The sequence below is a fragment of the Halosolutus sp. YCN4 genome (genome assembly GCF_059736495.1).
The window spans coordinates 1,175,118-1,229,707 of the sequence record NZ_JCASSM010000001.1; the positions used below are offsets into that span (position 1 = coordinate 1,175,118).

The following is a 54,590-nucleotide window of genomic DNA, read 5'->3' on the forward strand; positions in this document are numbered from 1 at the left end:
CAGCCCCTGGATCTCGAAGATCTCGCCCTCGTAGGCCGGGGTCCCGTCCTCGTAGACCGACCGGATCACCTCGATCGCCTCCCGCGTGCGCCGCAGGGGCCGATCGAAGTCCTCGCCGTGCCAGCGCTCGGTGATCGCCGGCGAACTCGGGCCGAGTCCCAGCCGGAACCGGCCGTCGGCGGCGTCGTGCAGCGTCAGCGCGGTCTGGGCCAGCATCGCCGGCGATCGGCCGAACGGCGAGATGACGTCGTTCGAGACGCCGAGATCGTCGGTGCGATCCGCGACGAGCGTGAGCGGCGGGACGATGTTCCAGCCCGTCGTCTCGCCCATCGAGATGCGATCGAAGCCCAGGTCCTCGGCCTGGACGGCCCGATCGGCGACGTCCTGGGGCCGATCGTAGTCGTTGAGTCGGACCAGCAGGTCGAGGTCGGCGTTCACGCGACTCCCCTCCGCGGCGGTCGGTTCCGATCTGTCATCATCGTTCATCGTGTGGTGAATCGTCTTAAAACCGGAGGGAGCGGTGACGGTCGATCGGAGGCGACGGGGATGGCCCCCGGGTATCGGTACGTCGGCACTCCAACACTTATCCGATCGGTCATGGTAGCGACGTACTCATGGACGGTTCGCGACCGAACGTACTCCTGATCCACTGTCACGACCTCGGCCGGCACCTCGGCTGTTACGGGGTCGACGTCGAGACGCCGGCGATCGACGCGCTGGCGGCCGACGGCGTCCTCTTCGAGAACCACTTCGCGACGGCACCCCAGTGTTCGCCGAGTCGCGGGAGTCTCATGACCGGCCGCTATCCCCACGTGAACGGGCTGATGGGGCTCGCACACACGCACTGGGAGTTCCACGACGACGAGCGGATCCTCCCACACTACCTCGGCGACACCGGCTACGAGACCCACCTGTTCGGCCTGCAACACGTCACGCAGGACACCGACGAACTGGGGTACGATCACATCCACTCCGAGGGGAACCTGTTTCCCGGGGTGTCGCCGTCGGTCCACCAGACGAACCGGGCGCGGGCCGTCTCGACCGTCGTCTCGTCGTTTCTCGACCGAGGCGGATACGAGGAGCCGTTTTTCGCGTCGATCGGGTTCTTCGAGTGCCACCGGGTCGAGGAGGAGAACGGCCGGTTCGGCTTCGACGCCGACCGCTACGACACCGACGACCCCGACGAGGTCCGGCCGCTCACGTACCTTCCGGATCGACGGGGAATCAGACAGGACCTGGCGGAGATGCACGGGATGGTCGCCGCGATCGACGACGGCGTCGAGACGGTCCTCGCGGCGCTCGAGGACGCCGGACTCGCCGACGAGACGATCGTGCTCTTTACGACGGAACACGGCATCGCGTTCCCGCTCGCGAAGGGGAGCTGTTACGACCCCGGGATCGAGGCGGCGTTGCTCGTTCGCTATCCCGGGGTCGCGGACGGCGGGCGACGGTACGACGAACTCCTGAGCAACGTCGACGTGCTCCCGACGCTGCTGGACGCGCTCGGGGTCGGCGTCCCGGACGACCTCGACGGGCGGAGTTTCCTGCCGCTGCTGACGGACGAGGAGTACGAGCCGCACGATCGGATCTTCGCCGAGATGACCTGGCACGACCTGTACAACCCGGTCCGGGCGATCCGGACGGACCAGTACAAGTACGTCCGGAACTTCTGGGATCTGCCGGCGGTCTACCTCTCGAAGGACATCTTCGCGAGCGAAGCCGGACGCGAGGTCCGCGAAACCTACGGCATTCCGCCACGGCCGTACGAGGAACTGTACGACCTCGAGAACGCGCCACAGGAGGACGAGAACGTGGCGTTCGAGCCGCGATACCAGGACGTCCGCCGCGACCTCTCGCGACGGCTCTACGAGTGGATGGACGAGACCGACGATCCGCTCCTCGACGGGCCGGTACCGCCCGGGAACTACGAGGCGATCGAGTCCTGGCCGCACGAGTCGGCGTAGCGAGAAGCGACGTTCAGCCGATCGTCAGGACCTCGTCCGCCTCCTCGACGATCGAGAGCAGGTCACCCATCGTCCCGCGCGGTCTGAGGTCGTCGGCCGAGAGGTCCCGTGAATCGAGGCACGTGCCGCAGGCGACCAGTTCGCCCCCGTTCTGGGTGTACTTCAGCATCACGCCGTGGGGATTGAACTTCTCGTGGTCGAGGTCGGGCGCGTCGACCCCGTCGCCGAGCAGGAACGTCTCGACCGCGTGGTCGGCGTCGAGCGCGGTGTTCGCCAGCCTGAACGCGTTCCAGACGCGCTCCGGATCGTTCGTCTCGAGGACGATTCCGAGCTTCATAGTTACGCGTACGACTGCCCGGTAGTTGAACGATGGTGCCGATTCCCGGGGGTCGAGACTGGATCCGTGAACCGATCGGGGTTCGCCGGACGCTCACTCCGTGAGGATCGTCTCGCACAGTTCGCGGGCCGTAGCGACGCGTGCCGCCTCGTCGTGTGTCGGGTCGTCGGCTTCGGCGAAGAGGTGCTGGACCTGCCGAACCCGCTCTTTCGTCGTCTCGGCACCGAGGTCGCTCGTCACCGCGTCGCGAGCCACCGCTTCGGCCTCGCCGAGCCAGCGGTTCGTCGTTCGCTCGATCGGCAACTCGGCGGTCGCCGCGAGGTGGTCGTGGAGTTCGCGGACCCGCTCGTCGAGCAGTTCGTCGGGTTGATCTCGGGGGGTCTCGGTCACGCGTGACCGAACGACGGTCAACGACGTGACCCTTGTCCCGCCGATCGGTCGATTCGAACGCCGAGCGAACTGATCGAGATCGGCCGGCGGGGAACGAACCGATGGGGATCGAATCGATAGGATCGAACCGGTGGGAAACGTTGATAGGAGACCTGACCGACGTTCACGTATGACACACGACTGTTCGTTCCTCGAGGACCTCGACCTCGGAGACGACCAGGTCTCGTTCGCGGAGGGGCGCAGGGACGCACACGCGGCCGACTGGGGGGCCGAACAACAGGGCCGGGGCGTCGTTCCGGACGCCGTCGTCTACCCCGAATCCACGGCCGACGTGGCGGCGGTCCTCGCGGCGGCGACCGATCGAGAGGTCCCGGTCACGCCCTACGCAGCGGGGACGGGACTGGAGGGCAACGCCGTGCCGGCCCACGGCGGGATCAGCCTCGACCTCACCCGGATGGACGACGTCGTCGACTACCGGCCCGAGGACTTCCAGATCGACGTCGGCCCGGGGATCATCGGCGCGGACGTCGAGGAGTACGTCGCCGAGGACGGCCTCTTCTTCCCGCCGCTGCCGTCGTCGGGCGACATCTCGACGATCGGCGGGATGATCGCGACCGACGCCAGCGGGATGAAGACCGTCAGGTACGGAGAGATCGCAGACTGGGTACTCGGCCTCGAGGCGGTGCTCGCGGACGGGACGGTGATCGAGACGGGATCGCGGGCGATCAAGACCTCGAGCGGCTACAACCTGACCGACCTCTTCGTCGGCAGCGAGGGGACGCTGGCGGTCGTGACGCGGGCGACGCTCCAACTCGCGGGCCGGCCCCAGCAGATCCGCGGCGGCCGGGCCATCTTCGAGACGCTGGACGACGCGGCCGAGGCCGTCTTCGACGCGGTCCGGACGGACGTCGACGTGGCCCGGATCGAACTCGTCGACGGGGTGAGCGCGCGGATGGCGAACGAGTACCTCGGAACCGACCTGCCCGACGCGCCGATGGTCTTCCTCGAGTTCCACGCCAACCACGGGATCGAGGAGGAGATCGACCTCTGTCGGGTCATCTTCGAGGACCACGACGTCGCCCGCTTCGAGATGAGCGACGACGACGCCGAGATGGAATCGCTCTGGCGGGCCCGTCGGGAACTGGCTTACGCCGTCGCGTCGTACGATCCCGACCTCGAACCGCTCCACCCCGGCGACGTCACGGTTCCGATCAGCGCCTACCCGGAGATCGTTCACGAGACCAAACGTCTCGCCGAGGAGTACGACCTGATCGCACCCTGTTTCGGCCACGCTGGCGACGGGAACCTCCACTACAGCGTGCTCGTCGATCCGGACGACGAGGCGATGGTCGATCGCGGCGAGCGACTGTACAGTGAAATCGTCGATCGGGCGATCGACCTCGGCGGGACGGCGACCGGCGAACACGGCATCGGCCACGGCAAACGCGAGTATCTCGAGGCTGAACACGGGGCCGGGGCAGTCGAGACGATGCGCCGACTCAAGCACGCACTCGATCCGACCGACACGCTCAACCCGGGGAAAATCTTCCCGGAAACGATCGACGGCGAGCGGGTACGGGCGCCCGAGATCGACGACCGAGCGTCGATCGAGTAGCGGCCCGCGCCCTCGAAACGGGCGTCCGACTCAGTCGTGGACCAGCACGTCGAGCACGTTCGGGCCGTCGGTCGCGAGCGCGTCCTCGAGTGCGCCCTCGATCCCGTCGGGCGTCTCGACGAGTTCCGCGCGTGCGCCGTGGCTCTCGGCGTTTTGCACGACGTCGACCGGCGGCTCGAAGTCCATCCCGACGAACTCGTAGTCGTCCTCTTCGCCGCCGAGGATGTCGAGCGTGTTGTCCTTCAGGATCCGGTAGTTACGGTTGTCCGGGATGACGACCGTGAGATCGAGGTCGTAGCGGGCCGCGCTGTAGATCGCGTGGGGGTAGTAGAGGTACGAGCCGTCGCCGACGAAGCCGATCACGTCGCGCGGATCGTCCCGCTGGGCCTCGGCGACGGCCGCCCCGATCGACGCGGGCAGGCCGTAGCCCAGACCGCCGCCCTTGTTCGAGATGTACTGTTCCGGGGCGAGGTCCCACCGGGTCAACATGGCGTACTTCGAGGTGACACCCTCGTCGACGATGTAGGCGTCGCCGGCGACCCGTTCCATCGCGTCGACCAGTTGTGCTTTCGAGGCCCGCGGATCGTCCGGGGCCTCGTCCTCGCCAATCTGTTCCATCCTGGCCTCGACCATCTCCTTGATCGCACTGACGTGCTCGAGACGCTCGTCGACGACGTCGTCGGAGAGTCGCTCGTCGACGCGCTCGATCAGCCCCCGCATGGCGAGGCCGGGATCGCCGACGATCGCCGCGTCCGCGGGCTGGTTCTTGCCGATCTGCCAGGCGTCGTCGCCGACGTGGATGCAGGTCGTGTCGGGATCGACCAGCGCCTCCTCGTGGCGAGTCAGCGTCGTGTTCGTCGAACAGCCCACGAACGCGAGGGTGTCGCTGTCCATCAGCATCGAGGCGAGATCCTCGTCCGGCGGGATGTAGGACACCCACTGGTCGTGATCCGTCGGGTAATCGACCTCGCAGGCCAGGATCTCGCCGTGGACGCGAGCCCCGGTCGACTCGGCGAGTTCGACTGCGGCCGCGACCGCGTCCTCGCCCGATCGGGCCACGCCGTCGCCGACGACCAGGACCGGATTGTCGGCCTCGGCCAGCAGGTCCGCGGCCCGATCGAGCTGTGCCGGATCGCCGCTCCCGGCGTTCGGAATCGCGCCGAGTCGTTCCGGCTCGGCGTCGGTTTCGGCCAGCATGACGTCCAGCGGCAGGCCGAGAAAGACGGGGCCGGTCGGCGGCGTCATCGCGACCCGGAACGCCCGTCGGAGCATCGTCGGCAACGCGGAGACGTCCAGCACCTCGTCGGACCACTTGCAGAACTGGTCGGCCATGTCGACGAGATCCCCGCTCAGGATCGGCTCCTCGTGGCGGAAGTCGGTGCTGTGGTTCCCCGCTGTGACGACCAGCGGCGCGCCGGCGATCTTGGCGGCGTAGAGGTTTCCGAGCCCGTGGGCGAGGCCGGGCGCGATGTGGAGGTTCGCGACGCCGACGGGCGCGATCGACTCGACGTGGTGGGAGTGGTACCGGCGGGTCTGGGCGTACCCCGCGGCCATCCCGACCGCGACGTCCTCGTGGAGGCCGAGCACGTACTCGACGTCGCTCTCTCCGATCGCGTCCACGACCGGGAGTTCGGTCGTTCCGGGATTCCCGAAGAGGTAGTCTACGCCGTAGGATTCGAGCGCGTCAACGAAGAGATCCGCACCGGTGACGGTGTCTGTCATGGTTGCTGGTGCCACTGGGCACAACATGAAACTGTGTGTTTCGGAACGCGGACGGGTCGGTGCCGCATCCGCGGAACGCGCGAACGCGACCGGGGTATTATATTTCAGTCCGTGGACACTCGAACCATGTCCATCGCGAGACACGGGTCGGGCCCCGAGGCGACGGGACGAGCGTTCCTATCGCAGGTGCATCCCGTGTTCATGCTCCCGCCGCTTGCCGCGTCGCTGTTCGGCGCGATTCTCGCGTCCGAATTCGATCCGATCGTCGCGACGGCGCACGTCCTCGCGATGTTCGCCGCCGTCTACACCGCCCACGTCAAGGACGGCTACGTCGACTTCCACGTCCGCGGCGAGGACGACGACCACCCGCTGACCGAACGGGGCTGTCGCATCGGCCTCGCGCTCTCGACGTCGCTGTTCGCGCTGTGCTGTGTCCTCCTGTTCGTCCTCGTGGACTGGGGGGCCGTCGCGATCACGGTACCGACCTGGCTGATCGCGTTCCACCACGCGCCGCAACTCGACACGAACCCCGTCACGGCGACGACCGGCTATCCGCTCGGGATCGCCCTCTCGCTGGCGGGCGGGTTCTACGTCCAGGCGGCGACCCTCGCGGCGGTCCCGATCGGCTTCGCGCTCGTCTTTCTCGTCCTCCTCTCGGGGATCAAGGTCATCGACGACGCGCAGGATTACGCCTACGATCGATCGATCCACAAACGCACCGTCGCCGTCGCCGTCGGCCCGGACCGGGCCTACAACGTGGCCTACGGGCTGATGACCACCGCGTTGCTGGTCGTCGTCGGCTTCGCCGTCGCCCGGATCTTCCCGCCGACCGCGGTGCTCGCGGCGCTCGCGTTCGCCGCGGTCGCGATAGTCGCCCGGCGGGCCGACCCGGAACTCGCAACGATGTTGCTCATCCGCGGGTCGTACGTCTTCCTGGCCGTCCTCGTCGCGGCTGTCTGGTTCGAACCGCTGGCGGCGATCGGGTGACCGTGCGGGATTCGAGATCGCCGATCGACCGTCCGGCACGACTCCATCCTGTTTCCGACGAAATGAGTGGTAGATTATGAGAGTAATGTTACAACAGTCTTTTCACAAACATCGTCGAACCCCGGGTATGGAAACGCCCCGGGGTGACGGACCGTCCGGCGACGGTCGCACGGTTCGATCGCACTACGACTGGTCGACGACGCCACCGAGCCACGCCATCGTCGACGCTGTCGCTACCGTCGAAGACACGACTCCGATCGATCTCGCGCAGCAACGAGGAACCGCGCTATATGACCACGTCGACCCGGAGGCGCTCGATGCGATCGTCGGCGGCGACCGGGACAGCGCCGTTTCGGTCACGTTCGAGATCGATCACGTCCGGATCACGATCGAGACCAGCGGACGACTCGTCGTGGGCGTCGGCGTCGAGTGAGCGCCTCGTCTGCAGGAGGAGTCACCACGGGTTCGTATCGGTCACGCTCACGTCTCGACGGAGAGCAACCGCAGCGGCGACCTCTCGCGTGCCAGTATCCATCTCGAAGGGGTGGGAGACGGGCACACACCTCGCGTAACTTGAAGAAAACACAGCGGAGAATCGTCGTATGGAACTCGTCGAAGCCAGTGCCGAAGACCTCGACTCGCTCGTCGACCGCTGGTACTCCCTCGCAAGAGCAATGGAAGCGTACGACGAACTGAACGAACTCGCGTATGCGGACGTCGACGACGTGCCTGCTGATGGGTTCCGCGCGCATCTCGAGGCCGACGAAATCACGGACTACCTCGTCGTTCACGAAGGCGAGACGATCGGCTTCGTCACGCTCCGCGAGGGCTACCACCCGTCCCGGCAGTACTCACACTACCTTCGCATCGTGAACGTCGCGATCGACGAAGCCCACCGGAACCAGGGCCACGGCACGGCGGTCGTCGAGCGCGTGAAAGAACTGGCTCGCGAGCGAGGCTGCGACCATCTCAAGGTCTCCTGCGAGTGGCACAACGAGGACGCACGCCGGTTCTACCGTAACACGGACTTCCGGCCGAAGCAAGTCGACTACGCACACCCACTGGAGTGAGTCGATATCGGCTATCGTACCGCTGATGAATTAACAGAAAACGCGATCGTCTGTTATTCGATCGATACTGGGAGCGATCGCTGCTCCGCTACAGCGTTACCTGCCGAGTACCTCCTTCGGACCGGACCACTCGTCGATCAGCAGGCCGTACCGTTCGACGTCGACGTAGCCTCCGTTCGCGAACTGCGTTTCGCGGGCAGTTCCCTCGTGAACGAATCCAAGCCGCTCACAGAGGGTCTTGGAGGCTTCGTTCGGGGCCATCGTCGTCGCCGAGATACGGTGTAGCCGGAGGTCCTGGAAGCCGTACTCGATCAGATGTGCACCGGCCTCGAGCGCGTATCCGTTCCCTCACGCGTTCGGGTGAAACCAGACGCCGAAGTTCGCGTACCCGTCCGCGTACAGCACGGGCGATAGGGAGACGGACCCAACTGGCTCGTCCTCGAATTCGCCGTCGTTCGGAACGGCGAGCAAAGAGACGGTATCCTCGTCGTGTTCCATCGGCCACAGCTCGTCTCGGTAGCGTTCGTCGGTGTACGGTGTCCTGAACGAACTGATGTACCGGCGTACCTGTGGGTGATTCACTCCATCCCGGAGGAACTCGATATCGTCTTTCTGGGCTGGTCTGAGATCGAGGCGGTCGCAGTCGATAAACGTCTGTCCTGTCATAGTCTCTCTGATGGGCCGTTGGCTATCGGACGATACGCCGACGAAGTCGATGCTGACCGCGTCTCGCGCGAGACGCCGGCGGTCAACTCAGAAACAGAACGAAACGGTCATCGGTCAGCCTACTGTTTGGCGGACATCACGAGAACGATAAATACTCCGATCAACCGAAAGGATATCTGGCACGAATTTCACGCGCACTGATCCTCGCTCCCAGCTAAAACCAGATAGAACCCACTACCCGACCGAGTTATCAATTAGTACTCACGATCTTGATCACGTCACCCTCCTCGAGTTCGTAGTCCTCGCCGACTTCCCGGTTCGATCGAGCGTCGACCGCGTGGAGGTAGCCGTCGCCGATGTCGGAGTGGACGGCGTAAGCCAGGTCGACCGGCGTCGATCCCTGCGGGAGCAGATGAGCGTCCGGCAGAACGTTGCCGCTGCCGTCGGACCACTTGGCGGCGTCCTCGACGGGGTAGGCCGTGAGGTGATCGAGCAGGTCGTAGACCGCGTGGTTCAGCGCCCCCTGGACGCCCGTGCCGTCGTACGTGGCCATCGTCTCGGCCAGCCCCTCTAGGGCCTCGCGCTGGGCGTCGTTGACGTCGTCGCCGATCTCGATCGTCTCGTCGCCGGGGGCGTAGTCGACGAGACCGTTGTCCGCCGCGCGGCGAAGCGCGAGTTCGCCCTCCGCGGTGGTAGGAATCACGGGTTTGTCCAGATCGAGCAGTTGCTCGACGTTCTCCTCGGGCGCGACGTCGATCTTGTTCGCCGCGACGACGATCGGCTTGGTCCGCTCGCGGACCAGCCGCGCGAGTTCTTCGCGGTGCTCGTCTTCCCACTGGATGGGGTCCTCGGGATAGTCGAGTTCGCGCAGGACGGTCGCGATCTGCTTCGGCGACGCGCCAAAGCCCGAGAGCATGTCCGCGAGCGCGTCGTCGATGTCGAAGTCGGGCGATCGGGACTTGCGCTCGACTGCCTCCCAGTTGCGCTCGACGATGCCGGCCAGCCAGAGGTCCATCTCCTCCTCGACGAAGTCGATGTCCTCGAGCGGGTCGTGCTCGCCGACGTCGACCGGTTCGCCCTTCTCGTTGGTTCCACCGGAGGCGTCGATCACGTTGACGATCACGTCCGCGTTCGTGAGTTCGTCGAGGAACTGGTTCCCGAGCCCTTTCCCCTCGTGTGCCCCGGGCACCAGCCCCGCCACGTCCAGGAGTTCGATCGGGACGTACCGCTTCCCGCCCTCGCAGTTGTCGGCGTTGCACCGCTCCTCACGGTCGAGACAGGGACACCTGGTCCGGACGTAGCTCACCCCGCGGTTGGCGTCGATCGTCGTAAAGGGGTAGTTGGCGACGTCCACCTCGGCCATCGTCGCCGCCGTGTAGAACGTGGACTTGCCGGCGTTTGGCTTCCCGGCAAGCGCGATCGAAAGCATGTGCACTCGTAGCCCCGACCGGTGGAATTGTCTTTCGGTTCGAGCCCCCGGTAGCGGACGGAGCGGACGCGATTCTGGATCGACGGGTCCGGTTCGGTGCGTCTCACACGCCCGCTTTCGTCTGAAGGGAATCATTCTCATCCAGTCCGCAGGAAAACGGCCGAACGTGCAGTACGACGACTTCATCGGCGAGGTACAGCACCGCGCACGGTTCGACTCGCGAGAAGCCGCCTTGAGCAGTACCCGGGCCACCCTGACGACGCTCTCCGAACGCATCGATCCGGGTCAGGCGGAGAACCTGGGGGCGCAACTCCCCGAGGAACTCGGTCGGTTCCTCGAGGAGGTCGACGACGTCGAACGGTTCGGGTTCGACGAATTCGTCGATCGGGTCGCCGAACGCGAGGCGATCGGCGAATCCGAACCGGCGGACGCGGCGTTTCACGCACGGGTTGTCGTGGACGTCGTCGACGAAGCGGTCACGGACGGTACCCTGGAGGACGTCCGGGACCACCTGCCGAACGACGAGGGGTACGAGACGCTCTTCGAGATCGCCCGGGCGGAGGAGAGACCGACGTAGCTACCGGGACCCCGGTTCGAGCAGTGCGTCGACCTCCTAGACGCCGTCCCGACGGATCGCGTGCTCCGGGAGCGCGATCGTGGCCGCTTAGAGGTCGACGGCCATCATCACTTCGTCGACGTACCGGCCGTCGAGTTTGTAGTGGTCCTCGCGGACGGCCTCGGTCTCCCAGTCGTGTTCCTCGAGGAACTCGATCGCCTCTTCGTTGGTCGAGGGAACGCTCTGGTAGACCTTTTCGAAGCCGTTCGACCCGGCCCACTCCAGTCCCCGCGCGAGGAGGTGCGAGCCGATGCCGTGACCGCGATACCCCTCGAGCACGCCAACGGTGAGTTCGGCGGTGTGGGCGAGTTTCTCGAGTTCCGGTGCGTGGAGGTGCACCCAGCCGACGACCTCGTCGTCGACGGTGGCCACGAAGAACATCCGCGATTCGAGTTCGTTGTGCCGGAGCAGGGTCTCCTCGTGGTCGATCTCGTCCGCCACGCTCTCGGCCTCGATGTAGGTCCGCTCCTCGGCGACCTGCCGGATCGCACCGACGATACCCGAGAGGTCCTCCTGTCTCGCCGGCCGGATGTGGAACTCGAGGGCCTCCGAAACGTACTCCTCTTCGGCCCCCGCGTCGATCGTCACGCGCAGTTTGCCGCCGCCCTCCTCGAGACGTCCGTCGCGTTTGAGGATCGCCACGTGATGACGGAAGCCGCTGGGATCGATCCCGAGGTGGGACTGTACCTCGTCGGGATCGACGGCGCCGTGGCGTTCGACGTATTCGTAGATCGCCTTGCGGTCAGCGTGGCCGAACTCGAGCGATTCGCTGAATACCATGGCGTGCGGTACCAGTCCACAGTACTTAACCGCTTGGCCGATCGGTCGCTCGCGGTCTTAAAACGCGGATCCGTACACCCGGCTGGATTACCGACGGGAGACGCTCGATTCGATCGCATGGGATCGCACATGACACCATCGCTTCGTCGATGAACACGCCCCCGTTGTGCATCTCGCGCGAGTCATGATCGGAACGGATGTGGCAGTCGCCGGCTGTATACTCGCCCTCGCGGTCGTCGCCGGACTGGTCGCTCACGAGTGGTCACACGCGCTCGTGCTCAGGCTGGCGGGCGTCGACTACGACGTCGTCTACGTTCCCGGCCGAACGGACGGCGTCGTCGGCCTCCTCGCGAGTTGTCCGTGGGCAGTCGTCCGTCCACGCCCAACGGGCTCCGAACCGCCCTGGCCCTTCCGTCTCGCAGCCCTCGCACCACTCCTCCTGGCCGTTCCCGTCTTCGGACTCGGCGTCTCCGGGTACGTCACGGTCGAGACGCCGATCGTCGCTGCCGGAGCGATCGGCTGGCTCGCCTGTGCGATCCCGAGCCCGCAGGACTTCGCCGTGGTATTCCACGCGCATCGCGTCCTCGAATCCGAGTCGGCCCCCGATACCGAACCGAACGCGGCGAGTCACGCCTCCCGCGCTGATTGACGGTCACCGGGATACCGCCGCGTTCGCTCGCGCTCTCCGGGAACGACGTCGAAAAACTGCGGACGGAAGGGATCACACAGCCACGAGTGACCCCTTCCGCGAGCACGAATCAGCCACCGGTATCCCGTGCGTTGCGGGCTCGGCGCGAGCGATCTCACGCCGACACCGGCAGTATCGGTCCGTCCACTATTAAATCCACTTGTTAGTGGACACTGGGCAATACGGACAAATAAACCGACTGTACGAACACTAATATTGCACAGGATGGGCGAAATAGAATATATACTGGTTGCAGAGGACGATCGTTCGACGTCCGGCGGGTTCGATCGCTACCGGCGCCGGCTCAGGGGTCGAGTTCGATCGGCGTCATCCCGCCGGACAGTTCTGCGCTGACGAGCGCCGCGTGACTTCGGCGGAGGCGTTCGGACAGCGCCTGATGGGAGATTCCGAGTTCGGACGCCAGTTCTTCGAGGGTCACCTCCCGCGGGACGTCGAAGTAGCCGAGTTCGTACGCCTTGTAGATCGTCTCGTACTGGGTTTCCGTCAGCGGCGTCTCCGCGTTCGCGAGGTCGTTAGTCCCGGCCACGCGCGTTACTTCCACCCGGTACTCGTACTGGTCGAACAGGTCGTGACACGCCGAAACCGCCTCGTGATCGTGAAAGAGCAGTTTCACCGACCACCAATCCGCCTGGCCGTGTGCGGCCAGGATCGCCCCGTCGTTCTCGGCGATAATCCGCTGGAACAGCTTCGCTTCCTCGCCGAATTCGAGCCGGAACAGCCAGCAGTCGTTGGGACCGTCGGTTCCGTCGGTGAGCGCCGCGATCACCTCCACCGACGGGTCCGTCTCGAGTGCCCGTTCGATGGTCGACTGATCGGCGCCCGTGATCCACACCAGCGGCGGTGCATCCCCGATCAGTCCACCGACCTCGAACTCGAACGTCGGAACTCGATCGAACGTCCGGGCTAGCCCGAGTCGCTCGGCCGGAACCTCGAGTTCAACGACTGTTGTCATCAGTGGGTTCCACCACGAAGACGTATAGACGGATTGTGTTTCCGGTAGCCTTTCCCGCCACCCAGACGCCGTGACAGTCAAAATTTCGGTAGATTCAGTTCGATTGATCGGTCGGTTCGCCTATCGTTCTCGATCCGTACCCCTGCCGGCGCGTATCGTCCGATCGATCCGATTCGTCCGTCGTTGTCATTCGAATCCTCACACATCGTTTATATTATCGGACTGGCGAGCGACCGCTGATGGACGACAGCGACGACGCACAGGCACGCACCGTCGCCGCCTGTGTACAGTGTGGCTCGGTCTACGCCGCGATCGAACTCGACAGTGGGGACCTCCAGCCGATCGGCAGTCGGGACGGGTGTTCGTGCGGGAGTACCAGCTTTACCGATCTCGACGACACCGCCGCGACCATCGATTTCGCCGACGGGGACGCGACGGACGACGACCGCTCGCGATCGTGATCGCGTCGGCGTTCGCCCGGTCGTGACCGTCGCGAGGGGAGTCGTCCGGCCTATTGGGGGTTCGATCGGGCGCAGAGGCCGGCCGCATCCTTTTGCGATCGGGTATCCTGTCCCCTGTATGGCGACGCGACCACCACCCGAGTGTCCGGTCTGTCACGACGGACTCGATCCCGGTCGGTGTCTCGAGGAGCACCTGCTCGAGAGCCACACCAAGCGAACGCTGGCGAGGTTCGTCGTCGCGGAAACGACCGTAGTGGCACAGGACAGTTCCGAGTAGACGGCTACCCGGGACGTGACCGGTACTCGACGGCGTCTCGAGGCGGCCGATCGTCTCACGGTGTCTCCGTCGGGTTCCGACTTTCCGGCCGGGAGTCAGGCACGCGTCGTCCGCCCCTGCAACTGCACGCTCCCGTAGACGGCGGCCGCGGAGAGGACCACGACGAGAGCCCCGGCGATCACGTTACTCCAGACCATTCGCGCGTCGGCGACGTTCAGGAGGAAGGGCAGGGCGATCACGACGATTCCGAGCACGAGTGCGATCAGCGGGGCGACGAGGGACGGCCCTGGAAGCGGCCCGTCCGACGGCCAGGCCGCCGCGTACGATGCGGCCGTGGCGATCGTTGCCCCGAGGAGGACGTTCAGCGTGACGATCCACCCGAAACCGGTCAGAAAGATACCCGACAGGAGGATCCAGGTCCCGATTGCGGCCGCGAGTCCGGCCGGTCGTGCGGCCATCGATGACGGTGACGCGGACGTCGCCTGAGCGGTCATGCGTGGGTGTACGGGACCGAGCGCCGTAAAACGTATTCAGGATTCTCATCATCTCCGACGCGGGCGATCGTCGGTCCGCCGGCCGAACGTCAACGGCGGATCGAGACGGCGACCGCACTTCCGTCACGAGTCGACGGCTGGAAGCGTAAACGAGAACGTCGTCCCTTCTCCCGGTTCCGAGTCGACCCAGATCTCGCCGCCGTGGCGTTCGACGATCCGTTCACAGAGTGCGAGGCCGATCCCGGTCCCCTGGTGTTCCGCCTGACTGTGGAGTCGCTCGAACACCTCGAAGATGCGATCTTCGACGTCGGGATCGATCCCGATCCCCTCGTCCCGAACCGAGATGATCCACTGCCCGCCGTCTCGTTCGGCCCCGACGTGAATCCGCGGCGGTTCGTCGCCGCTGTACTCGATCGCGTTCGAGAGCAGGTTCTGGAACACCTGGCGGAGTTGGCTGTCGTCCCCCTCGACGCGCGGGAGATCCGTCGACGTGATCTCGGCGGACGTCTCCTCGATCTGCATCCGGAGATCGGACTGTACGTCCTCGAGCAGGATGTTCAGGTCGATCGGTTCGAACGGATCGCCGCGCGTTTCGATCCGGGAGTACTCGAGCAGCCCGTCGATCATCTCGCGCATCCGATCGGCCCCGTCGACGGCGTACGCGAGGAATTCCTCGCCGTCCTCGTCCAGTTCGTCGGCGTAGCGGGCCTCGATAAGCTGGAGGTAGCTCGATACCATCCGGAGCGGTTCCTGCAGGTCGTGGCTGGCGGCGTAGGCGAACTGTTCGAGACGTTCGTTGGAGGCCTCCAGCTTTTCGATCACGTCCTCGAGTTTGCGCTTGCGCGCCTTGCGCTCAGTGATGTCCTGTGCGATCGTCATCCCGGCGAAGACGTCGCCGGCGTCGTCGGTGATTGGCACCACGTGGATGACCCACTCCCGGTCGACGTACTGGAGATCCATCGTCCGCGTCTCGCCGTCGAGCGCGGCGTGGAACGCTGGCTCGAGCGCATCGGAGACGTGGTCGGGCCACACGTCCTGAACCGGGTGGCCTTCGACGTCGCCCGGTGACACTGGGAGGTCCTCGAATCCGCGCCCCGCGGCGAGGGTGTACTGGAGGTCGTCGTCGAACATGGTGACGATCCCGTTCGGGTAGTTCTCCGCGAGCGTTCGATGCCGCTGCTCGGACTTCCTGAGTTGCCGCTCGCGCCGCTTGCGCTCGGTAACGTCGCGATCGGAGACGACGAGCGAGACGACCTCCCCGTCGTCGTTCGTGACGGGCCTGAAGACGCCGTCGAGCGTGTACCGCTCGCCGTTCGGCTGCGTGAGGTCGGCCTCGAACTCCACGTACTCACCCGACGCCGCTCGCTCGGTCCACCGTTTAACATCGGCCTGGACGCCGTCACCGCCGCCCCACCACGGCGTCTCCCAGAACGGCTTGCCCGTTACGTCGTCGAGGTCGGCATCGACGTACTCCATCGCCGTCCCGTTGATGTCGAGTACCGTCCCGTCCGGATCCAACAGTCCGACGAGGATGTTCGGATCGTTGAAAATCGCCTCGAACCGACGCTCCGTCCGCCTGAGTTCCTGCTCGCGCTCCTTGCGATCGGTGACGTCTCGGAAGTAGACCGAGATGCCGGTCTCGGAGGGATAGAGGTTCGCCTCGACCCAGAACTCGAGCGTCTCGTAGTAGAGTTCGTAGCTGGTCGGCTCCTGCGATTCCATCGCCTTCCGGAAGGCATCGGATACCTCGTCAATTTCGACAGCGGAGGGGAACACTTCCCAGAGGCTCTTGCCGAGCAGTTCCTCCTCGGACCGCTGGAGGAGTTCCGCGGCCCGATCGTTGACGTGGGTGAACCTGAACTCCTCGTCGACCGCGTAGAACGCGTCGGAGATCCGACCGAGGATCCGCTGGAGTTCGCTCTCGAGTTCCAGTTCGCGCTCCCGCCGATCGGTCATATCGCGGGTGACTTTCAGGTAGCCTCGATGGGTACCGTCGACGTCCCTGATCGCCGTGATCGTCACGTTCGCCCAGAACTGCGTGCCATCCTTCCGGACGCGCCAGCCCTCGTCTTCGATCGATCCGGTTTCGTCCGCCCGCTCGAGATTTCGCTCGGGAACGTTCGCCGCCCGGTCCGCCTCGGTGTAGAACGTCGAGAAGTGCTCGCCGAGGATTTCCTCGCGGTCGTAGCCCTTGATTTCTCGCGCCCCCTGGTTCCAGCTCGCGACGTGTCCGTCCCGATCGAGGCGGAAGATCGCGTACTCTTCGACGGCGTCGACCAGCGAGTGAAACTCCGCTACGGTCTCTTTTCGGGCGTCTTCGGACTCCTTCCGGTCCGTGATGTCGTAGTAGAGTTCGATCCGGCCCCCACCGTACTGTCCCGACTCGATCGGCGTGCTGTAGTGTTCGAGCCACCGATCGTCTCGACTCTCACCCGCCGTCACGCGACACTCGAACTGCTCGGTGTAGCTGTTGTCGTCGTAGGTGGGCAGAACGGTCTCCGCGAACCGGTCCGGGTCCGCGAACCGGTGTTTCATCGTCTCGTCGACGACCCGTCGTTTGTCACGGCCGATGAGGGCGTCCCGATCGAGATCGAGATACTCCGCGATCGTATCGTCGGCCCACGCGATCTGAAACGCGTCGTCGAGCAGGATGACCCCGATGTTCGCCTCGTCGAGCACGTCGGTGATCGACTCGTAGGACGCCTGTGCGGACGCGAGCGATTCCTGACGCCGTCGCCTCTCGGAGACGTCCCGTGCGACCCCGATCGTGCCCTGGAACGAGCCGTCTTCGACGAGCATGTTGATCCGCAATTCACACGGTATCCGCTCCCCCTCGGCAGTCTCGATCGTCAGTTCGACCGTCTCGATGTCGGCCGCCTCGGACTCGAGGGCGGTCGGTATTCGGTCGACGATGCGGGCGATATCGTCGGCGTCGATCAGCAGCGAAACGTGCTCGCCGATTAGGTCGTCGCGCGTGTAACCGGTGATTTCGACGATCGTCTCGTTGACCGCGACGAAGCGGCCGCTCGCGTCGAGCTGGTAGATGCCGTCGTCGATCGTATTGACGAGGGTCCGAAATCGCTGGAGCGCGACATCGTCCTCGACGTCTCCCCAGAAGGCACCATCGGGAGCGTCGGCGCGTGTGCTCATGTCCGTGAGTCGCCCGTGAAGCGGATAAAACTCTCGCAAATATCCAGTTTCACTGATAGCTTCGACCGTTGTGACCCCAGTCCCGATCGACGCCCGGGACCCGTTCGGCACGCTCGTCGAGAAGCAGCCGCCGACGGCCCACCCGATCGATCGGGTGGGCCGTCGCCCTTACGGACCCGCAATCACAGCGGTTCCGGACGGGTGACGCGCTCGATCGGCGTGCGGGCCGTCGACGAGGCGATCGCAGTCCGAGCGTCACCGTCGCGACGCTACAGTCGGCACTCCGTCGTGGATACACACCCAGTCGTTAGAGACCTGGACCGTGTATTCGTCGGTCGTGAATTCGACGCCGACTGCGCGGTCGGCGTCTCTCGCGTGCTCGAGCAGGGCTGTCAGCGCGTCCGTCTCCACCCGTTCGTATAGCGGATCGAGTTCGCTCCTGGGAACGTCCTCGATACGCCCCAGTCCGCGGATAATCGTCTCTACCACGGACTCCGATTCGTCCCGCACGACCCAGATTTCTTCGCGATCACCGTTTCGCGGACGCGGACGGTCAGGGGGGACCATACCGACGTTCGGGACTGTTCAGGCAAGAGGATTGTCCCAAAAAGGGTAGGTATCGGCTTCTGGATAAGAGACGATATCGTCACTCACGCCCCAAAATCGAACACAAATAAGCAGATGGCGACAGTTCCGATCGGGGTCGTGTCGTTCGGTTCGATTGTCGCCCTGCGGACGACTCCGAACGCGTTCACGAGAGTGTCCTGGAGAGGGGCCGAGGGATTCGACCGACGCCGAGCGTGCTCGCTTCGTTATACACCTCTCGTCTCCTCCAATCCACCTCGTCGGCGCTGTTGCAGACGAGTTTCGAATTGATTGCGAGGGTGGCGATCGCTGAGTACAGAGAAGGGACTGAACACTCTATCTAGATAGCGTAGCGCCCCCCTATTTTTACTGCGACTTATTGTACTCGGCCACCAACCGGCAGTATGAGCATTATCGCCGAATTTTCCGTCAAATCAGATGATCTTGCACTGAACCACGCGCTCACAGCAGTTCCACAGATGGTCGTCGAGATCGAGCAGGTTGTGGCGACGATGGAAGATCGGATTATGCCGTATTTCTGGGTGACTGGTGGTGATCACGAAGAATTCGAAGACGCGTTTGAGAACGATGAATCCGTGACGAACACCACTGTTATCGACGAAGTCAATGAGGCGAGACTGTATCGTGCCGAGTGGACGGCAAACGTCGAGACCATCATCTATGCATATGTGGAACTCGGGGCGACGCTCATGCAAGCAGTCGGTAAAGCGGAAGACTGGGAATTGCGAATGCGATTCGATAGCCACGACTCTCTCTCGGAATTTCAAGACTATTGTGATGAAAACGATATTTCATTCGAACTCAATCGAACCATAGAACAGGAACAGCCGATGGCGAGCGCCCAGTACGATCTTACGCCAACGCAACGGGAGACGCTGGTCACCGCCCTGAAAGCAGGCTACTACGAGGTTCCACGGGCAGTGACAATGAGGGAACTGGCGGACCAAATGGGGGTTTCCCAACAGACGCTTTCAAACCGATTTCGCGCTGCATACAAGAATCTCGTGACGAGTACGTTAACGATCAGTCACTCCGATGAGGACGAAGCGTAATTCAGCGTGTACAGAGTGTCTAGCCGCGACGCGCAAAGTAGTACTATACAGCCTTCCGCCTCTTCAGCAAGGGGATGTTTTGCCCGTGTATGGTTGGGACCTCCGCCGAGTTCAGCACGCTTCTCGAACTGTGTGAAGAGCAGCACCGCCGTATCATCCTCGCAGTACTGGCAACTGAGAAGCGGTCGCTAACGGTGAACGATCTCACGAAGGCGATCATCAAACACAATCATCACACACCTCTTCTAGAGGTTTCCGAAGGAGAATCACGGCAGATTCGAATGTCACTGTTCCACGTGCAGCTCCCGAAGTTAGAAGACCGATCGCTTATCGAGTACGATCGGAAACGGCAACTGGTGGAACCAACCCCCCAGTTCGAGCAGTTGCAACCCCAGCTTTCAGCCATCATTGACGCCGATCCTGATCTTGAAGCACCAGTTGCACTGTGAGATCGTCCAGAATTATCCTTGAGTGTCGTAGTGCTTTGATCCGGTAGTACGTAGAGCGTGGGCGACGGTCAGTATGCATATCTACTGAACGGGTTGTTCGCCGGCTTTGTGGCGAAATAAACGAGGCCGTTTGGCTGCACTCGTTCTCTGTATTCGACAGGCGACTCTTACCGGCGACTGATGGTTCCAGCAGAGCCACCTCGTCCGATACCCACCGCTCACGGTCTTGTGTACGGTGAGGATATGGGGTCGGAGGGATTTGAACCCCCGATCGACTGATATCTCCGGTGCGCCTCGGAACTCCAGAGGGTCATCACACGAGCACTGATCAGGTGCCCGATCAGTATATCAGTCTGGAGTGTCGTCCCGGGCGCGGTGCCTCTGGAGTCAGTCGCCATGCCTGGCTTGGCCACGACCCCTCGAATTCTCCTTGGGGGATCCGCCCTAAAGTGGTTTCGATTCGGGCTACAGCCACGGGGCCCGACCCTCGGTGTCGGTCGAGTCGTCGCCGGGGTACGTGCTGTCGTCCGCGTCGTCGGCGTCCGCGACCGCACCGTCGTCGCTCGATCGCTCGTCCGCGTCCCGATCGGTGCCCCCCGAGCCGCCATCCGGCAGCGGACCGGTCCCGACCGCGGGTGCGGTCCCCACCGTCTGGATCGGCATCCCGGTGGCATCGGCCGTCGAGGAGCCATCGGCAACGATGCTGGCCGCGCCCGCGTCGTCCTCGCCGCCCCGATCGAACTGGATGTCGATCGCGAAGACGGCCGCGACGAGCAGGGCGGCCAGCGGGGCCTGTCCGAAGGCCATGCCGAGCAGTGACAGCGGGAGCAGGCCCAGCGCCACCGCGCTCCCGAAGCGGAATCGATCGATGTCCATGTACTCCCGCAGGTACGGGCCGGCCAGTGCGATCGTCAGCGCGAAGGCGACGCCGATGGCGGCGGCAAGCGTCGCGTTGGCGACCAGCGCCGGATCGTTCATGACGACGACCTCCGCGCCGCTCAGGTCGATACTGGCGACCAGCCCCAGGGCGATGATCACGCCGGGGTTCGGGAGGTACTCGCCGACCGTGGCGCTTGCGGTCTTGGCCGCGATCGCGGCGATCACGAGCGCGGCGAACCGCTCGAAGATGACGATGTCGAGCACGCTCTCGATCGCCGGTGCGAGGGCGGCCTGCACGGCCGCGAGCAGTATCAGCGGGACGCCGACGAGCAGGACGACCGCCGCTTGCTCGCGGGGCGTTCCGGTCATCTCCGCGAGGATGACGGCGACGGTGGCGCTCCCGCCGAAGATCAACAGACCGACCTGAACCGCACCGAGTGGGTCGTCTACGGCACCGGCGAGGATCAGCGCCGGGAAGACGCCGTCGATCAGCGGCAGCATCATCACCAGCGCCAGCAGTCTGGCGTTCCCACCGACTATCCGTTCGAGACGGAGTGCGACCGGGTGTTGAGACGTACTCATCGCTCAGGGTCGATGGCCGTGACCCGAGGCCGGTGGGTAATAGGGTGGACAGTCCCGGACTGACTCCGTACCGGAGAGCCAGTTCGTCGCCCAGTTGTGGCCTCGCGCTGTGAGTTGCAGTGTAAATTTCCCGAAATTGATGCCGGTGACAGAGTCGACACTCGTCAGGCCATCGGACCGGGAATCACTGCAACTCACAGCGTACATACTCGAACGGTGGACCGGATTGTCAATAAACGTTGTGTGGGACGCCGTTGCATAACTCGTCGATGTTTCGCCAATGGCGCGCAAATCCAGACGAAAGTGAACGAATCTGGCGCCGTGGTAGACACACGCCAACCAGCCGGTCGATCGAGTGAGGGCGACGTCCCGACCGACGGCGGACCCGATCGGTCCACGTCGATCGGGGGCAGTCGCGTCTCGATCGGACGGACTGCCCATTCCCGGCGAGCGTAGCGAGTTCCCCGTCCCGAAACCGCCGTCGACGGCCACGTCACCCGTTCACAGTCGATGCTATCTCGCAACGCTTTTTGCCGACGGGTCCGGACGGTTGACATGGCGAACGACGTTCCTGAGCACGAGCCCTATTCCTCGAAACTCCAGGTACCGGAGGCGCTGACGTTCGACGATGTCCTCCTCCGGCCGAAGGAGAGCCGTGTCGAACCGGACGACGCCGACCTCACCACGCACGTCTCGAAAGGCGTCCAGGTGTCCGTGCCCATCCTCTCGGCTGCGATGGACACCGTCACCGAGAGCGAGATGGCGATCGCGATGGCCCGTCACGGCGGCCTCGGCGTCCTCCATCGCAACATGAACGTCGACGAGATGGTCGAGGAGATCGGACGCGTCAAGAGCGCCGACGAACTCATCATCCCGCTCGACTCGGTCGTCACCGCCGATCCCGAGATGACCGTTCGCGAGGTCGACGAACTGATGGCCCGCGAGGGCGTCGGCGGCGCGCCGGTCGTCAACACGCGCGGCGAAGTGCTCGGGATCATCTCGAGCACCGACATCCGGCCACACCTCGAGGTCAACGAAGACGATCCGGTTACCGAAGCGATGACCGACGAGGTCATCACGGCCCCCGAGGAGATCGATCCGCGCGACGCGTTCGACCTGATGTACGAGCACAAGATCGAGCGCGTCCCGGTCGTCGACGACGAGAACCTCCTCGTGGGACTCGTCACGATGCAGGGAATCCTCCAGCGGCGCGAGTACCAGCAGGCCGTCCGCGACGAGGAGGGGCGCCTCCGCTGTGGCGTCGCCGTCAGTCCGTTCGAGAAAGAACGCGCGGTCGCCGCCGACGAGGCCGGGGCGGACGTCCTGTTCATCGACACCGCCCACGCGCACAACATGAACGTCATCGACGGCGCTCGCGACATCAAAGACAGCGTCGAGGCCGACGTCGTGGTGGGCAACGTCGGTACCCGCGAGGCAGCAGCAGATCTGATCGACTTCGCCGACGGCATCAAGGTCGGGATCGGTCCCGGGTCGATCTGTACGACCCGCATCGTCTCCGGCGCGGGGATGCCCCAGATCACGGCCGTCGCGCAGGTCGCCGACGTCGCGAGCGAACACGACATCCCGGTGATCGCCGACGGCGGCATCCGCTACTCGGGCGACGCGATCAAGGCGATCGCCGCCGGCGCGGACGCGGTCATGCTCGGCTCCTACTTCGCCGGCACCGACGAGGCCCCCGGCCGCGTCGTCACGATGAACGGCAAGAAGTACAAGCAGTACCGCGGCATGGGGAGCGTCGGCGCGATGAAGTCCGGCGACAGCGACCGGTACCTCAAGGAAGAACCGGAGGAGGACGACGAGTACGTCCCCGAGGGCGTCGAGGCCGCAACCCCGTACAAGGGGACGCTCAGGTCCGAACTCCACCAGCTCGCCGGCGGCATGCAGTCCGGCATGGGCTACGTCGGCGCGCCGACGATCCCCGAATTCAAGGAGCGATCGGAGTTCGTTCGCGTCTCCTCGGCGGGCCAGGCCGAGAGCCACGCCCACGACGTCGTCATCACGGACGAGGCGCCGAACTACTCGCCCGACAGCGAGTGATCCGACGGCGCGGTCGGCCGTCGATCAGCCCATCGTAAACGAGTTCCCACACTCGTTGCACGTCAGTCGGAACGCCCCCTCGTCGGTGAGCGCGAGGCTGTGACCGAGTTCGTCCTCGCAGTTCTGGCAGTAGACCAGCGACTCCAGGTCCTCCCAGTCGTGCTGGGCACCGGGTGCGCCGAACGCGAAGCCGGCGACCCGCTCGTCGCCGTCGTTGTACCCTTTCTGGAAGTCGCCCGGCGCGAAGCGAATGACCTCGCCCTCGTGGACGGTGACCTCGCCGCGCTCGGTGTCGAACGTCGCCGTCCCCTCCTGGACGTAGAAGACCTCTTCCTGGTCGTGGTGGGTGTGCATCCCGCCCGAGAAGGACTCGCCGGGTTCGAGTTCGAAGTAGTTCATCGCGAAGTCCGTGAAGCCGAGCGCCTTCGAGATCGGCCGCCGGACCGAGTGGACCTTCATCGGGTTCGGTTCGCTCTCCACGTCGTCGATCGCGACTTTCTCCATACGCGATCATTCGCGTATCGTGGTAAAAACCCACGTGATACGGAACCCCAGCAGCGGAGGGGCGGACGCGGAATCGCACCGATCGGATCGGCTGTCGCCCCGAATTTCTTTACGGTGCGATCGAACGGACCGGTATGGAGATCCGATCGTTGCGGACGGAGTCCGAGCGCCGATCGGCGGTTCCGCTCCTCCAGCAACTCTGGACCGACGCCGATCGCGACGAGATGGTGTCCTGGACCGACGGCGACGAGTATCACCTGTTCGGGCGGTACGACGGCGACGACCTGCTCGGCGTCGCGGGCGTCCTCGACGCGTCGCACCTGCATCACGTCCGACACGCGTGGCTCTACGATCTCGTCGTCGACGAGTCGCGACGCGGCGAGGGCCACGGCGCGGCACTGCTCGAGCACGTCGAGGCGTGGGCGGTCGATCGGGGCTGTGAATACGTCGCGCTGGCGTCGCCGCTGGACGAGGACGGGGTACACGCGTTCTACGAGGGTCAGGCGTACGAGAAGTGGGGATACGTCGTCGAGAAACCCCTCCAGCGGAACGACTGAGTCCAGTCACACCGATCGCAGGAGGCGTGTGCCCGCGGCCACCGAAAAAGACAACGCCTACGTGCGTTCGGGCCCGAGTCCCGCGCGTGAATCGCCGTACGGTACTCCAGTCCGCCGGCGTCGGTGCGCTGGCGGGACTGGCAGGCTGTCTCGACGGGATCCAGAGCCAGTTCCAGGGTCGCGTTCAGGGGCGCATTCCGATCGAGATCACCAACGAGAGCGATCGGCCACAGAACATCCGACTCGAGGCCTACGAGACGGGCACGGATCGGCAGACCTACGACGAGAACTACTCCGTCCGGTCGGGCGAACTCGTCCATCCGCCGCACCTCGACGAACTCGAACAGCGGTTCCGCGTGATCCGGTTCGAGGGCGAGGAGTCGAGTTCCGTCGCCACCGCCCGGATCTCCCCCGACGCGCAACTCGTGTTTATCACCGCCTACGCCGACGACGTCGAACTCGAGGTCGTCTACGACGAGGACGAAGCCGAGAACGCGTCGACGGAGGACGACGAGAACGCGACAGCAGGAGCGGGCGACGAGAACGCGTCGTAAGTCCGATCGATCCGGCACCCGGTCGAGCCTCAGGGGTAGGGGTGGAACGGCCGATCGAGTCGCGGTTCGAACCCGAGGTCGTCCGGGACCGACTGGGCCCGCTCGCCGAAGAACGGCTCGCCGGTGAACAGCGGCTGTGCGCCCGGCACGACGACCCGGACCGCCTCGAAGCCGAGCGTTTCGACGTCGCGCGTGGTGAGCCGCGCCGCGTACGGCGTCAGCCCACTCTCGGCCGTCCGCGAGACGAGCGTCTCGAGCGCCTCACGCCCCGTCGGCACCGGATCGGGGCCGACGCTCGCCGCGGGAACCGTGCGATCGGTCTCGACGAACGCTTGCGCCGGGTCGGGGAAGGCGGCGTACTCGCCGATCGCACCGGACGCGTCCGCCGCGTCGTCGGGTCCGAGACTCCTGAGTTCCATCCAGTTCTGTAGCGCTTCCGCGAGCGCCGACGTCGCGGCCGCGGTCGCGTCGAGCCCTGCCGCGGAGCCGGCCGCGAACACTGGCCAGGCGTCCGACGCGCCGGGGTCGTCCATTTCAACGTCGCGGTGGACGGCGACCGCCACGACCGGGACGTCGACGTCCTGCGTGACCAGCAGCGGCGTCACGGTCAGCCCCTCGCTCGCGGCCCGTCGCTCGAGCGCGGCGAAGCGCTCGTCCTCGACGGAGAGTTCGAACGGCTCGAACGTCGAGTACCACGCGAGCATCGTCGCGTCGCGTTCGAGGACCTCCGTCAGTCCCGACAGGATGGCGTCGACCGTCGAGGAACCCAGGCCGAGGCCGGTCGTGATCGCCGGCACCAGTCGATCGCCGGGCTGTGGGAACTGGACGGCCGCCGCGGGCAGGTGTGCCCGCTCGCCGGTCTCGAGGTTTTCGCCCCCGACCCACCGGTGCTCGTCGCTCGACTCGTACTCCGGCGCGTCGTCCGGCCGGGCGAGCGCGGTGGGAGGGACCGCGTTCTCCAGATCGGACTCGCTCGCGTGCACGAAGTCGTCGTCGCGGTAGACGCCGGCACAGTACCGTTCCAGGGCCTCGCCGACGGCTTTCATCAGCGCGGCGTTCCAGTCCTCGTCGACGCCGGCCGCCTGACTCGCCGCGCTCGCGTCGCTGAATCCGCTCGTCTCGGCCGTCGTCGCGAGGTAGTACGGCGCGGGGAACGACTCGACCTCGCCGATCGAGGTGACGACGCCGACCCGATCGTCGATCGCGGCTTCGGCGTGCTCGACGGCGGTCTCGAGGGACAGCGAGTCCGCATCGTCTAAGTCGAGCGATCGCTCCCGCTCGCCGGACCCGCAGTCACAGCCGGGAACCGGGAGGAAACGGCGACGCTCGTGGGGGAGTTCGATCGTGTGGCCGACGATCGATCGCTCCTCGCCGGCGAAGACGCGGACGCACTCCCGGCCCGCAACGGCCCCGGCGAGTCGTGCCGTGCTCCGATCGGCCGTCGGGGTTTCGGCGGGTTCGTCGACGGTCGATACGACGCGGGCGTTGAGACACTCGAAACAGCCCGTCGCAGGGGCGAACCCGGAGACGGCGGCGTCGACGGCGTCGATCGGGACCCCCCCGACGCCGCCGATCTCGACGGCGATCCAGGGCGTCGAGCCCGATCGGACGGCCGCGTTCGCGCGATCGAAGGTCGTCGCGCCGGCGACGTCGCTGACGATCGCGAACCGCGCGTCCGCGAGATCGGTCGGGCTGGCGTCTCGAACGGTGACGTCGACGTCTTCGAGGGCGGCGACGACCTCCTCGCGGACCGGGTCGTCACCGACGACGTGGACTTCCATACACCCAGGATTACGGGCGGAGGGCAAAAGACCCCCGCTCGGCTAGCACGGGCGTCCGGCGTCGGAACCCCCGAAGGGGAGCGGGTCGAACCCCGTTCGTACGGACCGCTGTCCGTCAGTTCCGGCGCAGCCTGTGGACAGGGTCGCGGTCGCGCCGTTGCATCGGTACAGTAGTCCGTATCAGTCGTCCGTGCTGACATCGACGTCCTCGCCGAACTGGGGGGTCGCCCCGTCGCCGGTTACGTCTACGTTACGCCAGGTTCCCCGACGGTACCAGCCGTACGCGAGGAGGGCCCCGACGACGTTCGAGGCGGCGAAGGCGATCCAGATCCCGCGGTAGTCGATCGTCTGCGAGAGCACCGCGGCGGCGGGGAGTCGGACGACGGCATAGGTCACGAGGACGATCGCCGCGGCGGTCAGGGTCTTCCCGGTCCCGCGGAAACTGCCGTTGTACGAGCGCATGACGCCGATGAAGCCGAACGACGGCGCGACGTACCGGAGGAAGGTGACGCCGATGTCGACGACCTCCGGGTCGGTGGTGAACACGGCGACGATCGGTCGCGCGCCGAGCCACGCGACGACGCCGAGTGCGCCGAGGACGACGAACATGACGCGGGACGCGAAGTCGGCGGCGGCCTGGGCGCGATCGGGTTTCTCGGCCCCGACGTTCTGTCCGGTCATCGTCTCGACGCCGCGAGCGATCGCGATCGCCGGCAGGAAGATGACCGAGAACACGCGCGTCCCGATCCCGTAGGCGGCCACGACGGGCGTCGGGAACAGGCCGACGATGACCAGCAACAGGTTGATCGACAGCGCCCGGCCCATCCCCTCGATCGACGCGGGGACGCCGATCTTGACGAGTTTCCGGGCGTACGAGAGGTCCGGGCGCATCTGGCGGAGGCGGATCCGGACGCCCCTGGTCCCCCGAAGCATGATCGCGAGGCCGACCGCGAGCGCGAGGCTGCGCGAGAAGACCGTCGCGATCGCGGCTCCCTGGATCCCGAGTTCCGGAAACGGACCCCAGCCGAAGATCAGGAACGGGTCGAGCACGACGTTGAGCAGGACCGAACCGAACATCACGAGCATCGGCGTGATCGTGTCCCCGTAGCCGCGCATGAGCGCGATGAAGACGAAGAAGCCGAACATGAACGCGAGGCCGAGGGAGATGACCTGCATGTAGTCCGTGGCGAGGGGCAACACCGCCGGCGAGGCGCCGAACATCGAGAGCAGGTCCTCGACGAACACGTAGCCCACGATCCCCATGACGAACGCCAGCAGCAGCGAGAGCGCGACTGTCTGGGAGGCCGCGTACTCCGCCTCGGCCTCCTCGTCCGCGCCGACGTGCTGGGCGACGAGGACGCTCCCCGCGACCGACAACCCCATGCCGACCGAGATGAGTAGGAACACCATCGGGAACGCGAAACTGATAGCCGCGAGTGCGTTCGTGCTGTACTGGCCGAGCCAGAACGTGTCGATGAGGTTGTACGCCGTCTGCAACAGGTTCGTCACGACGATCGGCAGGGAGAGGTAAAACAGCGGCCACGCGATGCTCCCCGAGGTGAGGTCGAACTCCTCGCGGCTCTTGAACAGTCCGGAGAGCCGATCCGCGAGGCTCATTCGTCCGCTCCTCGCTGCCCGTCGTCTCCACCCTCACCGACCGCCGCGTCCGATCGCAACACCGCGTCGATGTACTCGTGGACGGACGCCTTCGTCCGTTCCAGCGGGCGATCGACCGCCGCCGCCCGGGTCTGCCCGCCGTGAAAGACGGTGACGAGAAACTCCGCCGTCTCGTCGGGGTCGACTGTCGACCGGAACTGGCCGGCCTCGATCCCCGCCTCGACGAGGTCCGCGATCCGGTCGTGCAGCGCGCGGTCGAACTCCTGGAGTCGCTCGCGGTAGGCCTCGTTGTACGGCGACTGGGCCTTGATCTCGAGCACCGCCGTTCGAAACTCCGCGGCGGCCGCCTCGTCCGTCGGCGTCAGCAGTTCGTCGAAGAGCGCGTGGAGTCGATCGGCCGGCGAATCGCCGGGAACGGACTCGGTTCGCTCCTCGAACCGATCGAGCAGATACGCCAGAAACGATTCGAGAAGGTCAGCCTTGCCGTCGAAGTGGTAGTGAAGCGTCCCCTTGCTCTTGTCCGATTCCGCCGCGATATCCTGCATCGTCAGATCCGCGTAGCCGTGTTTGCAGAGCGCGCGATACGTCGCCTCCATGAGATCGTCGATCGTCTCGTCCGACATCGGGTAGGTACTACGCGAACTTACTGACTGGTCAGTCAAATGCGTTCCGGACCGTGTGTCGATCGGTCCGGTTACCAGACGATTTCGATCGTGATTGGATCTAAAACGACGACGACACCCTCGACGGGGTCAGTTCTCGTCGCGGAGGCGTTCGAGAACCTCGTGGGCGTTCTCGACCGCCTGTTCTTTCTTGGCGGGGTAGGCTTCGACTTTCGCCCGGAAGGTGATTCCGTCCCCGAGTCGGACCGTCCCCTCGAACGCGGCCTGCTTGTCCAGTCGCAAGAAGAGTTCCGTATTCTCGGTCACCCGAGCGTCGAGTTCGTCGATCAACCGCTCGAACTCCTCGAGGTCGGCCAGCCGCGAGAGGACGTGGCGCACGTTGTCGGCGTTCTCGACCCGCGCCGAGAGGACGAGGATCCGATCGCCGTAGTGGCCTTCGCTCTCGGCCCGTTCGATCTCGAACTCCTCGGGCAGGAAGGTTCGAAGCGCCTCCTCGACGCGCTTCTCGTCCTCCGTGGCGTAGCAGAACGTGCGTAAATCGACGTAGTGAAGCGGGATCTGTGGCATCAGTGTGCTCCGATCGCGGGTCGGGTGACTGGCCGGTGGCCAGCGACTCCGTTACTCTTCGTCGGCGTCCTCGTCCTCGGCCGCTTCGAGGGCGTCCTCGGGGACGCCGGCCTCCTGGCCGTCCTCGAAGCTGATCGTGTAGGTGACGTCGCCGAACATCGATTCCATCGTCTGGGTGACCGTCCCCGTCTCGCCGTCGAACTCGCTGTGCTCGTCGTGCAGGACGACGCGATCGTCTTCCTCGAAACTCATAGCCGATCCTTCCCCGGCATCGCGTAAAAAGGGACTGATTCGCGGTAACGCGGCGGGACCCGGATCGGGCGACTCCCGCGGGATCTGTCCCGGCCCGCCGACGCACCGCCACCGCGTCACCGCCGCCGCGTCACCGCCGCCGCGTCGTCACACCGTCACCGACCGCCGTGCGAACCGCCGCCCGGTCGATCGCGCCACCACTCGTACCCGACGCCGACGACGCTCGCGATGCCGTAGGTCCCGACGAGGAACGGGACCCAGTAGATCCAGAACTCGAATCGCGGCGCGAGAGCGTTGCCGATCGCCGTCCCGATCCCGTAGAGCAGGTAGCCCGGGAGCGCGAGCGGCGAGAACAATCGCGCGTCGATCCAGCCCAGCGCGAAGGGGACGACCAGGAGGACGTAGGTTCCGATCGTCGCGGGACTGGCCGCGATCCGTCGCACCGTGTCCGGCGTCGCTCTCATCCACTCACCTCCGCGTCGAGCAGGTCGTGCGTCGCGAGGACGTGGGCCGTCGCCAGTCGCGTCATCTCGATTCTCGTCGATCGATCGAGCAGGAACTCGGTGGTCTCGAAGAGGTACGCGCTGGCCCCGAGGTCGCGGGCGGCCTTCTGGAAGAGCAACGACCCCGAGAGGGAGGTCTTGCGGGCCGTAAACCGGTGGAACGGCAGGTACCACGGGACGGCGTCCGCGTCGAGCGCGTCGGCGAGCGCCTCGCCGCGGGCATCCGGCGAGTGAAAGACCGCCTGGCCGACGAACTCCCGGTGGAGGCCGTAGATCCCGAGCGATCGGTGGAGGTCGAGAACCACGTCGGGGTCGTGGCGCGCGACGGCGTCCCAGACGCCGCGTGCGAGTTCGCTCGTCGGGTCGCCGTCGGGCGGGAAGTGACGGTTCAGGTCGCCGTCGGGGCCCTCCCGCTCGTCGTTTTCGACGGCGATGCGATTGGTCTCGGGGACGACGACGAGCCGTCCCCTGTCGGGCTGCCACTCGGTGACCTCGCGGGCGGTCTCGATACCGCTTCGCTCGTCGCCGTGGATGCCCCCGAAGATCATCGCCGTCGGGCCGTCTCTCGGCGCGTCGATTTCGAATAGCGGCGTCTCGTGGTCCGTTCCCTGAAGGATCGATTCCTCGGTTCTGCTAGCCGCACCCGCCTCATCGGGTTCCCGGGCCGCCGACAGCAGCTGATCGTCGCTCGACGGTCGGCTCACGACGCCAGCAGTGACCGTCCCCGCGAGGACGCCGCCGCTCGCCAGGATCGTCCGACGTTTCATCGGATCGGGCAACGACGTGCTCCCTAAAGCGCCTTCCCATCGGCGAAGCCAGTGTCGACTGACTGGAAGCTTCCGGAGACAGCGGTCCGTCTCAGGTCCGGTGGCCCCACCGTGCGCCCGCCTCGTCGTACCGGGCGTCGACGATCCGATCGAACTGATCGTCGGACAGCGAGACGTCGATCGCGCCGACGTTCTCCTCGAGTTGCTCGACCGTGCGAGCGCCGACGATCGGCACGCAGGTGAACTCGGGTTGCTCGATCAGCCAGCGGAGAGCGACCTGGGCCGGCGCGGCGTCGAGTTCGTCAGCGATCGCGCGAACCTCGTCCAGGACGTGCCAGCCGCGCTCGGAGAGGTAGAAGTCCTCGAACCGATCGGAGAGCGAACCGCGCGCGCCCTCGGGGCCTTCGAACCGCGTCGGATCGTCCTCGTCGACGCGCTCGTACTTGCCGGTCAGGAAGCCGCCCGCGAGCGGCGAGTACGGACAGACCGCGAGGTCCTGGTCCGCGCAGACGTCGAGATAGTCCGTGATATCGTCGCGGTAGCCCGCGTGGAACAGCGGTTGCGTGACCGCGAAGCGCTCGTAGTCCTCGACGTCGCTCGTGAAGAGGGCCTTCGTGAGCCGCCAGGCGGCCATCGTGCTCGCGCCGAGGTAGTGGACGGTCCCCTCTCGGACGAGGTCGGTCAGCGTCGAGAGGGTCTCCTCGATCGGCGTGTCCTCGTCCCAGCGGTGGATGTAGTAGAGGTCGAGATAGTCGGTGCCGAGCCGATCGAGCGTGCCCTCGATCTGGGCGCGGATGTGCTTCCGTCCGAGTCCGGAATCGTTCGGTCCGGGTTCGCCCCGGCCGTCGAACGGGAAGTAGACCTTCGACGCGAGGACGAAATCCTCCCGATCGTGGTCCGCGAGCCACTCCCCGATGAACCGTTCGGACGTGCCGTTCGGCGTGCCGTAGACGTTCGCCGTGTCGACGAAGTTGATGCCGTGATCCCACGCCGCGTCGAGCAGGTCGTGGGCCTGTTCCCGATCGGTCTCGACGACGCCGCCCGTCTCGCGACCGAACCGCCACGTGCCGAAACACAGTTGCGAAACCGTCGTTCCGGTCGCCCCGAGGCGCGTGTACTCCATAGGGTACCCACCCCTTGCAACACCCTAAACGCTGTCGTGATCGGCGAGCCAGGCGAGATCGAACTCCCGTGTGGTAGAGAACCCGATCACCGGGGACTGAACCGGTTGGTCCGGTTATCGCCGCCAGCCCGATCGTCGTCGCCGTCGCTGTCGGGGTTCGCGTGATCCGCATCGAATGCGTCGGGTCCCTCGTCGTAGATATCGATGTGGTGAACGGCGGCCGGCGAGAGGAGTCGCTGTCCCTCGAGTTCGAGCCAGCCGTTCGGATGGACGACGATCGGCCCCTCGTAGAGCGGGCCGTCCGCGTCCGCGTCGTCGTAGATGACGACGTCCCGATACGCCTGCGTGAAGGGCACCATCTCGTCGGAGACGATCGATCGGTTCGAGAATGGTGGCGGATACACCATTACTGTACGATAGTTCTGTCTCGAAAATAAAATCGGTTGCGCTCGACAGCGGCGGGAGTTCGATCGGATCGGTACCCGTCGCGGAGGGGGCGCCAGCCCGATCGTTAAACGCCGAGTTCGTCGAGGAGCGTTTCCGCGGCGGCGCGCGAGGACCCGGGCCCGCGACCCGTGACGAGGTCGCCGTCGACGGTGACGCTCGTGTCCTGGTCGAGTTCGGCGTCCCAGTTCGCGCCCGCGGTTTTCACTTCGTCCTCGACCCAGTAGGGTAGTTTGCGCCCGTCCGGCATGCAGTCGTTCTCGTCGACGATCCCCTCCTCCCACTCGTTGGGGAAGCCGGTGACGTCCCGGTCGCGGACGAGGAACGCGCCGTCGCTGTCGCGGGTGAACGCGAGGATGCCGACCGCGTGACAGACGACCATCACTTTCCCGTCGCCCTCGATCGTGTCCCGGAGGATCTCGCGGGCGTCGCTGTCCTGATTGACGTCCCACTCGGTCCCGTGGCCGCCGGGGAAGACGACGGCGTCGTAGGCCTCGGCGTCCGCCCGGGCGGTCGGGATCGGATCGTTCAGTCGCTCGTCGGTCTCGTGGACCTCCCGGACGCGTTCGGCGGTCTCCTCGCCGACCTCGTCGGGGTCGATCGACCGCTCGTCGATCTGCGGCGGCCCCCCGGACGGCGTCGCGACCGTGATCTCGACTCCCGCGTTCGAGAGCGTCTCGAGCGGTTCGACGCACTCCTCTCCCCAGTAGCCCTCTTCGCTGACGATAAACAGTGCTGACGTCATAGCAGTCCGTACGCCCGCGAGCGGTAAAACGTCCAGCCCTCCCCTCGGTTCTGCCGCAACTCGCTCGGGCACTCGGTTCCGCCCGACTGCGATCGGGACCTGTTCGGCGAACTGACCGTCACCGCCGTCGCAGATGGTCTTTTTCGCCGTCGACGCCCTACAGTGTCAGGTGAACACATGGCAGATAGACCGAACCCGTTCGAGGGAATCGAAGCGTTGCTCGACAGATTGAACCAACAGTTCGAGACCGCCACCCGGACGTGGGAATCGGGGCTCGAGGACCGATCGAAACTCGAGTTCTCGACCGACGCCGGGACGAGTCTCGACCTCGCGGACGAGGGAGACGAGTTCGTGGTCGTCGTCGACGTCCCCGGCTACGAGACCGACGACATCGACCTCAGACTCTCCGGCGATCGGCTCTCGATCACCGGCGAGCGCGAAGAGGCAGTCGAAGAGGGAGAGGAACAGTTCATCCGGCACGAACGGAAGCAACAGTCGTTCAGCCGCCAGCTTCGGCTTCCGGAGCCGGTCGTGGCCGACGACGTGTCGGCGACTCTCAACAACGGCGTCCTGACGGTCCGACTCCCGAAACGGGAGCCGGGGTCCGAGTCGCGGTCGATCGACATCGAGTAGCCGGCCGATCGACGTCGCGTGGGTCATACGGATCGTTGTAACGTGTTACCGGTGATCGCCCGATCGGGGCGGCGATCACCGGTAACGAATCACAACAGACCCTATCACTCGTCGAGTCCGAGAGCGTCGAAGAACCGGCGAGTTATCGGTTCGTCGACCTCGTCCAGGGCCTCCTCGGGGACATCCGCGTCGGCGACACCGTCGAACCGATCGAGTTCGATGCGGCCGCCGGCCATGTCGTGGTGGCCGCCGACGGAGCCGAGTTCGTCGAATCCGGTCTGTAGCGTGGCCCCGATGTGAATTCCCGGGTCGATCGAGCGCGCGCTCAGCCGAACCGTGTCGCCGACGACGCCGTAGGCCAGCACCGTGTCCACGCCTTCGAGGTTGAGCAGGTAGTCCGCCGCCTGCGGAAGCGCGTCGGTCTCGCTCGTGTCGCCGACGTTCGCGATCATCGACGAGCCCCGCCGTTCCCGACTCGCGATCGCCTGCCCGATGGCGTCGATCGTGGCCGCCGAGAACGCGCTCCCGTACAGCTGTTCGAGCGTCGGGAGATCGGCGTCCGGGAAGACGGCGAGGGCGGCCTCGTACTCGCGCCGAGTCGGGTTCCGGAGGAAGTCCAGTCGTTCGCGATGGAGGGCGAAGAGCAGCGCCGACGCGAGCCGGGTGGTCAGGTCGACGTCGAGATCCATCAGGTACTCGATGAAGATCGTCGCCGTCGCACCGTACTCGGTCCGGATATCGGCGAACGCCGCCTCGACCGCCGGGCCGGGGTGATGATCGACGACGATGTCCGGTTCGACGTCCTCGAGTTCGGTGTTGACGCCGGGGCGAGCGTGATCGACGAACGCGACCCGGTCGTCGGCCGTGATCTCCGTGTCGGCGAGCGCTTGGAGATCGATGTCGAACTTGCGGACGAACGCCCGGTTTTGCTGGTGGGAGATTTCCCCACCGTAGGCGATCCGCACGCTGGCGACGTCCCGCTCGGTCGCGATCGTCTCCAGCGCGAGGGCGCTGGCGAGACAGTCGGGGTCCGGATTGTCGTGGCAGACGATGACCAGCGAGTCAGTGTCCGCGAGTACGGAACCCAACTCGGCTGCGCGGGACATGATTAATTGTACGGGCCGGAACGATTTGAACCTCGGCACCGATAGTGATGGCTAGAGGTACTCAAGGCGTCGCTGACCGAGAGTAGCAATCCCGTACCCGATCGGTCGCGACGTTCTCACGTGGGAGACGGAACCGGTCTCCGACGGAGTCGAGTTCCCCTGAACTGCCGATAAGTAGTATCGAGTGCAACCTACTGAGCCACAGATCCGAGAAAGTACGAAATCAATGAGGGCAAACACAAAACTATACAACAATTGGTCCGCGTTCGATCGCGTACTTATTTGGGTATCGGAGGAAGACCCTCCAGTATGCAAGACGCGTACCTGGTGGGAGCGGGGCAATCCGAGTACGGGGCGTTTCCCGAAGAGAGCTATCGATCGCTGTTCCGGACGGCGTTCGAGGCCGCCGTCGAGAGCGTACCGAAGGGAATCGACGCGGCGGACGTCGACGAGGCGTTCGTGGGGAACCTCGGCGTCGGCGGCCGCCAGCTCGGCCTCTCCGGGCCGGCGGTGACCGAACACGTCGGGCTCGACGGCGTCCCCTGCACGCGAGTCGAGAACGCCTGCGCCGCGAGCGGGTTCGCGGTTCGCCAGGCCGTCCAGGCCGTCAAATCGGGGATGGCCGACGTGGTCCTCGCGGGCGGGTTCGAGGTCATGTCCGACACGAGTTCGGACGCGACGAAGTACTGGCTCGGCGTCTCCGGGGAGACCGAGTGGGAACGGCTCTCGGGAACGACCTTTTCGGGCGTCTACGCCCAGATGGCCTCGGTCCACATGGAGCGCTACGGTACCACCCGCGAACAGCTCTCGCGGGTCGCCGTCAAGAACCACGCGAACGGCGCCAAGAACCCCCACGCACAGCTCGGATTCGAGTGTTCGCTCGAGGACGCCCAGTCGGCACCGGTCGTCGCCGACCCGCTGAACCTCTATCACTGCTGTCCGACCTCCGACGGTGCCGCCTGCGCGCTGATCGTCAGCGGGGACGTCGTCGACGAGTACACGGACGATCCCATCCGCGTCGCGGGCGTCGGCGCCGGAAGCGACAGCGTCGGACTCTTCCAGCGGGACACCTACACCGGCGTTCCCGCGAGCCAGCGCGCCGCCGAATCGGCCTACGAGATGGCCGGCATCGACCCCGACGACCTGGACTTCGCGGAGGTCCACGACTGCTTCGCGATCGCGGAACTGCTGGCCTACGAGGATCTGGGCTTCTGCGAGAAGGGCGAGGCCGGCCACCTGATCGAGTCCGGTGCGACCGAACTCGGCGGCGAGTTACCGGTCAACACCTCCGGCGGCCTCAAGTCCAAGGGCCACCCGATCGGCGCGACGGGCGCGGGACAGGTCGTCGAGGCGTTCAAACAGCTCTCGGGCGAGGCGGGCGATCGGCAGGTCGAGAATCCGACCCGCGGGCTCACGCACAACGTCGGCGGGAGCGGAGGGGCTGCGGTCGTACACGTGTTTGAGCGCGAGGAGCCACGCTCCTCGACGACGTCGAGCGGACATCGTCCGCGAGAGCGCGAGGAGGGGGTGAGAGCATGAGCGGGGCTGCGATCGCCGCCGTCGGCGCGTACGCGCCCCGGTTCCGGATCAGCGCCGAGGCGTTCGAGGAGGCGTGGGGCCAGTTCCAGGCCGCCGGGGTGAGCGAGAAGGCCGTCCCCGCCGCCGACGAGGACGCCCTGACGATGGGGTACGAGGCCGCCACGCGGGCACTCGAGGCCGCCGATCTCGCGGGGACCGAGATTTCGTGGCTCGGCTTCGCGACGTCGAATCCGCCGCTCGAGGAGGAGGACCTTGCCGTCCGACTCGGCGCGATGCTCGCACTCCCGGCGGACGCGACGCGACAGGTCTTCACCGGGAGCACCCGCGCGGGCACCCGCGCACTCTGGGCCGGCATGGACGCCGTCGCGTCCGCGGGCGGCCCCGCACTGGTCGTCGCCGCCGACGCGCCGCGGGGCGACCCCGACGACGCGATCGACCACGCCGCCGGCGCCGGCGCCGCCGCGTTCGTTCTCGAACGCGACGGGCCAGGGGTGATCGTCGATCGCGCCGAGTACGCGGCGCCGTATCCGGGAACCCGGTTCCGGGGCCACGGAGACGAAACGACCGATGGACTCGGGATCACGGGCTACGATCGCCAGGCGTTCACCGAGACGATCGGCGGCGCGGTCGACGGCCTCGAGACGGCACCCGACCCCGACGCCGCGGCGATTCAGGCACCCGACGGCAAACTCCCCTACCGCGCCGCCGGCGCGGCGGGCGTCGGCACCGACGAGATCCAGGCCTGCGCGACCGTCCACGACCTCGGCGACCTCGGGGCCGCGAGCGTCCCGGTGAGCCTAGCCCGTGCGCTCGCGGACGGCGTCGACTCGATCCTCGTCGTGTCCCACGGGAGCGGTGCCGGAGCCGACGCGTTCGTCGTCGACGCGGCCGACGACGTCCCGACGGCGACCGCGATCGACGGCGGCGACGCGCTCTCGTACGCCGAGCACCTCCGCCAGCGCGGGGTCGTCACGTCCGGGGCGCCGTCGGGCGGCGGGGCCTACGTCAGCGTGCCGACGTGGCGACGATCGATCCCCCAGCGATACCGGCTGGCGGCCGGGCGTTGTCACGAGTGTGACGCACTCGCGTTCCCGCCCGAAGGAGCCTGTTCCGAGTGTGGCACGCTCGCCGGCTACGAGACCGTCGACCTTCCTGGCGACGGGACGATCGAAGCCGTCACGACCATCTCACAGGGCGGCGCACCGCCGGAATTCGCCGAGCAACAGTCCCAGTCGGGCGACTACGCGGCCGCAATCGTCGCGTTCGACGCGGACGACGCGACCGAGACGGTCAGCATCCCGGCGATGGGAACCGACGCCGATCCCGGGGCGTTCGCGGTCGGCGATCGGATCGAGACGACGATCCGGCGGATCTACACGCAGGAGGGTGTCACCCGGTACGGATTCAAGATTCGTCCCGCGGCCGACTGATACGGATTGCTGTAACGATGTACCGGCGCAACCGCCGCCCGGTCGCGGTTGCGCCGGAAATGACTTACAGTAAATCGTGTGAGGGCGCGCCGTCGGCCCGTATCGATCGACACGGCGGTGCAGTGGGGCGGACGAAAATGTTGAAGGAATGTCGAGTGGTAACATATAACGTGGTCAGCCATGTCCCTCGAGAACGAACCCACCCTGGAACCACCGACGTGTTCGCTCTGTGGCGTCGAGATGGAGTGCAGAGCCGGGGGTACCGAGAAAGCGATCCCGATTATCGGCAGTGAGGTCGAGTTCCAGCGATTCGGCTGTCCCGAGTGTGGACAGGGCGCTCGATACGAACGGGGCGGCCCGGACGAGGAGTGGTCGCGTGCCAGCGTATAGGGGTCCGGACGATCGACCGCGGTGCAGAATCGGGACCGATCGTCACCCGGTGAGCGCGTCGCTGGCCGGTGCGAACGAAATCGTCGTACCCCGACCCTCCTCGCGTGCGCGCTCGTAGAGCATGTACGCAGCCGCGACGGTCTCGATACCGGTGCCGCCGCTGTCGAAGACGGTGATTTCGTCCTCGCTCGTTCTCCCCGGTTCGATCCCGGCGACGACCTCGCCCAGTTCCGCGTGGACGTGATCCTCCGTCACGACGCCCGCGTCGAGCGCGGCGAGGAACGACCCCGCGTCGACCGTCGCGCGCTCGCGGAGGTCCGGGACGTAGGTCGCCCGTTCGATCGTCGTCGTATCGAGTTCCCGTGCGTCCCGACTGTACTGGCCCATCGCGGTCACGTGCGTGCCGGGATCGAGCGCGTCGCCGTCGAAGACTGGTTCGCTCGCCGTCGTCGCGGTGATCACCACGTCCGCGCCGCTCACGGTGGCCTCGCTCGAGTCGACCGCACGGACGGTCGCATCGAGGGCCTCGTCGAACTCGGTCGCGAAGTCCTCGCGGTTCTCGACGGTCGGCGAGTAGACTCGCACGTCGGTGAACTCGCGGACGGTCGCCGTCGCCTTCAGTTGCCCCCGGGCCTGCGGGCCGGTGCCGATGATCCCGATCGTTTCGGCGTCGTCGCGAGCGAGTTCGTCGACGGCCACGGCACCGGCCGCGCCCGTCTTGAAGGGGTTCATGCTGGCCCCATCCAGCAACGCGAGCGGTTCGCCGCTGTCGGCGTCGAACAGGGGCGTCATGAACCAGGCGTCCGTCGCACCGAACCCGGCGGAGTACATGTACCCGCCCATCGCCCCCGTCTCCGGGAGGATGGCTGCGTAGCTGGTGAACATCCCCTCGGGATCCGAACGCAGGAACTTCGACCGGGGCTGGGCCGGTGCGCCGTGTCCGCGCTGTCGATACCCCTCGCGAACTGCGTCGACGTACGCGTCGGGGGTCGCGAGGTCACTGACGGCGGCGCTCGTGAGAAACAACGTGTCGGTCATAGCGGACCAGACGGAACGAGACGGGAAAAAGGAACGTGAATGGACTGGATTCAGTCAGCGTGTGGCGGCCGCGTCGACTGGGCCTCGTCGGGGACGTCTGCGGGCGTGTTTACGAACATTGCGTGGCCGATGATCGTCATCGAGACCAGCGCGCCGATCGGGACTGCTGCGGTCAACGAGATTCCCACGAGCATCAGTGCCGTGGTGATTCCGACCAGTGCGACTGGGATGAGGCCAAGAACAATGTCGTAATATCCAGTCATAATCTAACGTATAGTATGAGAAATAGGCATATAAGTGTTTCCCATAATCGCTCTATACCGAACTGACCCGATACCTGTATTCGAGGTGTGGGATCCTCATAAGTTATGAGTGATTCATCCGTCGGATGGTGTTTCCGGAAACGGCGCTTCGTCGCCCAGATCGCGTTCGTCGTCGGTATCGGGTTTCGATCGTTGGGGGCGATATCGCGGTGGAAAACGGTTCTCACCCGTCGCCTGATGGATCGATCAGGATCGATTCGCCTATGACACGGTACCAATTATCACCAATTCAAAACCCGTGACTCTCAGAAACCCGATACGTCAGCGCGAACGGGCAGTGATCGCCGCGCCTCGAACCCGGTCACACCTGGGTCCCGACCGATCAGGAGGCCGAACCCGCGATCGCGGCGTAGGCGACCCGCCAGCCGACGAGGGCCAGCAGGCCGAACCCGGTCATGACGAGGGTAAACGGCCAGACGGCGCTTCCGTCGAACAGCGGCGACGCTCGAAGGATCAGGCCGACGTTCGCGGCCGCGATCCAGGCGACGGCCGTTACGCGCGCCACGCGAGCGATCGACGTCGACCGGGTTGCGTAGACCCCCGCGAGGGGTGCGATCGCGAGCCAACCGATGACGAACGGGGCGATCGTCTCGAGTGCGGCGAGCGGTTCCGCGATCGGATCGGTTCCGTGACTCACCAGTCCGACGGTCACGAACGCGACGACGACGCAGACGTCGACCGCACCGAGGAGGAGCGTTTCGCGGTCGACGCCGTCGTCACGGGTCGTCGTCCGAGATGCCGTGTCCATACCCTCACGTCCGGGTCGCTGACGTATTGCAGTCCCGGTTTCGATCGGGTTTCGAAAACCTGACAGGAGAGGAGGAACCCGGTGACGGGTCGTCCCCGGGTACCGTCCAACGGACAGGGCGTCTCCGTGCGAGGGGTGACCTCGCACGTCGTCGCTGAGGGGTCGATCGCACTTTGTTATCGACGACTTTCAGGCCAGTCCGGTTTCCGTCGCACGCGATCGACTCGAGTAAGCACGTCCTACGACCCCACGACGAGCGGAAGGAGAATTGTCCCAACATGGACAGGACTGATATAGGAAGACGACCTATCACTGAGATGATGGCTGTAGCCGGGAAACGTCAGGCTGGTTGTGAGGGGTGCGGCCAGACGGTGTCGCTGGACGAACTGACGACCGTGACGATGCCGGACGGCGAGACGGTCGCCTGCTGTCCCGCTTGCGCCCCGCACGCATGCGCCGCCGCCGAGAAGTCCGCCTCGCTCGACCAGCGCCGCGAGACCTGTGACGGCTGTGCCAGCGAGTTCCTCAAAACGGAACTCGAGGCGGTGACGCTACCGGACGACACGACGGTCGACTGCTGTCCCTCCTGTCTCGACACGGCGCCCCAGCAAGGCGGAGGCCCCGACGAGACGTCCGACGCCGCGGGCGACGACGAGTCCCTCTGTCGGCAGTGCAACGAGTGGGTCCGGGAGGAACTGTTCCGGGTAACCACGATCGACGGCCGCAACGAACGGCTGTGTTCGTCCTGCAAGGAACAGGCCGAAGCGGACGGGATCGTCAGGGACGTCGAGTTACGGAAGTCCCGCGCCCGAGAGATCCTCGGCGTCGAGAAGGGAGCCAGCGACGAAACGATCCGCGAGGCCTATTACGAACACGTCAAGCGGGCCCACCCGGACCAGAAGAGCGGGAGCCAATCGGCGTTTCAACTCGTCAAGGGCGCTTACGACCGACTCCTGGAGTCCGATCGCTGACGGCCGGCCTCCCGCCGGACGAACCCGATCGTCGCCGGATCGAAGTAGTACGTCGACTCACAGACCTCACAGGAGGTCGTCAGCAGTTGGCCGTGCTTGTGGAGTTTCCAGAGCTTCGTCTGTCCCTGCTCCAGTTCCAGCGTCACCGGGTGGTCACAGCCGGGAACCGTACAGGGAAACCGGATGTACCAGTTCGGTACCGAGAGCGCCCCGAGCGGCGCGAGTTCGCTCCGGAGCCGACAGAGCAGATTGAAGATGGTAAACGAGAGGTTTTGGCGATCGATCGTCACGCCCTCGACGTCGCTGATGAAGCCGCCTCGCTGGCTCTCGTCGGTGTACAGCGGGAGTACCGGAATCCCCTTCGCCAGCGCGTAGCCGGTCTCCTGGTTGATCCACTGGCTCCGTGCCGACCGCTCCGTCAGCACGGCGACGACGACGTCGCTGTTGGCGAGTCGACCCTCTAGCCGTTTCCGCGAGCGGCCGGATTCGATCTCCTCCAAGGCGATGTGGACGCCGAACGGGAAGTTCTTGACCGTCGAAAACAGGTCCTGCACGAGGTCGAGGTCGGCAGGTGCGTGTGAAACGAAGACCTGTTCTCCGGTCATGCCGTGATCTACGCAATAAAAGCGAACGGGACGTTATTAAACTATCTAGTTTTCAGTCGGATGATTGCTCCTCGTATTCAGGACGCGCCGGGAGAACTCGATCTCGGTGAGGTCGGTTCCGAGCGCCTCGAACCACGCCCCGTCGACGTGCCAGCGGCCCCGCAACTCGCCGTCGGTCGTCCGCGAGGTTACGTCGAGTCGGCCGGGCGTCCACTCGCGTTCCTCCGCGATGGACAGTAGCGTCCGGACCACGGCGCTCACTTCATCGGTCGTGACGGCCGCTCCCTCGGCGACGGTTTCGTACTCGAGCGAGAGCCCGGTACCGTCTGGCGGCCTCGATTCGTCGTGATCGCCGTCCTCGTCCCACGTGACGTCCGTGACGTAGATGCCGTTGCTCATGAGGCGGTTCTCGAGCGTGACCGGGACGGGGTGCTCGCGGGTCATGGTCGTGGGTTTGCGGGGGAGACCGAAAAGCGATCGGTCGATCGGACGCCGACTGCTCGTCCGGTCCCGCGGCGGTGTATACCGGCGTTACCCGCACGGCGGTTCGTAGGTGCGCCAGAAACGACTCGCAGGTGTCCGTCTCAGAGCGGGTCGACGAGATCCTCGAGCGCCGCCCGCGGATCGTCGGCTTTCGCGACGCCGCTGGCGAGCAGGACCCCCTCGGCACCGAGGTCCCCGGCCGAGACGACGTCGTCGCCCGTGCTGATCCCGGCGCCGCAGAGCACCGACACGTCGTCGTCGACGCGCTCTGCGGCCGCGACGGCGTCCTCGACGATATCGGGATCGGCCTGACTGACCGGCGTTCCCGTCCCGATGAGTTCCGGCGGTTCGACGGCGACGGCGTCCGGGCCGAGCGCCGCCGCGGCACCGATCTGGGCCGGGTTGTTGGCACAGACGATCGTCTCCAGGTCTGCTCGTCGAGCGGCCCGGACGGCCCCGTCCACGTCGGCGAGTTTCAGCCGCCGCTCGGAGTGATTGAGCAACGTCCCCTCCGCGCCCGCCTCGGCGACGGACTCCGCGAGGGTGTGTCCCGTGTTGCTTCCGTACTCGATCGGATCGACGTGCTGGGCCCACGTCTCGGCGCCGGTCTCGGCGACGCGTTCGATGTGGGCCGCCTGCGGTGCGACGGCTAGCCGGGCGTCTGTCCGGTCGTTCACGTCCCGAACCGCCTCGGCGACGGCGACCGGGTCGCACGGATACGTCTTCAGGTTGACGAGGACGAACATACTGAGTACGCGAATCCGAGTACCAAAATAGCTTGCGTGTCGCGGTGGCTCGAAATCGACCGGTCTGGCCGGTCAGCACCCGGACGTGTAGGTGGCGCAACGGGCGGCGGTCGGGCCGCGGGTCGTTCCGGGAGCCGATCGATGGCGACGGGTTCCGACCGTCAGTCCTTCCGCTTCACGACGTCGCCCAGCGTGTAACTGCCCGTCGACGAGCCGCCGGACCACTCGGAGTCCTCGCCGGAGCCCCCCTCGGCGCTCAGGTCGATGTCGAGGAACCGCTCGAGTTTCGACTGGACGCGATCGCTCGGGAGCGTATCGCTCCGTTCGATCTTGCGGATGAGACTCGCCTTCTCGTTGAGTTCGTCCGCGAGTTCGGACTGGCTGAGCCCCTTCGCTTCGCGGGCGTTGCGGACACGCTCGTCGTAATCCGTCGCGAGTTCCTCCATGTCGTCGAACATGTCCTGCCGGCGCGAGCCACCCGAACTCGAAGAGCCGGTCGCGGTACCCCCCGACGATCCCGTACTCCCGCTCGAGGACGACGAACTCGATCCGGTCGAGTACTTCGTCGACGTACTCGAGGACGAGGGCTGTTTCACCTCGGTGCCGAAGTCGGTGCAGTTCGAGCAGACGTCCAGCTCGGCACCTTCGACTTTGATGGTCTTCGGGGACGACGTCTCGGCGCCACACATCTCGCACTGAACCATGCACGAGTCTTTATCGCGGCGAGTCATAAACCATGCGGCGCGTTCCGATTGATCGACCGGACCGCAGTCAGTCCAGCGCCGCCCAGGCGTAGGCGAACCGCTGGAGAGCGGTCAGGTGGCCGACGACCGCGAGGAAGACCAGCAGCCAGCCGACCAGCGTGAGCCCGCCGTACTCGCCGCCGATCGGATACGCGAGGAAGCCGACGAGCCCGATGATCGCCAGCCGATCGGCCCGCCCCACGAGTCCGCCGTAGACCCGGTCGAGGCCGACGGCTTGGGCCTGGGTGCCCAGGTACGAGGTCATCACGACGCCGGTGACCGCCAGGAAGCCGAGCAGGTAATCCTCGACGCCGGACGCTAGCCCGCCGATGACGACGATGTCCGCGTACCGGTCCAGCACGTGATCGAGCAAGTCGCCACCCGCGGAGGCGACCTCCTGTTCCCGCGCGAGCGCGCCGTCGACGATGTCGAGCCAGCCGTTCAGGAAGACCAGCGTCGCGGCGACGACGTACCAGACCGGATCCGCGCGACCGCCGAGCAGGAACGCCGCCGCGGCCAGTACCGCCATCCCGAAGGCGAGCAGGCTCACGCTATCGGGGGTCATGCCGACCCGATCGAACCCCTTCACGAACGGGTCCAGGAACCGCGAGACGTACGGCCGGTACTTGTCGAGCGTCATTCGAGATACCCCACGAAGTCGACCGTCCCGGCGCTCGGTTCGCGATCGCCCGCGACGACCGCCGCGAGTTCGTCGGCGACGGCCGCCGGGTCGCGATCGGTCGTCTCGATCTCGTACACCGACTCGAGGCCGTGCTCCTCGACAGCCTCGGCGAGGATTACGTCCAGGGCCTCGCTTTCGGCGTTCTCGCGGGCCTTGGCCTCGCTCTCGCCGCGATTTCGCAATCGCTCATCGAGCACGTCGGGGCGACAGCGCAGGACGACGACCCGATCGGCCGGGACGTGGTGGGCGAGGTGGGAGTCGATCACCGCGTCGTCGCGCCCGTCGAGCCAGTCTGCGAGCGCGTCGAGGTCGGCGACCTTGCTGCCGCGATCGGCGTCGATCTCGGTGTAGAGCCCCTCGCGATCGAGAACCTCGTTGAGGTGGATCACCTCGAGGTCCGGGAGCGCGTCGTCGTCGAGTCGGGACGCGAGCAGGTCCGTCGCGGTCGTCTTCCCCGTTCCGGGGGTGCCGGTGACGGCGACTCTCACGTGTCTGGCACCTCCGGATTCGCGTCGCCGGTTCCATCGTACTCGACGGTCGTCCCGGAATCGGCGGCGAGATCCGCGAGGGTCGCGTTGAGCGTCTCGACGGCGCGATCGGTCTCCTCGTCGGTCCCGCAGGTGATCCGGATACAGCCCGGCAGGCCGAAACTCGTACAGTCTCGGACGATAACGCCGCGCTCCTGCATCTCCTCGGCGACGGCCGACGCGTCGCCGACGTCGACGAGGACGAAGTTGCCCTCGCTCTCCCAGACGTGAGCCTCGACGTGCTCGCGCATGTACTCGCGGACGGCCAGCGTCGTCTCGACGGTCCGATCGACGTGTTCGTCGTCGTCGATCGCGGCGAGGCCGGCGCGGCACGCGAGTTCGCTCGCGGCAAAGGGTGTGTTCACGCGGGCGTACGCGTCGCTCCACTCGTCGGGAACGATCGCGTAGCCGAGGCGGACGCCCGCCAGCCCGTAGGCCTTCGAGAACGTGCGCAGGACGGCGACGTCGTCGCGGGCGGCGAACCCGTTCCGGCCCTCGATCAGCGACACGGCGCTGTCGACGTCGGCGAACTCGCCGTAGGCCTCGTCGACGACGATCAGCGTCTCGTCGTCCGTTTCGTCGGCCAGTCGGTCGATCGCCTCGAGATCGATCGTCGACCCCGTCGGGTTGTGCGGGCTGGTGAGCCAGACCACGCGCTCGCCGTCGTAGGTTTCGAGGACCGTCCCGGCGTCCTGCGTGAAGTCGTCGGCTTTCGAGAGGGAGTACTCGCGGACGCCGCCGTGGTGGAATCGGGCGCTCATCCCGTAGTAGGCAAAGCCCGGTTCGGGGACGAGCACGTCGTCGCCCGGGTCGAGGGTCGCCCGGTGGAGGTAGTCGATCGCGCCGTCGCCGCCGTTCGCCAGCCAGACCTGGGCGTCGGTGACGTCCCAGCGATCGGCGACGGCGGCGGTGAGGTCAGCGTGGGCGGCCTTCGGGTACGAGTTTACCGTCCCGGCGGCGTCGCTGATCGCCACTGCGGCCGCCGGCGAGGGGCCGTGCGGGTTCTCGTTCGAGGCGAGTTTGACGAGTTCGGAGGGGTCCCGGTCGAGTTCGCGGGCGACCTCCTCGATGCCGCGTCCCGCCTCGTAGGCGACGTGATCGGACAGGTCGCGCGGTTGCATACGAAGATCCTGTTTCCCGTGGCTCTTAAGGGTGCTTACATGTGGTCGGTAGGCTCGCCCGAACGGCGTCGAGCACGGTCCGGCCTGCGCGAAAGTCCAACGCGCGCGGCATGGTCCGACCTGCGGGACCGACGGCGCACGCGCGTGCATCCGGTGACCGTCCGTCGTCGCCTGTACGGCAGTCAGTGACCGGAACTTCTGCAAGGGATGCCTACATACACCCCGCTCTGGTAGCGCAACGCGCCGAAATAGAGTTGATTTCCAGTGCACCAGTCCAAAGAAGACCTCACAGTCGTCATGGAAACGCCGGACGCGGTGGTCCAGCACCAGACGGGGTTCGGTGCGGCAACCGAATACGGCGAGTTGGCCGCCGAACACTTCCAGGTGAGCGCGGGAACGGACCTTACGCCCCTGCTACAGGGCCTGCAGGAAGATTCGTGTCAGTGCCCACACTGGGGGTACGTGATCGAGGGATCGATCACCGTCCAGTACGCCGACGGAACGCGGGAAGTAGACGAGGCCGGCGATCTCGTCTACTGGCCGCCGGGGCACACGCTCTGGGTCGACGACGACGCGGAGTTCGTCCTGTTCAGTCCGCACGAGGAACACGTGGCCGTCTTCGAACACATGGCCGCCAAAATGGAGGAGTGACCGCGGCGCTCGGCGTTCCGTGGTCCGCGTCGCCCGCCGATCGCGAGACCGCCGTTTCCGGGCCGCCGATGGCTACGTCCGGAGCCGTTCGAGGCGATCGATCGACTCCGCGTCTTCGGGATCCTTGTCGTGGCGCACCCCCAGGAAGCGCGGGAACCGGAGGGCGTACCCCGACGAGTAGGTCGGCGAGGACTGGATCTCCTCGTAGCCCACCTCGAAAACGATCGCGGGTTCGAGGTCGACGTCCTGCCCGTCCTCGGCTGCGATGTGGGGTTCGAGCAGGGCCGTCAGTTCGTCCAGTTTCTCGTCGGTGATCCCGGTCGCGACCTTGCCGACGGTCTCCAAGTCGTCCCCGTTCCACACCGAGAGTTCGAACGTTCCGAGGAAGGTGGCCCGTCGCCCTTCGCCCCACTCCGCGCCGGTGACGACGCAGTCGAGCGTCTCGACGTCGGGCTTGCGCTTGCGCCAGTTCTTCCCGCGCCGGCCCGGCGAGTACGTCGAGTCGGGATTCTTGAGCATGATCCCCTCGTGGCCCGCCTCGATCGCGTCGGCGTCGATCGACTCGATCGCGTCGGGGTCGTCGGTGCGCCGGAGCAGGGAGAGTCCGGGAACTGCCTCGGGATCCTGATCCGGATCGTCGGCGAGGACGCGCTCGAGTCGCTCGTGCCGCGTCGTCAGCGGTTCGTCGAGCAGGTCGTCCCCGCCCGCGTGCAGGCAGTCGAAGAACACCGGCCGGACGGACACCTCCTCGCGGGCCTTCGCGACGTCGTGTTTGCGCCGGAACCGCTTGAGCACCTCCTGGAACGGCAGCGGGGACCCCTCGTCGTCGACGGCGACGACCTCGCCGTCGAGGATGACGGGGCGATCGAGGCGGTCGGCCGCGAACTCGACGACTTCGGGGAGGGCGTCGGTGACGTCCTCCATGTTCCGCGAGAAGACGCGCGTCTCGCCGGCCGAGGAACCGTCCGCGTCGGCGTCGCCCGGATCGTGGTGCAACTGGATCCGCGCCCCGTCGTACTTCCACTCAACCGCGGCCACGTTCCAGTCCTCGAGCGCGTCCGTCACCGTGCCGGCCTGGGCGAGCATCGCCTGGACGGGGCGGCCGATCGCGAGGTCCATCGCGTCGAGGCCCGATACCCCCTCGTCGCGGGCGGTTCGGGCGACTTCGCCGTAGTCGTTCGAGACCTGCAGGGCGCGTTCGACCCGGTCGATCGGGACGTCGAAGGCGGCCGCGATCGCGTCCCGGACCGTGCCCTCGCCGACGCCGATGCGCATCTCCGAGAGGACGAGACGAGCGAGATAGCGCGCCTCCTCGCTCGAACAGCGGTTGAACAGGCCGAAGAGGAGGTCGACCTTCCGATCGTGACTTCCGTCCCCCTCGGCGGCGGCGAGGTCGGCGAGCGTCTCGTGGACCTCCCGGACCGTGAGGTCGCCGCCAGTCCCGTTCGCTCCGCCCCCTCCGCCGCCGGTGAACGCACCCAGCCCCTGCTGGCCGCCGAACTCGTAACTGGCCGCCACGTCGCCGATCTCGCCCAGGTCCGCGAGGCGATCCTCGACGTCGTCGCCGTCCACGTTCGTGCCGGCCGCGCGCGCGATCGCCTCGTAACACGTGGTCGGGCCGATGTCGAGCGTCGTCGACTCCCACGCCGGGACCACCCGCCCCTGGACGAAGCGGGCGACGATCTCCAGGTCGTCGTTCGCGTCCGCGAGCAACGCGGTCACGTGGTCGACGATCTCGAGGTCGGCGGGTTCTGCTTCGATCGCGGCGGCCCGATCGGCGAACGTGGCGAACTCCATCGGCGGTGTGTATCGCCGGCGAGAGTAAAACCGTTCTGAGATCCGCCGTTCGGGGTCGAAGACGAGGTGCTTTAAAGACGGTCGAACACGCAGTCGGGGGTATGTCAGGAGAGGACCTCGCGTCGCGGGTCGCAGACGTGCTTGCGGTCGACGCCGACGAGTTCCGCGAGTCTGCCCACGAGGACGCCGACGTGATCAGGGACGCCATCGAGGACGGGGTGTTCGACAACCCGCAGGCGATCGTCGGCCTCGAGTACGAGTTCTACGCCGTCAAGTCCGACGACTGTGCGCTCCGGCGGGTCCCGCGACGGCTGCTCGAACTCATCGGATTCGAGAAGGAACTCGGCCTTCACAACGCGGAGATGACGACCAGCCCACAGCCGCTGAACGCCCACGGACTGCGGGCCCAGGAGTCGGAGGTGAAGTCGCGACTGGAGACGGCCCTCGACGTGACCAGTTCCGAGCGGATGCGACTGGTCAGCGACGGACTGTGGACGATCCCGCCCGAGGGGGAAGACGCGACGACCTACCTCACCGACAGCGTCGAACGGACCGCTACCGCCGCGGACGGCACCGAACGATCGATCCGCGTCGCGACCAACATGAGCGACTCGGCGCGCTACCACGCGATGGCCAACACCGATCGGGCCGAGGCGGCGGGGATGCGCGTCGAGGCCCCGCACGTCTCGTTCGAGGCCGACACCGTCATGCCCGAGAGCCTGATCACGTCGATCCAGCCCCACTACCAGGTGCCACACGCACCCGACCTGCCGCGGTACTTCAACTACGCCCTGCGGATCGCGGGCCCGCTCCTCGCGCTCGGGGTCAACTCCCCGTTCTTCCCCCCGGATTGCTACGACGCCGACGCGACGGCCGAGGACGTCCTCCGGGACGGCTGGTCGGAACACCGCATCAGCGTCTTCGAGACGGTGCTCAACGACCCCACCACGGGAGAGGGGAAGGTGCGGTTCCCGCACGACCTCGAGAGCGTCGACGACGCGCTCGATCGGATCGCGACCGACGACACGATCGTCCCGATGCCCGTCGAGGGCGGCGAACGCTTCGACGATCGGTTTCCGCACTTCCGGCGCAAGCACGGTACCTACTGGCGGTGGGTCCGGCCCGTCTTCGGCGGCCCGACCCGATCGGCCGCGAACGCCCGCATCGAGTTCCGCCCGATCCCGGCCCAGCCGACGGTCCGGGACAGCGTCGCCTTCCTCGCGGCTTTCGCGGGCCTCGTGGAAAGTCTCACCCGCCTCGAACACCCGGTCCTCGAACTCGACTGGCAGATCGCCCGAGAGAACTTCTACGCCGCGATGCGGGACGGACTGGACGCCGACATCGACTGGATCACCAACGACGGGAAGGAGACGACCGATCGACTCGCGCTCTACGAGGACCTCCTGGCCCACGCCGAGGACGGCCTGACGAACCGCGGGCTGAGCGAGGAAGAGGCCGCGAAGTACCTCTATCCCCTGCGACGGCGGGTCCGACAGAACGTGACCCCCGCGTCGTGGAAACGCGAACAGGTGCGCGAGGCGATCGACGACGGGGCCGACCTCGCCGACGCGATCACGCGGATGCAGCGCCGGTACGTCGAAACGCAGTCGAGGACGCTTCTCGACGGGAGTTTCGCCGACTGGAGCGGCGATCGGCAGGGATCGGAGTCCTGATACGGTTTACTGTAAGTCATTTCCGGCGCAACCGCGACCGGGCGGCGGTTGCGCCGGTACATCGTTACAGCAATCCGTATGAGAGGCGCCGCTCGCCAGCGGAGTCGCGCACTGATCGTTTTGCCGCTTCCCATACCGGGGAGCACGGGGGGTACGAAGGGGCACCGATGACCGCGACGGAGCTTCCACAGCCGGGGTTCGGCACGTCCGGCCACGAGGGCGAGTCCTGCACCGAGGCCGTCCACACGGCGCTCGAAACCGGCTACCGACACGTCGACACGGCCCAGATGTACGACAACGAACGCGCGGTCGGCCGCGCGATCGATCGCGCCGACGTCGATCGCGAGGCGGTCTTCCTCGCGACGAAAGTGCACCCCTCGAACCTCGCCCCCGAGGACGTTGTCGAGTCGACCGCGGCGAGCCTCGACCGACTCGGCGTCGATACTGTCGACCTGCTGTACGTGCACTGGCCGACGGGAGCGTACGATCCCGAGGAAACCCTGCCGGCGTTCGACGAGGTTCGCGACCGCGGGTGGGCCCGCCACGTCGGGGTGAGCAACTTCACGATCGAGTTGCTCGAGGAGGCGATGGGTATCCTCGAGTCGCCGATCGTCGCCAACCAGGTCGAACTCCACCCCCGCCTGCAACAGGACGACCTCGTCTCGTTCTCGCGTGCACGGGATGTTCAGACGGTCGCGTACTGTCCGATCGCGAGGGGCGACGTGGCCGAGATCGACGTGCTCCAAGAGATCGCGTCGACCCACGACGCGACGCCGGTCCAGGTCGCGCTGGCGTGGCACTACGGTCGCGACGGCGTCGTCCCGATTCCGAAGGGGTCCGGCGAGCACGTTCGCGAGAATTACGACGCGCTCGCGATCGATCTGACCGACGCGGAGCGAGCGCGGATCGCGGCGCTCGATCGCGGTGAGCGACTGATCGATCCCGACGAGGCCCCCTGGAACCGGTAGTTCGGTCAGGTGCGCGGCCCGCCGTGGCCGACGGCGCGGAGCGACCGGCCAGTGGCCGCAAGTGATTAAGTACCCACGTGCGAGAGTGTGAGATATGGTTACCTTCCTCTCCGGGGGCACCGGGACGCCGAAGCTGCTGGACGGTGCTGCAGCCGCGTTCTCGCCGGAGGAGACCACCGTCGTCGCCAACACGGGCGACGACATCGAACTCGGCGGCCTCTTCGTTTCGCCGGACGTCGACACGCTGCTCTTCCAGGGCGGTGGCATCCTCGATCGCGAGACCTGGTGGGGGATCAAGGGCGACACCCACCGGACCAACTCGGCGCTGATGGACATCGCGTCCGCGATGGACCTTCCGGACGGCCCCCAGTACCTCCCGGACGACGAACAGACTGCGAGCCGGGACCTCGCCAACTGGCGACGCTTTTCGGGGATCGCCGAGTTCATGACGATCGGCGACCGCGATCGAGCGGTCCACATCACCCGGACGAGTCTACTCGACCAAGGACACACGCTGAGCGAGGCCACCCAGCGACTCGCCGACGGGTTCGGGCTGACGATCGACCTGCTCCCGATGAGCGACGATCCCGTTGCCAGCCTGGTCCACACGGACCGGGGCATGATGCACTTCCAGGAGTACTGGGTCGGCCACGGGGGCGAGCCAGCCGTCGAGAACGTCGAGTTCCGCGGCTCTTCGAACGCCCAGCCCGCACCCGGGGTGCTCGATGCGCTGGACGAGACGGTCGTCATCGGGCCGTCGAACCCGGTCACGAGCATCGGGCCGATGCTCTCGCTTCCGGGCGTCGCCGACGCCCTGAGCCAGACGACGGTCGTCGCCGTCTCGCCGTTCCTCGGCGACGAGGCCTTCTCCGGGCCGGCCGGTGCCCTCATGGAAGCGGTCAACGCCGAACCGAGCACGGCGGGACTGGCGACCGCATACCCCTTCGCCGACGCGTTCATCGTCGACGAGAACGACGACGTGGCGTTCGATCGGCCGACGATCCGGACCGACATCCGGATCAATTCCCGCGAGGACGCCGCGCGAGTCGTCAGGGCGATCGACCAGGCGATCGACATCGTCGGCTAATGTTCTCGCCACCGCTCGCCCTCGCGAGTCTCAGCGGGGAGGCCGACGCCGACTGGGCGCGCGCGGGAGCCGACTACGCCGGTGCCGCGTTCCTCGGCGGGATCGCGCTCGACGCGGACGCGAGAGCGGCGGCGCGGGACCTCGTCGCCCGCGATCGAACCGAGTTCCTGCCGCCGGATCCGCTCGCGTTTATCGATCGCCAGCTCGCCGCGCTCGCGGACGTCCCGATCCAGCCGGCGTTCAACGTCCGGAGTGCGACCACCGATCCCGTAGTCGAGGCCGCCCGGATCTGTCGCGATCGCGACGCCCTCCTCGAGATCAACGCCCACTGCCGACAGGACGAACTCTGCGCCGTCGGCTGTGGGGAGCGTCTCTTGCGAGACGTCGATCGGCTCCGGCGCTACGTCGAACGAGCGAGCGACACCGGCGCGACGGTCGGCGTCAAGGTCCGCGCGGAGGTCCCCGGCGTCGACCTGTCCGACCTCGCACGGACGATCGACGCTGCGGGAGCGTCGTTCGTCCACGTCGACGCGATGGACACCGAGTCGGTGATCGCCGACGTCGTCGACGCGAGCGACCTGTACGTGATCGCCAACAACGGCGTCCGCGACGACGAGACCGTCCGCGAGTACGTCGCGTACGGGGCCGACGCCGTCAGCGTCGGCCGGCCCAGCGACAACCCGGTCGTGCTCGAGCGGGTCCGCGAGGCGGTCGATCGACACCTCGAGACCGGACGCTCGCGTGAAGCGCCGCCGCGGTGAGTCGCCGCGGGGGCTCCGGTCGTCCCGTCGTGAAACAGCTACGCCTATTGTCCGGGCGGACGCACTGGATCGCATGGACGACCCCGCCGACAACGCGGAACTCGCGCTCTTGCTCGAGGTCGCGGGCACCCCGAAACCCGGGAACGTCGATCGGCGCCGGGACCTCGAGGACCTCCGGTTCGACCACTTCCTGGCCGGGGCGGTCGGCGCTCGCGAGGGGCTCGACCTCGCCGCGAACGGCGCGGCGGTCGGGCCGGCGTTCGAGCGAGCGATCGAGGGAATGGCCGCGCACGGGGAGAACAGCCAGTTCGGGGCACTGCTCCTGCTTGTCCCGCTGGTTCGTGCCGCTCGCGACGACCTGTCCCAGCCGGTCGCCGAGTCCGTCGTCGAGGGGACGACCGTCGCCGACGCCGCCGCGTTCTACCGCGCGTTCGAACACGTCGACGTCTTCGTCGACGACCCGCCCGCGGACATGGAACCGCTGGACGTTCGCCGCGGCGCGGACGCCATCCCCGTACTCGAGGACCGCGGCCTGACGCTGCTCGACGTGATGGATCGCAGCGTCCCCGGGGACGACGTCGCTCGCGAGTGGATCCGCGGCTTCGAGCGATCGTTCACCGCAGCGGAGCGCCTCGCCGCGGCCGACGGCCCGCCCACCGATCGGGCCGCAACCGTCTTCCTCTCCCTGCTCGCCGAGCGACCCGACACCCTCGTCGTCAAACGCCACGGCGAGGCGGTCGCGGCCGAGGTGACCGAGCGGGCCGCAGAACTGGTCGAGCGAAACGCCCTCGAGACCGATCGCGCGGCCGTCGAAACATTCGCCGACGAACTCGTCGACCGCGGCGTCAACCCGGGCACGACCGCGGACCTGACCGCGGCCGGGCTTTTCATCGCCCTCGAGCACGGAGCGATCGAAATATGAGCGACGACGATGGAACGGCCGATCGGACCGACGGCGACGAAGAGAGCGACCGCGTCGCGTGGCCCGTCGCGCTCACCGGCGTCACGGAGACCGTCGTGACGACGCTCGGCCCGAACGGGCTGTGGAACGCCGCGGCGCTCGGCGTGTTCGCCGGCGATCCCGTCACCGCCCGAACCTGGGGCAACACCCGGACGCGCCGGAACTTCCACCGCCAGGGCGAAGCCTACGTGCAGTTCACGCGCGACCCCGTCGACTTCGCCGACGCCGCGCTCTCGATCTACGAACTCGAGGAGCCGATCCTCCCGTCCGCGGGCGCGTGGGTCCGCGTCCGGGTCGAACAGGTCGATTCGGGCACCGAGGGGGA

At 66.4% G+C, this 54,590-nt stretch carries 60 protein-coding genes, 1 tRNA gene and 1 pseudogene (2 of these 62 cut by a window edge); 26 read left to right on the forward strand and 36 right to left on the reverse strand.

Annotated elements, in window-relative coordinates:
- On the reverse strand, positions 1-438 hold the beginning of the coding sequence (locus tag AC6I6X_RS05810; RefSeq protein WP_497929650.1) for a TIGR04024 family LLM class F420-dependent oxidoreductase. Its footprint begins 570 nt before the window's first position; 438 of the gene's 1,008 nt are visible here — the first part of the coding sequence; it begins with the start codon at positions 436-438; the stop codon falls past the left edge of the window.
- A 176-nt stretch (positions 439-614) separates the two neighbouring features.
- Here AC6I6X_RS05810 and AC6I6X_RS05815 point away from each other — a divergent pair, with 176 nt between their 5' ends.
- Complete coding sequence (locus AC6I6X_RS05815) at positions 615-1,964, forward strand: sulfatase family protein (RefSeq protein WP_497929550.1); 1,350 nt, start codon at positions 615-617, stop codon at positions 1,962-1,964.
- 13 nt (positions 1,965-1,977) lie between these two features.
- On the opposite strand, the gene AC6I6X_RS05820 is transcribed toward AC6I6X_RS05815, so the two are convergent.
- Positions 1,978-2,301: a DsrE family protein gene (locus tag AC6I6X_RS05820; RefSeq protein ID WP_497929551.1), complete on the reverse strand. Its 324-nt coding sequence runs from the start codon at positions 2,299-2,301 to the stop codon at positions 1,978-1,980.
- Between the two features lie 93 nt (positions 2,302-2,394).
- Entirely contained in the window at positions 2,395-2,691 is a 297-nt protein-coding gene (locus tag AC6I6X_RS05825) for a DUF8152 family protein (protein ID WP_497929552.1), read from the reverse strand.
- Between the two features lie 169 nt (positions 2,692-2,860).
- Here AC6I6X_RS05825 and AC6I6X_RS05830 point away from each other — a divergent pair, with 169 nt between their 5' ends.
- Positions 2,861-4,306 (forward strand): FAD-binding oxidoreductase, encoded by a 1,446-nt coding sequence (locus AC6I6X_RS05830; protein WP_497929553.1) that lies wholly within the window; start codon positions 2,861-2,863, stop codon positions 4,304-4,306.
- 30 nt (positions 4,307-4,336) lie between these two features.
- Here the strand turns inward: AC6I6X_RS05830 and AC6I6X_RS05835 are convergent, their stop codons facing one another.
- Entirely contained in the window at positions 4,337-6,028 is a 1,692-nt protein-coding gene (locus tag AC6I6X_RS05835; protein ID WP_497929554.1) for a thiamine pyrophosphate-binding protein, read from the reverse strand.
- A gap of 126 nt (positions 6,029-6,154) precedes the next feature.
- On the opposite strand from AC6I6X_RS05835, the gene AC6I6X_RS05840 reads away from it, so the two are divergent.
- From AC6I6X_RS05840 to AC6I6X_RS05850, 3 genes are all read left to right on the forward strand, one after another.
- A complete protein-coding gene (locus tag AC6I6X_RS05840) occupies positions 6,155-7,015 on the forward strand; it encodes a UbiA family prenyltransferase (RefSeq protein ID WP_497929555.1) in 861 nt (286 codons plus the stop codon).
- A gap of 127 nt (positions 7,016-7,142) precedes the next feature.
- Positions 7,143-7,448 carry a HalOD1 output domain-containing protein gene (locus AC6I6X_RS05845; protein ID WP_497929556.1) on the forward strand — a complete coding sequence of 102 codons (306 nt, stop codon included), beginning with the start codon at positions 7,143-7,145 and terminating at the stop codon, positions 7,446-7,448.
- A 169-nt stretch (positions 7,449-7,617) separates the two neighbouring features.
- Positions 7,618-8,085, forward strand: coding sequence for a GNAT family N-acetyltransferase (locus tag AC6I6X_RS05850; RefSeq protein ID WP_497929557.1), 468 nt, complete (start codon positions 7,618-7,620; stop codon positions 8,083-8,085).
- Positions 8,086-8,181: 96 nt separating this feature from the next.
- On the opposite strand, the pseudogene AC6I6X_RS05855 reads toward AC6I6X_RS05850, so the two are convergent.
- Together AC6I6X_RS05855 and AC6I6X_RS05860 are read right to left on the reverse strand one after the other, a co-directional pair.
- Positions 8,182-8,751: pseudogene (locus tag AC6I6X_RS05855) on the reverse strand (GNAT family N-acetyltransferase).
- Between the two features lie 250 nt (positions 8,752-9,001).
- A complete protein-coding gene (locus AC6I6X_RS05860; RefSeq protein ID WP_497929558.1) occupies positions 9,002-10,180 on the reverse strand; it encodes a redox-regulated ATPase YchF in 1,179 nt (392 codons plus the stop codon).
- Positions 10,181-10,346: 166 nt separating this feature from the next.
- Here AC6I6X_RS05860 and AC6I6X_RS05865 point away from each other — a divergent pair, with 166 nt between their 5' ends.
- The gene (locus AC6I6X_RS05865) at positions 10,347-10,757 is read left to right on the forward strand and encodes a DUF2267 domain-containing protein (RefSeq protein ID WP_497929559.1); all 411 of its coding nucleotides are present in this window, start codon (positions 10,347-10,349) and stop codon (positions 10,755-10,757) included.
- A gap of 87 nt (positions 10,758-10,844) precedes the next feature.
- Here the strand turns inward: AC6I6X_RS05865 and AC6I6X_RS05870 are convergent, their stop codons facing one another.
- Entirely contained in the window at positions 10,845-11,576 is a 732-nt protein-coding gene (locus tag AC6I6X_RS05870) for a GNAT family N-acetyltransferase (RefSeq protein WP_497929560.1), read from the reverse strand.
- Between the two features lie 184 nt (positions 11,577-11,760).
- Here AC6I6X_RS05870 and AC6I6X_RS05875 point away from each other — a divergent pair, with 184 nt between their 5' ends.
- Positions 11,761-12,225 carry a hypothetical protein gene (locus tag AC6I6X_RS05875; protein WP_497929561.1) on the forward strand — a complete coding sequence of 155 codons (465 nt, stop codon included), beginning with the start codon at positions 11,761-11,763 and terminating at the stop codon, positions 12,223-12,225.
- 343 nt (positions 12,226-12,568) lie between these two features.
- Here the strand turns inward: AC6I6X_RS05875 and AC6I6X_RS05880 are convergent, their stop codons facing one another.
- Positions 12,569-13,237, reverse strand: a complete 669-nt coding sequence (locus AC6I6X_RS05880) for a helix-turn-helix domain-containing protein (RefSeq protein WP_497929562.1) — start codon at positions 13,235-13,237, stop codon at positions 12,569-12,571.
- Positions 13,238-13,476: 239 nt separating this feature from the next.
- On the opposite strand from AC6I6X_RS05880, the gene AC6I6X_RS05885 reads away from it, so the two are divergent.
- A complete protein-coding gene (locus tag AC6I6X_RS05885) occupies positions 13,477-13,698 on the forward strand; it encodes a hypothetical protein (RefSeq protein WP_497929563.1) in 222 nt (73 codons plus the stop codon).
- 118 nt (positions 13,699-13,816) lie between these two features.
- On the forward strand, positions 13,817-13,975 hold the full coding sequence (locus AC6I6X_RS05890) for a hypothetical protein (protein WP_497929564.1): 159 nt from the start codon (positions 13,817-13,819) through the stop codon (positions 13,973-13,975).
- A gap of 95 nt (positions 13,976-14,070) precedes the next feature.
- Here the strand turns inward: AC6I6X_RS05890 and AC6I6X_RS05895 are convergent, their stop codons facing one another.
- The 3 genes from AC6I6X_RS05895 to AC6I6X_RS05905 form a co-directional block, all read right to left on the reverse strand.
- Positions 14,071-14,469: an SPW repeat domain-containing protein gene (locus AC6I6X_RS05895; protein ID WP_497929565.1), complete on the reverse strand. Its 399-nt coding sequence runs from the start codon at positions 14,467-14,469 to the stop codon at positions 14,071-14,073.
- A gap of 123 nt (positions 14,470-14,592) precedes the next feature.
- The gene (locus tag AC6I6X_RS05900) at positions 14,593-17,619 is read right to left on the reverse strand and encodes a PAS domain-containing sensor histidine kinase (RefSeq protein ID WP_497929566.1); all 3,027 of its coding nucleotides are present in this window, start codon (positions 17,617-17,619) and stop codon (positions 14,593-14,595) included.
- A 255-nt stretch (positions 17,620-17,874) separates the two neighbouring features.
- The gene (locus AC6I6X_RS05905) at positions 17,875-18,108 is read right to left on the reverse strand and encodes a HalOD1 output domain-containing protein (RefSeq protein WP_497929567.1); all 234 of its coding nucleotides are present in this window, start codon (positions 18,106-18,108) and stop codon (positions 17,875-17,877) included.
- 500 nt (positions 18,109-18,608) lie between these two features.
- Between AC6I6X_RS05905 and AC6I6X_RS05910 the strand changes: the two genes are divergently transcribed.
- Both AC6I6X_RS05910 and AC6I6X_RS05915 read left to right on the forward strand, forming a co-directional pair.
- On the forward strand, positions 18,609-19,277 hold the full coding sequence (locus AC6I6X_RS05910; protein WP_497929568.1) for a helix-turn-helix domain-containing protein: 669 nt from the start codon (positions 18,609-18,611) through the stop codon (positions 19,275-19,277).
- Between the two features lie 89 nt (positions 19,278-19,366).
- Positions 19,367-19,726 (forward strand): DUF7344 domain-containing protein, encoded by a 360-nt coding sequence (locus tag AC6I6X_RS05915; protein WP_497929569.1) that lies wholly within the window; start codon positions 19,367-19,369, stop codon positions 19,724-19,726.
- 244 nt (positions 19,727-19,970) lie between these two features.
- Here the strand turns inward: AC6I6X_RS05915 and AC6I6X_RS05920 are convergent.
- Positions 19,971-20,145: transfer RNA gene (locus AC6I6X_RS05920), tRNA-Trp, on the reverse strand.
- A 46-nt stretch (positions 20,146-20,191) separates the two neighbouring features.
- Positions 20,192-21,187, reverse strand: coding sequence for a DUF5794 domain-containing protein (locus tag AC6I6X_RS05925; protein ID WP_497929570.1), 996 nt, complete (start codon positions 21,185-21,187; stop codon positions 20,192-20,194).
- A 555-nt stretch (positions 21,188-21,742) separates the two neighbouring features.
- Here AC6I6X_RS05925 and guaB point away from each other — a divergent pair.
- Entirely contained in the window at positions 21,743-23,245 is a 1,503-nt protein-coding gene (guaB, locus tag AC6I6X_RS05930; RefSeq protein ID WP_497929571.1) for an IMP dehydrogenase, read from the forward strand.
- A gap of 24 nt (positions 23,246-23,269) precedes the next feature.
- Here guaB and AC6I6X_RS05935 read toward each other — a convergent pair whose 3' ends face one another.
- Entirely contained in the window at positions 23,270-23,749 is a 480-nt protein-coding gene (locus tag AC6I6X_RS05935) for a cupin domain-containing protein (protein WP_497929572.1), read from the reverse strand.
- 134 nt (positions 23,750-23,883) lie between these two features.
- Here AC6I6X_RS05935 and AC6I6X_RS05940 point away from each other — a divergent pair, with 134 nt between their 5' ends.
- Positions 23,884-24,306 (forward strand): GNAT family N-acetyltransferase, encoded by a 423-nt coding sequence (locus AC6I6X_RS05940; RefSeq protein ID WP_497929573.1) that lies wholly within the window; start codon positions 23,884-23,886, stop codon positions 24,304-24,306.
- A gap of 86 nt (positions 24,307-24,392) precedes the next feature.
- The gene (locus AC6I6X_RS05945) at positions 24,393-24,860 is read left to right on the forward strand and encodes a twin-arginine translocation signal domain-containing protein (RefSeq protein WP_497929574.1); all 468 of its coding nucleotides are present in this window, start codon (positions 24,393-24,395) and stop codon (positions 24,858-24,860) included.
- A gap of 29 nt (positions 24,861-24,889) precedes the next feature.
- Here AC6I6X_RS05945 and AC6I6X_RS05950 read toward each other — a convergent pair whose 3' ends face one another.
- From AC6I6X_RS05950 to AC6I6X_RS05995, 10 genes are all read right to left on the reverse strand, one after another.
- Positions 24,890-26,641, reverse strand: a complete 1,752-nt coding sequence (locus AC6I6X_RS05950) for a YcaO-like family protein (protein WP_497929575.1) — start codon at positions 26,639-26,641, stop codon at positions 24,890-24,892.
- 180 nt (positions 26,642-26,821) lie between these two features.
- On the reverse strand, positions 26,822-28,258 hold the full coding sequence (locus tag AC6I6X_RS05955; RefSeq protein ID WP_497929576.1) for an MATE family efflux transporter: 1,437 nt from the start codon (positions 28,256-28,258) through the stop codon (positions 26,822-26,824).
- Positions 28,255-28,881 carry a TetR/AcrR family transcriptional regulator gene (locus tag AC6I6X_RS05960; protein WP_497929577.1) on the reverse strand — a complete coding sequence of 209 codons (627 nt, stop codon included), beginning with the start codon at positions 28,879-28,881 and terminating at the stop codon, positions 28,255-28,257. Before AC6I6X_RS05960 ends, AC6I6X_RS05955 begins: the two co-directional genes overlap by 4 nt.
- 129 nt (positions 28,882-29,010) lie before the next feature.
- The gene (locus tag AC6I6X_RS05965) at positions 29,011-29,448 is read right to left on the reverse strand and encodes an RNA-binding protein (RefSeq protein WP_497929578.1); all 438 of its coding nucleotides are present in this window, start codon (positions 29,446-29,448) and stop codon (positions 29,011-29,013) included.
- A 51-nt stretch (positions 29,449-29,499) separates the two neighbouring features.
- Positions 29,500-29,700 carry a DUF1918 domain-containing protein gene (locus tag AC6I6X_RS05970; RefSeq protein WP_497929579.1) on the reverse strand — a complete coding sequence of 67 codons (201 nt, stop codon included), beginning with the start codon at positions 29,698-29,700 and terminating at the stop codon, positions 29,500-29,502.
- Between the two features lie 155 nt (positions 29,701-29,855).
- The gene (locus AC6I6X_RS05975) at positions 29,856-30,164 is read right to left on the reverse strand and encodes a hypothetical protein (protein WP_497929580.1); all 309 of its coding nucleotides are present in this window, start codon (positions 30,162-30,164) and stop codon (positions 29,856-29,858) included.
- Positions 30,161-30,970 carry a succinylglutamate desuccinylase/aspartoacylase family protein gene (locus tag AC6I6X_RS05980; protein WP_497929581.1) on the reverse strand — a complete coding sequence of 270 codons (810 nt, stop codon included), beginning with the start codon at positions 30,968-30,970 and terminating at the stop codon, positions 30,161-30,163. The genes AC6I6X_RS05975 and AC6I6X_RS05980 overlap by 4 nt, the downstream gene beginning before the upstream one ends.
- Before the next feature lie 91 nt (positions 30,971-31,061).
- Positions 31,062-32,093, reverse strand: coding sequence for an aldo/keto reductase (locus AC6I6X_RS05985; RefSeq protein ID WP_497929582.1), 1,032 nt, complete (start codon positions 32,091-32,093; stop codon positions 31,062-31,064).
- Between the two features lie 86 nt (positions 32,094-32,179).
- Positions 32,180-32,497 carry a hypothetical protein gene (locus tag AC6I6X_RS05990; RefSeq protein WP_497929651.1) on the reverse strand — a complete coding sequence of 106 codons (318 nt, stop codon included), beginning with the start codon at positions 32,495-32,497 and terminating at the stop codon, positions 32,180-32,182.
- A gap of 107 nt (positions 32,498-32,604) precedes the next feature.
- Complete coding sequence (locus AC6I6X_RS05995) at positions 32,605-33,282, reverse strand: type 1 glutamine amidotransferase domain-containing protein (RefSeq protein WP_497929583.1); 678 nt, start codon at positions 33,280-33,282, stop codon at positions 32,605-32,607.
- 177 nt (positions 33,283-33,459) lie between these two features.
- On the opposite strand from AC6I6X_RS05995, the gene AC6I6X_RS06000 reads away from it, so the two are divergent.
- On the forward strand, positions 33,460-33,915 hold the full coding sequence (locus AC6I6X_RS06000; RefSeq protein ID WP_497929584.1) for an Hsp20/alpha crystallin family protein: 456 nt from the start codon (positions 33,460-33,462) through the stop codon (positions 33,913-33,915).
- Positions 33,916-34,019: 104 nt separating this feature from the next.
- Here the strand turns inward: AC6I6X_RS06000 and AC6I6X_RS06005 are convergent, their stop codons facing one another.
- Positions 34,020-35,021 (reverse strand): DHH family phosphoesterase, encoded by a 1,002-nt coding sequence (locus tag AC6I6X_RS06005; RefSeq protein ID WP_497929585.1) that lies wholly within the window; start codon positions 35,019-35,021, stop codon positions 34,020-34,022.
- A 309-nt stretch (positions 35,022-35,330) separates the two neighbouring features.
- Here AC6I6X_RS06005 and AC6I6X_RS06010 point away from each other — a divergent pair, with 309 nt between their 5' ends.
- From AC6I6X_RS06010 to AC6I6X_RS06020, 3 genes are all read left to right on the forward strand, one after another.
- A complete protein-coding gene (locus AC6I6X_RS06010) occupies positions 35,331-36,560 on the forward strand; it encodes a thiolase domain-containing protein (RefSeq protein ID WP_497929586.1) in 1,230 nt (409 codons plus the stop codon).
- Positions 36,557-37,990, forward strand: coding sequence for a zinc ribbon domain-containing protein (locus AC6I6X_RS06015; protein ID WP_497929587.1), 1,434 nt, complete (start codon positions 36,557-36,559; stop codon positions 37,988-37,990). The genes AC6I6X_RS06010 and AC6I6X_RS06015 overlap by 4 nt, the downstream gene beginning before the upstream one ends.
- A 180-nt stretch (positions 37,991-38,170) precedes the next feature.
- Complete coding sequence (locus AC6I6X_RS06020; protein WP_497929588.1) at positions 38,171-38,380, forward strand: hypothetical protein; 210 nt, start codon at positions 38,171-38,173, stop codon at positions 38,378-38,380.
- A 42-nt stretch (positions 38,381-38,422) separates the two neighbouring features.
- Here AC6I6X_RS06020 and AC6I6X_RS06025 read toward each other — a convergent pair whose 3' ends face one another.
- From AC6I6X_RS06025 to AC6I6X_RS06035, 3 genes are all read right to left on the reverse strand, one after another.
- The gene (locus AC6I6X_RS06025) at positions 38,423-39,418 is read right to left on the reverse strand and encodes an ornithine cyclodeaminase family protein (protein WP_497929589.1); all 996 of its coding nucleotides are present in this window, start codon (positions 39,416-39,418) and stop codon (positions 38,423-38,425) included.
- 50 nt (positions 39,419-39,468) lie between these two features.
- Entirely contained in the window at positions 39,469-39,681 is a 213-nt protein-coding gene (locus tag AC6I6X_RS06030) for a DUF8015 family protein (RefSeq protein WP_497929590.1), read from the reverse strand.
- A gap of 382 nt (positions 39,682-40,063) precedes the next feature.
- Positions 40,064-40,489, reverse strand: coding sequence for a DUF3054 domain-containing protein (locus AC6I6X_RS06035; RefSeq protein WP_497929591.1), 426 nt, complete (start codon positions 40,487-40,489; stop codon positions 40,064-40,066).
- A gap of 320 nt (positions 40,490-40,809) precedes the next feature.
- Here AC6I6X_RS06035 and AC6I6X_RS06040 point away from each other — a divergent pair, with 320 nt between their 5' ends.
- Positions 40,810-41,460 carry a J domain-containing protein gene (locus AC6I6X_RS06040; RefSeq protein ID WP_497929652.1) on the forward strand — a complete coding sequence of 217 codons (651 nt, stop codon included), beginning with the start codon at positions 40,810-40,812 and terminating at the stop codon, positions 41,458-41,460.
- Here AC6I6X_RS06040 and AC6I6X_RS06045 read toward each other — a convergent pair.
- The 7 genes from AC6I6X_RS06045 to hisC form a co-directional block, all read right to left on the reverse strand.
- The gene (locus AC6I6X_RS06045) at positions 41,430-42,065 is read right to left on the reverse strand and encodes a toll/interleukin-1 receptor domain-containing protein (RefSeq protein WP_497929592.1); all 636 of its coding nucleotides are present in this window, start codon (positions 42,063-42,065) and stop codon (positions 41,430-41,432) included. The genes AC6I6X_RS06040 and AC6I6X_RS06045 overlap by 31 nt on opposite strands.
- A 45-nt stretch (positions 42,066-42,110) precedes the next feature.
- The gene (locus AC6I6X_RS06050) at positions 42,111-42,509 is read right to left on the reverse strand and encodes a DUF8159 domain-containing protein (protein WP_497929593.1); all 399 of its coding nucleotides are present in this window, start codon (positions 42,507-42,509) and stop codon (positions 42,111-42,113) included.
- 140 nt (positions 42,510-42,649) lie between these two features.
- Positions 42,650-43,294, reverse strand: a complete 645-nt coding sequence (gene tpiA / locus AC6I6X_RS06055) for a triose-phosphate isomerase (RefSeq protein WP_497929594.1) — start codon at positions 43,292-43,294, stop codon at positions 42,650-42,652.
- 161 nt (positions 43,295-43,455) lie between these two features.
- On the reverse strand, positions 43,456-43,998 hold the full coding sequence (locus tag AC6I6X_RS06060) for a multiprotein bridging factor aMBF1 (protein WP_497929595.1): 543 nt from the start codon (positions 43,996-43,998) through the stop codon (positions 43,456-43,458).
- A gap of 67 nt (positions 43,999-44,065) precedes the next feature.
- On the reverse strand, positions 44,066-44,677 hold the full coding sequence (locus AC6I6X_RS06065) for a CDP-alcohol phosphatidyltransferase family protein (protein ID WP_497929596.1): 612 nt from the start codon (positions 44,675-44,677) through the stop codon (positions 44,066-44,068).
- Positions 44,674-45,207, reverse strand: a complete 534-nt coding sequence (locus tag AC6I6X_RS06070; RefSeq protein WP_497929597.1) for an adenylate kinase family protein — start codon at positions 45,205-45,207, stop codon at positions 44,674-44,676. The genes AC6I6X_RS06065 and AC6I6X_RS06070 overlap by 4 nt, the downstream gene beginning before the upstream one ends.
- Positions 45,204-46,367, reverse strand: a complete 1,164-nt coding sequence (hisC, locus tag AC6I6X_RS06075; RefSeq protein ID WP_497929598.1) for a histidinol-phosphate transaminase — start codon at positions 46,365-46,367, stop codon at positions 45,204-45,206. Before hisC ends, AC6I6X_RS06070 begins: the two co-directional genes overlap by 4 nt.
- Positions 46,368-46,631: 264 nt before the next feature.
- On the opposite strand from hisC, the gene AC6I6X_RS06080 reads away from it, so the two are divergent.
- On the forward strand, positions 46,632-47,018 hold the full coding sequence (locus tag AC6I6X_RS06080; protein WP_497929599.1) for a cupin domain-containing protein: 387 nt from the start codon (positions 46,632-46,634) through the stop codon (positions 47,016-47,018).
- A gap of 72 nt (positions 47,019-47,090) precedes the next feature.
- Here the strand turns inward: AC6I6X_RS06080 and ligA are convergent, their stop codons facing one another.
- A complete protein-coding gene (gene ligA / locus AC6I6X_RS06085) occupies positions 47,091-48,815 on the reverse strand; it encodes an ATP-dependent DNA ligase LigA (protein WP_497929600.1) in 1,725 nt (574 codons plus the stop codon).
- A 101-nt stretch (positions 48,816-48,916) separates the two neighbouring features.
- Between ligA and AC6I6X_RS06090 the strand changes: the two genes are divergently transcribed.
- The 6 genes from AC6I6X_RS06090 to AC6I6X_RS06115 form a co-directional block, all read left to right on the forward strand.
- Complete coding sequence (locus tag AC6I6X_RS06090; protein ID WP_497929601.1) at positions 48,917-50,488, forward strand: glutamate-cysteine ligase family protein; 1,572 nt, start codon at positions 48,917-48,919, stop codon at positions 50,486-50,488.
- A 167-nt stretch (positions 50,489-50,655) separates the two neighbouring features.
- Positions 50,656-51,456 (forward strand): aldo/keto reductase, encoded by an 801-nt coding sequence (locus AC6I6X_RS06095; protein ID WP_497929602.1) that lies wholly within the window; start codon positions 50,656-50,658, stop codon positions 51,454-51,456.
- A 94-nt stretch (positions 51,457-51,550) separates the two neighbouring features.
- Positions 51,551-52,543: a 2-phospho-L-lactate transferase gene (gene cofD, locus AC6I6X_RS06100; RefSeq protein WP_497929603.1), complete on the forward strand. Its 993-nt coding sequence runs from the start codon at positions 51,551-51,553 to the stop codon at positions 52,541-52,543.
- Positions 52,543-53,304, forward strand: a complete 762-nt coding sequence (locus AC6I6X_RS06105; RefSeq protein WP_497929604.1) for a tRNA-dihydrouridine synthase — start codon at positions 52,543-52,545, stop codon at positions 53,302-53,304. Before cofD ends, AC6I6X_RS06105 begins: the two co-directional genes overlap by 1 nt.
- A 73-nt stretch (positions 53,305-53,377) precedes the next feature.
- Positions 53,378-54,226 carry a triphosphoribosyl-dephospho-CoA synthase gene (locus AC6I6X_RS06110; RefSeq protein ID WP_497929606.1) on the forward strand — a complete coding sequence of 283 codons (849 nt, stop codon included), beginning with the start codon at positions 53,378-53,380 and terminating at the stop codon, positions 54,224-54,226.
- Positions 54,223-54,590, forward strand: partial view of a DUF447 domain-containing protein gene (locus AC6I6X_RS06115; RefSeq protein WP_497929607.1) — the 5' portion only. It continues 250 nt past the right edge of the window; only the first 368 of its 618 coding nucleotides appear in the window; the start codon lies at positions 54,223-54,225; its stop codon lies off the right edge, out of view. The genes AC6I6X_RS06110 and AC6I6X_RS06115 overlap by 4 nt, the downstream gene beginning before the upstream one ends.

Coding starts and splice junctions, on each gene's coding strand:
- AC6I6X_RS05815 (WP_497929550.1), top strand. CDS start 615: ATGGACGGTTCGCGACCGAACGTACTCCTGATCCACTGTCACGACCTC.
- AC6I6X_RS05820 (WP_497929551.1), bottom strand. CDS start 2,301: ATGAAGCTCGGAATCGTCCTCGAGACGAACGATCCGGAGCGCGTCTGG.
- AC6I6X_RS05830 (WP_497929553.1), top strand. CDS start 2,861: ATGACACACGACTGTTCGTTCCTCGAGGACCTCGACCTCGGAGACGAC.
- AC6I6X_RS05835 (WP_497929554.1), bottom strand. CDS start 6,028: ATGACAGACACCGTCACCGGTGCGGATCTCTTCGTTGACGCGCTCGAA.
- AC6I6X_RS05840 (WP_497929555.1), top strand. CDS start 6,155: ATGTCCATCGCGAGACACGGGTCGGGCCCCGAGGCGACGGGACGAGCG.
- AC6I6X_RS05845 (WP_497929556.1), top strand. CDS start 7,143: ATGGAAACGCCCCGGGGTGACGGACCGTCCGGCGACGGTCGCACGGTT.
- AC6I6X_RS05850 (WP_497929557.1), top strand. CDS start 7,618: ATGGAACTCGTCGAAGCCAGTGCCGAAGACCTCGACTCGCTCGTCGAC.
- AC6I6X_RS05860 (WP_497929558.1), bottom strand. CDS start 10,180: ATGCTTTCGATCGCGCTTGCCGGGAAGCCAAACGCCGGCAAGTCCACG.
- AC6I6X_RS05870 (WP_497929560.1), bottom strand. CDS start 11,576: ATGGTATTCAGCGAATCGCTCGAGTTCGGCCACGCTGACCGCAAGGCG.
- AC6I6X_RS05875 (WP_497929561.1), top strand. CDS start 11,761: ATGATCGGAACGGATGTGGCAGTCGCCGGCTGTATACTCGCCCTCGCG.
- AC6I6X_RS05880 (WP_497929562.1), bottom strand. CDS start 13,237: ATGACAACAGTCGTTGAACTCGAGGTTCCGGCCGAGCGACTCGGGCTA.
- AC6I6X_RS05885 (WP_497929563.1), top strand. CDS start 13,477: ATGGACGACAGCGACGACGCACAGGCACGCACCGTCGCCGCCTGTGTA.
- AC6I6X_RS05890 (WP_497929564.1), top strand. CDS start 13,817: ATGGCGACGCGACCACCACCCGAGTGTCCGGTCTGTCACGACGGACTC.
- AC6I6X_RS05895 (WP_497929565.1), bottom strand. CDS start 14,469: ATGACCGCTCAGGCGACGTCCGCGTCACCGTCATCGATGGCCGCACGA.
- AC6I6X_RS05900 (WP_497929566.1), bottom strand. CDS start 17,619: ATGAGCACACGCGCCGACGCTCCCGATGGTGCCTTCTGGGGAGACGTC.
- AC6I6X_RS05910 (WP_497929568.1), top strand. CDS start 18,609: ATGAGCATTATCGCCGAATTTTCCGTCAAATCAGATGATCTTGCACTG.
- AC6I6X_RS05915 (WP_497929569.1), top strand. CDS start 19,367: ATGGTTGGGACCTCCGCCGAGTTCAGCACGCTTCTCGAACTGTGTGAA.
- AC6I6X_RS05925 (WP_497929570.1), bottom strand. CDS start 21,187: ATGAGTACGTCTCAACACCCGGTCGCACTCCGTCTCGAACGGATAGTC.
- guaB (WP_497929571.1), top strand. CDS start 21,743: ATGGCGAACGACGTTCCTGAGCACGAGCCCTATTCCTCGAAACTCCAG.
- AC6I6X_RS05935 (WP_497929572.1), bottom strand. CDS start 23,749: ATGGAGAAAGTCGCGATCGACGACGTGGAGAGCGAACCGAACCCGATG.
- AC6I6X_RS05940 (WP_497929573.1), top strand. CDS start 23,884: ATGGAGATCCGATCGTTGCGGACGGAGTCCGAGCGCCGATCGGCGGTT.
- AC6I6X_RS05950 (WP_497929575.1), bottom strand. CDS start 26,641: ATGGAAGTCCACGTCGTCGGTGACGACCCGGTCCGCGAGGAGGTCGTC.
- AC6I6X_RS05955 (WP_497929576.1), bottom strand. CDS start 28,258: ATGAGCCTCGCGGATCGGCTCTCCGGACTGTTCAAGAGCCGCGAGGAG.
- AC6I6X_RS05960 (WP_497929577.1), bottom strand. CDS start 28,881: ATGTCGGACGAGACGATCGACGATCTCATGGAGGCGACGTATCGCGCG.
- AC6I6X_RS05965 (WP_497929578.1), bottom strand. CDS start 29,448: ATGCCACAGATCCCGCTTCACTACGTCGATTTACGCACGTTCTGCTAC.
- AC6I6X_RS05970 (WP_497929579.1), bottom strand. CDS start 29,700: ATGAGTTTCGAGGAAGACGATCGCGTCGTCCTGCACGACGAGCACAGC.
- AC6I6X_RS05975 (WP_497929580.1), bottom strand. CDS start 30,164: ATGAGAGCGACGCCGGACACGGTGCGACGGATCGCGGCCAGTCCCGCG.
- AC6I6X_RS05980 (WP_497929581.1), bottom strand. CDS start 30,970: ATGAAACGTCGGACGATCCTGGCGAGCGGCGGCGTCCTCGCGGGGACG.
- AC6I6X_RS05985 (WP_497929582.1), bottom strand. CDS start 32,093: ATGGAGTACACGCGCCTCGGGGCGACCGGAACGACGGTTTCGCAACTG.
- AC6I6X_RS05995 (WP_497929583.1), bottom strand. CDS start 33,282: ATGACGTCAGCACTGTTTATCGTCAGCGAAGAGGGCTACTGGGGAGAG.
- AC6I6X_RS06000 (WP_497929584.1), top strand. CDS start 33,460: ATGGCAGATAGACCGAACCCGTTCGAGGGAATCGAAGCGTTGCTCGAC.
- AC6I6X_RS06005 (WP_497929585.1), bottom strand. CDS start 35,021: ATGTCCCGCGCAGCCGAGTTGGGTTCCGTACTCGCGGACACTGACTCG.
- AC6I6X_RS06010 (WP_497929586.1), top strand. CDS start 35,331: ATGCAAGACGCGTACCTGGTGGGAGCGGGGCAATCCGAGTACGGGGCG.
- AC6I6X_RS06015 (WP_497929587.1), top strand. CDS start 36,557: ATGAGCGGGGCTGCGATCGCCGCCGTCGGCGCGTACGCGCCCCGGTTC.
- AC6I6X_RS06020 (WP_497929588.1), top strand. CDS start 38,171: ATGTCCCTCGAGAACGAACCCACCCTGGAACCACCGACGTGTTCGCTC.
- AC6I6X_RS06025 (WP_497929589.1), bottom strand. CDS start 39,418: ATGACCGACACGTTGTTTCTCACGAGCGCCGCCGTCAGTGACCTCGCG.
- AC6I6X_RS06030 (WP_497929590.1), bottom strand. CDS start 39,681: ATGACTGGATATTACGACATTGTTCTTGGCCTCATCCCAGTCGCACTG.
- AC6I6X_RS06035 (WP_497929591.1), bottom strand. CDS start 40,489: ATGGACACGGCATCTCGGACGACGACCCGTGACGACGGCGTCGACCGC.
- AC6I6X_RS06040 (WP_497929652.1), top strand. CDS start 40,810: ATGGCTGTAGCCGGGAAACGTCAGGCTGGTTGTGAGGGGTGCGGCCAG.
- AC6I6X_RS06045 (WP_497929592.1), bottom strand. CDS start 42,065: ATGACCGGAGAACAGGTCTTCGTTTCACACGCACCTGCCGACCTCGAC.
- AC6I6X_RS06050 (WP_497929593.1), bottom strand. CDS start 42,509: ATGACCCGCGAGCACCCCGTCCCGGTCACGCTCGAGAACCGCCTCATG.
- tpiA (WP_497929594.1), bottom strand. CDS start 43,294: ATGTTCGTCCTCGTCAACCTGAAGACGTATCCGTGCGACCCGGTCGCC.
- AC6I6X_RS06060 (WP_497929595.1), bottom strand. CDS start 43,998: ATGGTTCAGTGCGAGATGTGTGGCGCCGAGACGTCGTCCCCGAAGACC.
- AC6I6X_RS06065 (WP_497929596.1), bottom strand. CDS start 44,677: ATGACGCTCGACAAGTACCGGCCGTACGTCTCGCGGTTCCTGGACCCG.
- hisC (WP_497929598.1), bottom strand. CDS start 46,367: ATGCAACCGCGCGACCTGTCCGATCACGTCGCCTACGAGGCGGGACGC.
- ligA (WP_497929600.1), bottom strand. CDS start 48,815: ATGGAGTTCGCCACGTTCGCCGATCGGGCCGCCGCGATCGAAGCAGAA.
- AC6I6X_RS06090 (WP_497929601.1), top strand. CDS start 48,917: ATGTCAGGAGAGGACCTCGCGTCGCGGGTCGCAGACGTGCTTGCGGTC.
- AC6I6X_RS06095 (WP_497929602.1), top strand. CDS start 50,656: ATGACCGCGACGGAGCTTCCACAGCCGGGGTTCGGCACGTCCGGCCAC.
- cofD (WP_497929603.1), top strand. CDS start 51,551: ATGGTTACCTTCCTCTCCGGGGGCACCGGGACGCCGAAGCTGCTGGAC.
- AC6I6X_RS06105 (WP_497929604.1), top strand. CDS start 52,543: ATGTTCTCGCCACCGCTCGCCCTCGCGAGTCTCAGCGGGGAGGCCGAC.
- AC6I6X_RS06110 (WP_497929606.1), top strand. CDS start 53,378: ATGGACGACCCCGCCGACAACGCGGAACTCGCGCTCTTGCTCGAGGTC.